This is a genomic window from Citrobacter sp. S55_ASV_140 (assembly GCF_018919505.1).
Taxonomy (GTDB): Bacteria; Pseudomonadota; Gammaproteobacteria; order Enterobacterales; family Enterobacteriaceae; genus Citrobacter; species Citrobacter werkmanii.
In genome coordinates this window covers 1-48910 of sequence record NZ_JAHLQZ010000013.1, presented here as the reverse complement: position 1 = coordinate 48910, position 48910 = coordinate 1, and the positions used below count along the sequence as shown (strand labels likewise).

The window sequence follows — 48910 nt, the reverse complement described above, 5'->3', positions numbered from 1 at the left end:
GGTAAGGAGGCAGATGGCTGGCGTTGATTCCAGCGGCTTCCCCGCGCATCACGAAAATATATTCGATAACGTTACGTAATTCACGAATGTTGCCAGGCCAGTGCCAGGCGTAGAGGCGGTTGATGACGTCATCGGGAAGTTTTTGTGATGGTCGCTGATAACTGACCGAAAACTCATCGGCAAAATATTGCGCGAGGACCGCAATATCTGCCCGCCGTTCGCGCAACGAGGGAAGAACCAAAGGGACCACGTTCAGGCGATAGAAAAGATCTTCGCGAAACTGATTACTCTCCACCATCGCGTTAATGTTTTTGTTAGTCGCGGCAATAATTCGTACATCAATATTGATGGTGTTGTTAGACCCGACGCGGGTGATCGCTTTTTCCTGCAGAACCCTGAGCAGCTTAGCCTGCAGATGAAGCGGCATATCGCCGATCTCATCCAGAAACAGACTGCCGCCGTTGGCCAGTTCAAATTTTCCCACGCGGCCTTTGGGGTCGGCCCCGCTGAATGCGCCGCGCACATAACCAAACAGTTCGCTTTCCAGCAACTGTTCGGGAATGGCAGCACAGTTGATTGTTACGAAGGGGGCGGCTTTACGGGGGCTGCTCTGGTGAATGGCAAATGCCACGACCTCTTTTCCTGAGCCACTTTCGCCGGTAATAAGCACACTGGCATAGCTGTTGGCGATTTTACCGATGGTGCTTCTGAGCTGTTCCATCAAGGGGGAGTGACCAATCAACCGCACCTGGGTGTCGGCCTCATAAGACGATGGAAGAAGGGTACTCAGGTAGTCGTGCGCGTCACGAAAGATAATCATGGTTAAGCGATCGTTATCCAAAGACGAGAGCGAAATTTGCTTGCACAGTACATGGTATTTCTGACCTTCGAGCGTCAGCCAGGCCTCCTCATCGCCATACAAACTGTCCCCGGTTGTTTCAATGGTCAACGGTAATCCCTGAACCTCGCGATTGAGAATGCGATCGGCTGAATGGTTGGCATGCCAGACAAGACCATCACCATCGATTGCCACGACGCCGCGGTCCATGGCATCGATCAGACGGCGAAATGCGCCCAGCCTTTCTTGCGCGCGTAAACGTTCCAGACATTCAAAAACCTTACTGGAGATCATCACGGCTATTTGCTCAATGAAAGTAACAAATTTCTCAATCTGGCTCAGGAGGGTGTCGCGCTGCGCCTGGGTTGAGCAAATAATCCCGATCACCCCAATGACGCGATTGTTGAGAAAAATTGGTGCGTTCAAATCCAGCATTTCAGAACAATAGTGGTGTTTTTCACATAACTGACACAGTGGATGTTCGCCAGGATTTTTGATCAGCACCGTTTCCCGCACCTGCAAAACGTGGCGGTAGATGTAGCCATTTTTTGCCACGTTTTCATTGAGCATATGCCGGTATTTACCGGTGCCAGCGATGCGCATTAAAGATTCATCAATGATCTCAACATCCGTTCCGGTGATGCCAGAAATAGCATCGGCATAATTGCATATATCATCCTGAATATTGCTGAGTACTGAAATCATGCTACTTCTCCGGCGCGTATCGCATTTCTCATGGAAAATGATAAATAGGCGAACTAATCCAAAAATGATTTGCGAAAAATCAATCTACCGCTCTGTTTTAGTATGTTTTTTTTATTTTATCTTCCGCGATCACACTATTTATCAATTGTGAGAATTTATCAAAATGAAACGATAAACTAACGCGATGATATTTTTGGCTGCAAATCTTGAATTCTGTCTATTTAATTGAAATTTAAGTGTTTATTAAATTATTCATAAGATTTTACTCAATTAATAAAAAGCTGGTAAGCATTTTGCTCTATTGGCATTACCGATAGCGGAAATATCTCTGTATGACATCAATTGCAGGGAATGGATTACCAGCACAATGAGGTTTTATGATGCAGGAAAACTTATCATTTTTTATCAACCAGACACCGTTTACCGAACATCCGAACGCGCCGTTGGCTCCGTTTAGCCGCCAGGAGTTGGTCAAAGCGTTGAATTTTCATCGGTCTATTCCGGGATATTCCCCAACGCCGTTGTATACGCTGCCGGCACTTTCACAAAAACTGGGCGTAAAAAATATCTACCTCAAAGATGAGTCGCAGCGTTTTGGCCTGAAAGCCTTTAAAGCGCTGGGCGGTTCCTATGCGATGGCGTGCCATATCGCTGAATTAGTCGGTAAAGATATCAGCGAATTACCGTTTGATGTGATGACCAGCGAAGAGGTGCGCCGCGATCTGCAAACCGTTACGTTTGCTACCACCACCGATGGCAATCACGGTCGTGGCGTTGCCTGGATGGCGCGACAGTTGAAGCAAAATGCCGTGGTTTACATGCCAAAAGGTTCTTCACAGCAACGTCTGACGTCGATCCGTAACGAAGGCGCTACCGCCGAAATCGTCGATATGAACTATGACGATGCGGTTCGCATGACCGCGGAACAGGCGGAAAAGCATGGCTGGATAGTGGTGCAGGATACCGCCTGGGAAGGGTATGAAAAGATCCCGCAGTGGATTATGCAGGGTTACGGCACGCTGATGCTGGAGGCGATCGACCAGCTGCATCAGGTTGCGCCGACGCATATTTTTGTTCAGGCAGGCGTTGGCTCGTTTGCCGGCATGGTTCAGGGAATGGTGACGGCGGCATGGGGAGAAAATCGCCCGAAAGTGATCGTCGCCGAGGCGTTAATTGCCGATTGTCTCTACCGCTCCGCCCGCTCGAAAGAGGGTGATGCCATAGCGGTGGGCGGAGATTTGCAAACCGTGATGGCTGGTCTCGCCTGCGGTGAGGCAAATAGCATTGGTTGGAAGCTGTTGCGTGATTATGCCACTGCATTTGCCTCCTGCCCGGATGAGGTTGCGGCGCTTGGCATGCGCATGTTGGGTAATCCGCTGGCAGGCGATCCACAGATCGTTTCTGGTGAGTCCGGGGCGGTGACGACCGGCCTGCTGTCACTGCTGATGTCCTCGCCTGAACTGGCGCAAACGCGTACGCAACTGGGACTGGATGAGCATTCCCGCGTGTTGTTGATAAGTACTGAGGGTGACACTGACCCACAACAGTATCTGGATATTGTCTGGGGCGGTCAGTACCCGGGCATCAACAAATAATTTCCTGATTGAGAATAAGAACGGAGAAACCCATGTTATCTGCAAACCGTATTGAAGAAGTGATTAAAAACTGTCAGGCGCTAATCCAACAAAAAAGTTATTCCGGTCAGGAAGGGGAAGTGGTTAATGCCATAAAAACAATGATGCAGCATTACCAGTTCGATGACATCCATGTTGATAAGTACGGCAACATTGTTGGCGGTATCGTGGGTAATCAGCCAGGGAAAACGCTGGTCCTTGATGGACATATTGATACTGTACCGGTGAACGAAGAGAAGTGGACCCGCAACCCGTACGGCGGTGATATCGAAGATGGCAAGATTTATGGTCGCGGTACGACCGATATGAAAGGCGCCGTGGCGGCAATGATCTCTGCCGTGGGTTTTTTCGGCCAGGACAACCAGCGTAATTTCGCCGGGAAAATCTACGTTGCCTGTATCGTGCATGAAGAGTGCTTTGAAGGCATTGCCGCTCGTCTGGTCAGCGAGCGCTATAAGCCAGACTACGTAATCATCGGTGAAGCTTCCGAGCTAAACCTGAAAATTGGCCAGCGTGGACGTGCTGAAATTGTGGTTGAAACGTTTGGTAAACCTGCGCACTCCGCCAACCCGCAGGCAGGGATTAATGCGGTGTATAAAATGGCGCAATTGATCGACAAAATTCGCACCATTACCCCGCCAACGCACCCAGTACTCGGGCCTGGCATTCTCGAACTGACCGACATTAAATCTTCGCCGTACCCGGGTGCCTCGGTCGTGCCGGATTACTGCCGCGCAACCTACGATCGCCGTTTGCTGGTGGGCGAAACCAAAGAAAGCGTCATTGCCCCGCTGGAAAATGTCCTGGCAGAATTCATCACGCAGGATCCGCAGTTTAAGGCCCGTGTCTCCTACGCTGTGGGCCAGGAGTCTTGCTATACCGGTGCCACCATTGAGGGGGAGCGCTTCTTCCCGGGCTGGGTGTATGACGAGTCGGACGAATTCGTGCAAGCCGCTCTGGCTGGCGTCCGCGAGGCCGGGTTTAATCCGACCATCACGCAATACTCATTTTGCACCAACGGTAGTCACTATGCGGGCGAAGCGGGAATTAAAACTATCGGCTTCGGACCTTCGCGTGAAAATCTGGCGCACACCATTGATGAGTATATCGAGATCGATCAGTTAACCGGTTCGGCCAGCGGCTATTACAGCATCATCCAGACACTCTATCGCCAATAAAAGAACGATAAAAATCCTCTTACCTTACAGGCGGTGCCGCGCAGCGCCGCCGCAATGGAGAATAACGATGAAAACCATTTTCAAAAACGGAAATGTGATCGATGGGACGGGCAGTGAAGGCAGAATTGCCGATGTGGTCGTTGATGACGGACGTATTGTCGCAATCGGTCAAATAGACGTTGGCGTCAATGAACAGGTTATTGATGCCACGGGAAAAATTATTTGTCCTGGCTTTATTGATACCCATACGCACTCTGACCTGTCGGCGATTATTAACCCCGCGCTGTCGGCAAAAATTCGCCAGGGAATTACCACTGAATTGCTGGGGCAGGATGGCGTCGCGTTAGCACCGTTGCCGGAAGAATATATTCCGGCGTGGCGTAAAAATATTGCCGGACTGGACGGTGATACCGACAAAATAGACTGGAAATATAAAAATACGGACGGTTATCTCAATCTGTTGGCATCACGACATCCGGCGACAAACCTTGCCTATTTAGTTCCGCATGGCAACGTGCGCATGGAGGCGATGGGGCTGGATGGGCGGCCTTCGACCCGTGAAGATGTGGCGAAGATGTGCGAAGTTCTTGAGCGGGAATTAAAAGCGGGCGCGTTTGGTCTTTCCACCGGGCTTATCTATATGCCTTGCGCCTTTGGCGATACTGCCGAAATGATTGAACTGTGCAAGGTCACGGCGAAATATAACGGGATCTTTGTGGTACATCAGCGCAGTGAAGCTGACGATATTATCAACTCAACGCAGGAGCTGATTGATATCGCCAAAGCCACAGGCGTCTGGCTACATATTTCACATATGAAGGTCTGCGGAAAGAAAAACTGGGGGCTGATCGACCAGATGCTGGGGATGCTGGAGCAGGCGCAGGAAGAGGGGATCCGCATCTCTTTCGACCAGTATCCCTATGTGGCGGGCAGCACGATGCTCGGCGTGATCCTGCCGCCATGGGTCCACTCCGGTGGAACAGACAAATTACTGGAACGCCTGGCCTCACCTGAACTGCGCGCCAAAATGATCGAGGATATTCAGCAGGGCATCCCTGGCTGGGATAACTTTATCGATTTTGCCGGTCTGGACCAGATTTTTGTTACCAGCGTGAAAACGGCCAAAAATCAGGATGCCGTTGGTCTGAACCTCGTCCAGTTGGGTGAATTGCGCGGGAAAGACCCCTACAACGCCACCTTCGACCTGCTTTATGAAGAAGAAAACGCCGTCGGAATGGTCGACTTCTACGGCACTGAAGAGCATGTGATTAAGTTTCTCTGTCGGCCAGAGCAAAACGTTTGTACCGACGGTTTAATGGGGGCCGGAAAACCGCACCCTCGCGTGTTCGGCGCATTCCCACGTGTGCTCGGTAAATACGTGCGTGAAGAGGGATGTCTGAGCTGGGAAGCGGCAATTCGCAAAATGACGGGTAAACCTGCTGAGGTGCTGGGCCTGCAGGATCGCGGGCTGCTGAAGGTGGGTTACGCGGCGGATATTGTGATGTTCGATCCGAACACTATCGCTGATAGGGGCACGTTTGTTGAACCTAATCAGTATCCGCAAGGGATTGAAATTGTCATGGTTAATGGGCGCATTGCCTTAATTAATGGCACGGAAAGTTATGCCTGTAGCGGTACGGTTATAAGAAAACAATATTAATAAATAACGCTAAACACGCATTGATCTATCGCGACTATTTATGGCCGCGGTAGATCACTACACCCTAAGGACATCACAATGAACCTACAAACATCTTTACCTTCAGGTAAACCAAAGACCTGGAAAGCAAGATATACCGTCCTGACATTGATCTGGCTGGCGTGGCTCCTCTCTTTTCTCGACAGAATGGTCATGAGCGTTTCGCTCCCTTATATCGGCAAAGATTTAAATCTGGATACCACCCAACAAGGTTTAATTATTAGCGCCTTTTTTATTGGTTATGCCGCGTTTCAAATTCCCGGTGGTTTACTGGCGGATAAGTTTGGCTCGCGTAAAATCATGGCTATTGGTATTGCCTGGTGGTCTGTTTTCACCAGCTTAACCGGCGCTGTGCTGACGCTACCGCTAATGCTGGCAGTGCGCTTCTTCTTTGGTATCGGCGAAGGGTGCTTCCCGTCGGCCTCCTGGAAGATGATTTCGACCTATTTCCCGTCGAAAGAGCGCGGGCGCGCGACGGCGATTCAATCAACGGTGAACACCTTAGGCCCGGCGCTGGCGGTTGTGGTCGCAGCCAGCATTATTGGGGCTTTTGGCTGGCATATGGTTTTTATCGTGCTGGGTATTCCTGGACTGTTTATTGCCGCAGGGATCTACTTATTTACGCGTGACAACCCGAAAGATCACCCCGCCATTACGCAGCAGGATCTGGCGGAACTGGCCGTTGACGATCAGGGTGGGCTGCAAAATACCAGCGCTATCGCGTTTAAAGACGTACTCAAAATGCCGGTGCTCTGGCAAATGGCAAGTATCTGGTTTTTGTTTGATATCACCTTCTGGGGATTTTCAACCTGGTTGCCCAGTTATCTGATCACCGTACGTGAATTTTCTCTGGCCAAGACCGGCGTAATGGCGGCAATTCCCTTTCTGTTTGGCGCAGGAGGCACATTGTTAGGCGGATACTGTTCAGATAAATTCAAACCGATGCGTAAAACGTTGTACGTCGTAACCTCAGTCATTGCCGCAGGCTTCCTGTACCTGACCTTCAGCGTGAGCAGCGCAGATATGGCGGTGGTTTATCAGTGTATTTCAGCCCTGTTCATGTTCTTCGCTATGGCGACGTTCTGGGGAATTTTGATGGATACCATCCCCAGCAACATTATGGGACGGGCGTCGGGGATCGTTAACTTTGGCGGTCAGATGGCGGGCGTTGTTTCTGCACCTATCATCGGCTGGCTGATCCAAAGCAGCGCAGGAAGCTATAACAGCGCCTTTATCTTTATGATTGCCGCACTGTTATGTTCTGCCGTCGTTACGCTGACCGTGAAAAACTCGCGCGCGGTTGGAGCATTACCCAGTCAGGCTTGATTAATGTCTGTCTCCTGTGGCTCTGCTGTTTCAGAGCCACAGGGATTGACGGGCATCAACGTTTAATAACACGCAATAACTGAATTTCCCGCCAGATGTACAGTTACCACTGCAATTCTATTCCTCTCCTTATTAAGAATTAAGCATAATAAATGAAAGACCAGTCCTACATGTGTAGGAATATTCCCTCTATAATGTGTTAATGATTTGATCTACAGAAAGGCTCAAGGTTTAATTCTTGTAAATCTAAATGTTATTTTTATGATTTATTCATCTTGATTATGAAAAAATCATAAAATATACACGTGACTATGTTAGAATTTGCGTCCTGGGTCTTGCACTTATAAATCAGTAATATTGAAGACTCACCTGCACTATAGCCATCGCCTCTCTTTATTTATCGGGATTCTTATACGCAATGAACGCGATAATCGTTGATGATCACCCTTTGGCCCGCATTGCCATTCGCAACTTACTCGATACTAATGGTATCACTGTGACCACTGAACTCGACAGTGGCGAGCAAGTCGTACAGGTGGTTGAAAAAAACAAACCTGAACTGCTAATTATTGATGTGGATATTCCTGGTATCAGTGGCATCGAGGTGCTGGAACAATTACGCAAGCGGCACTATGCTGGTGTGATCATTATCATTTCAGCAAAAAATGAATATTTTTATGGTAAACGTAGTGCTGAATACGGTGCTAACGGATTTGTGAGTAAAAAAGAAGGCATGAATAATATTCTTGCCGCCATCGAAGCCGCCAAAAATGGTTATAGTTATTTCCCTTTCTCCCTTGAACACTTTACTGGTTCATCGGCCAGCGAACAGGATAAACTTGATACGTTATCAACACAGGAAATGAGAGTGTTGCGTTATATCCTTAATGGTATGGATTACAGTACGATTGCCAGTAAAATGAATATCAGTAATAAAACGGTCAGTACTTATAAAAGTCGTTTAATGGAAAAATTAGATTGTTCTTCATTAATGGAGATTTATGATTACGCGCAAAGAAATAAAATAGGGTAGAGTAATGCTGGAACGCTTATTTATTTTTTTGATGGTCATATTTACCATCGGATTATCTACGGATGTGAGTTCAGCGCGCCAGGTTGAACTAAAAAGTAACTATAATACTGCGGTGCAAAATATCAGCTTAAACAGGGAAGAAACAAACTGGTTGGCGCATAAAAAAACATTAGTGGTTGGCACCTGGTTACCGGAAGTCTCACCTATTGTCTATCAAAACAGCGGGGAAAATTATCGGGGCGTTAACGCGGACTACCTTGCGCTAATGCAAAAAAGTCTCAATGTAAAAATTGTTATAAAGCAATACGATAACGAGCAGCAGGCGCTTGCCGCACTCGCCAGTAATGATGTTGATACGTTGATAACCCAGCTTTCCCGGCGGCAGGATGTCGGCGGGCATTTACTGCGCACATCGGCATTACTCACAACGTGGCCGACGCTTGTGACGTCATTAAAAAACACGATGCTACCGCTGATGACGAACCATAAGGTCAGCGTCGCCTGTGTGCGGGATTGCCCTTTTCTTAACGTTATCCAGGACGCTTTTCCTGATGCTAAAATCTCATTTTATGACGACGAGTATCAGGCAATGGCGTCGGTGGTGAACGATGATAACCAATATTATATTGGTAACAATATTACCACTAGTCATTGTATCTCGCGGTATTTCTCGCAATCCCTGGTTATTACGCATTATTTTGATAAGCAGGAACAATATAATTATTTTGTGGTTAATGAAAATCAACCGCTATTAAGAAATATTCTTGATGGTTTTATTACGTCAATAAGTAATGAAATCCATATGCAGGTGATGCAGAACTGGTTAAATCGCGGTAATCTTGCTTATCTGAATGCGCCCATTCCTTTCAGTCATCAGGAAAAAGAATGGCTGAAGAATAAACATACTATCCGCATTTTGATCAACCCGGATTACCCACCCTATACGCTGGTAGATAGCAGCGGCGAGTTACGTGGTATTCTTGGCGATTTGCTGAATATTATTCATCTGCAAACGGGTCTTAATTTTGAACCTGTTTTGGCCACGTCCAGAAGTGAACAGACCAAACTCATCAGTGGTGGGCAGTGGGATATGTATCCGACGATCGCCCCGACTAACCAAAACCAGGACGATTCGGCATTGAGCGATCCGCTGATGAATGTTGCATTCGTGGTTATCACATCGCGCCAGGAAACAGCCGACTCGCTGCTGGGAAAACCGATACGTATTGCTCTGCCTGCCGGACATATTCTGGAACGTGGCCTCAAACAACAGTATCCGCAGGTGACCTGGGTGAATGCGGATACCGGTAGCGCTGCAATGGCTATGGTCAAGGAGGGCGACGTTGATGCGGCAATCGCGACCGAATTGTCGGCAAAGTTCATTACCGATCATTACTACCAGAATAATATGCACTTCTTCCGGCTTCCTGATATGCCAGGCGCATCGGTGAGTTTTGCTATTTCTTCTCATGAGCCGATGCTGAAGTCTGTCATTGATAAGGCCCTGCAAGCCATACCTCCGCGTGAAATTTTACAAATGACGGAGAAGTGGTCGAAGATTTCCAATACCCAGGTTGATATCTGGAGCCGATATAGCAAACAGTTCTATCAACTGGTGGTATTTGCGCTGGTACTTATTGCTATTAGCCTGATCTGGGGGATATCACTCTCCCGTGAAGTCCGTAAAAGAAAGCAATCGCAGCGGTTACTGGAAGAACAGTTGCATCTCAAAGAGGTTTTATCTCAAGAGCTGGAGACTGAAAAGAATAAAGCGATTGCCGCCACAAAAGCCAAAAGCCGTTTTCTGGCGAGCATGAGTCATGAGTTACGTACCCCGGTAAGCTCGATTGTTGGTTTTGTGGAATTACTCTCAAGCTCTGAGCTCAGTCCGGCACAACGCAAAGAGGCCATTGCTTTGACCGGGGCGACGGCCCAATCATTGCTGGGACTGATTGGTAAGATTCTTGACGTTGATAAGATTGAATCCGGAAAATATGAGGTTGTTCCCCAGTGGACCGATCTCTCGCAGCTTATTGAATTGCAGTGCCACTCTTTCGATGCCCTGGCGAGGCAGAAAGGTATATCGCTTGCCTGCGTCAGCCAGTTGCCAGTAAATGAGCGGGTATTTGTCGATCAGCAGGCTTTGCGGCAAATTCTCACCAATCTGCTGGGAAATGCGCTGAAGTTTACGGCGCAGGGCAGTATTCATGTTACGGCCCGACTGACTCCGGACACAGATAATCACGGCACCCTGACAATCGCCATCAGTGATACCGGTTGTGGCATTAGCGAAGAAGAGCAGGCTGGACTGTTCCATCGTTATGCTCAGGGGCGTTGCGGACGTCAACAAACGGGGTCTGGTCTGGGGTTATTTATCTGCAAAGAATTGGTAACGCTGATGGGCGGTACGCTGGAACTGAGGAGTATTCCGGCTCAGGGAACCACGTTCACGATTACGCTGCCGGTTGAAACTGCCCGACAGTCGATAGTAGCGGATGGGGATACCCCTGGCGCTGTGCTACCGCTACCGTGTCTGTCGATTCTGATCGCAGACGATAACCCAACTAATCGCCTGCTGCTTAAACGCCAGTTGAATACCATTGGCTACAGCGTGGATGAGGCCTGTGATGGCGAGGAAGCCGAAGCCAAACTGGCCAAAAAATCATACGACCTGTTGATAACCGACGTGAATATGCCGAAGAAAGACGGTTTTGATCTCGCGGCTTCACTACGTCGTCAACAACCTCATTTGCAAATATGGGGGCTGACGGCCAGTGCGCTCCCGCAGTCACGCGATCGATGTCTGCAAAACGGTATGAATTTGTGTCTGTTTAAGCCGGTGTCAATCCAGACGCTGACGCATGAACTGAGCAAAATCGACACGGGCTATGCGTCACCTTGTGCAATCCGGCATTTAAAATTCAATGTACTGACTGAAAATACCGGTGGCGATCGCGTATTAATGAACGAGATACTCGAAACATTCCGCGAAGCAACGCTGAGTGATTTACAAGCGGCTGAGAAAGCCGTTGCGCAAGATGAGCCGCAGCTGTTTTTACGGGCGCTTCATCGGTTGCATGGTTCGGCGCAAATTCTGGGTATCACCGCGCTTCAGACGCTGTGCGAACCTTTTGAGTCTATGCGACATGACGATCTTCCGCTGGCTGTACGGCAGCAGGCATTACAGAAAATTGTTGCTGTCATGCGAGAAATTGAAATTGAGATCGACAGTCTGATGAGCCATTAATCCCCCCGGATCGGGTAGCCGTAGCAGCCCGATCCGGAGAGAAATGTCTTGATTCATCACTCGTTAGTACAGAGTATTACTGGCCTGCACCCACCATTTCGCTATCAATAACAATGCCTTCTTCAGCACCTTTTAACACAAGGTTAGCCTCATAAAATTTACCCGTGGACAGCAGTTTTTGGGCGCTGGCAACGGCTTTACGCGTCTGATTCAAAGGCATCAGGTATTGGGTCTGAAGCACGCTGATCCCAGCCAGTTGCAAGGTATCCACTGCACCTTTCCAGTCACCTTTGGCCATTTTGCCATTCGCGGTTTTGATAGCAGATTCTTTTTCCGGCGTAGCAATATAGTCTTCTGATAATGCGATCGTAGCGTTAATAATTACGTACTGATCGTCAATCATCTTCGCCTTAGGCGCTGCTTTGACAAATTTCGCCCAGTCGCTGCTGTCGCCTGCCAACAGGGAAGCGGCGTCATTGGTTAATTTTTTTGCGCTGTCAGGCTGTCCGTGAAACAGAGCCAGACGAGCCAGTTGAATATCGCGCATCGCATTGGCACCTTTTACGGCGACCTGCATAATATCGGCTGCTTCTTTTTGTACATTGGCTGTGGCTGTTTGTGCCGCAGTGGTAGTAGTGGCAGATGCCATTACCGGAGCTGAGCCCATCATAGTTGCAAGCAGACCTGCAAGAATAATCTTTTTCATTACGTTCTCCTGAATAAAGTTGGTATTGTTCACCAAACGCAATAATCATATTAAATAAGTTTAAAGAGAGGAATCAGAGCCAGGATAGAATAATGAGCGCTTAATCTTACAGGTGTCAGACGTCTGACATGTGTAGGATTAAACGGATAACAACATTCCTTTCTTCTTATATACGCATCCTTATCTGAAGTCTTATTATTTCATTGTAAGTGATATGTATTGTGTGAGTATTAACTCTTTTATTAGTAGGTTACATTACGTTTACATGTAACGGAGGATGTATGTTCATTTTTAATCAGCAAGCCCTGAGAACGTTTAATGAAAAAACACTTTCTCATTATAAAAGACACGCAACAATTATGGCGGTGCTGTTGTTGGTATGTGGTATTTGCTGCTTAATCTATCCTATCGCTGCTGGCGTTTATTTAAGCTATGCGACAGGTTTTATGTTCCTGGTGTGCGGTTTTTATTCTATTTATAGCCTGTTTAGCGCTGGGAAGAAGCAGTTGAAAGCCAAATTTACCTATGCGTTTTTTGCTATCGCATGGTTACTGCTGGGGTATTGTTTCCTTGTTAACCCGGTGATTGGCATGAATTCGTTGGCTATGGTTTTTTGCTGCTTGTTTATTCTTGGCGGTATTTTTCGTGTGGCTTCCGGAGTTCAAATGTTCCGCAGTCCGGGTTATGGCTGGAACATTTTTATCGGCATTTTAGATCTGCTTATTGCTGGCGTATGGCTGAATATGGATCCCGACAAGTCTTACGTGTTTACCTCGATTTTTATTGGGGTCGAGATGATCTTCAGTTCTTTGGCTTTTATCAGTCTGCGCAGGAATACGAAGTTGGTAGCAACAGACAAACTTGCCAATAACCATTAATACTGCCTCTGGAGTGTATCGTGAATATTAAAATGATGGTTTCAGCTGTTGTTATTATGACCTCTGTTTTGGCACCGATGAGCTGTGCGTTTGCTACTCAGGCAACCGAAGCTGCGCCACAAGATATGACCTGTAAAGAGTTTGCTGATATGAGTCGGCAATACATGACGGCAATTGCCTTTGTGATCGTTAATAAAAATTCTGACTTTAAAGGCGATGATTATGTTCCGCTGCATGAGGTGGAAACTGTCGCTGTTCCGAAAATGATTAACATGTGTCATCAACACCCGGATACGAAATTAGGCGAACTGACCGTAAATCTGAAGGGGGCCGGTCTGCACTACTGATTAACCGTTTCGATAGCCTGGCTTTAGTTAGAATTGACAACCTCTGTCCCCACACCCACATTTCCCCTCACAATAAAATAACTCGCTCAGCTATCCACGAGGAAACTCGCTGGATAGCTGTGTCTGCTAACTACTGTAGGTCTGATAAGCGAAGCGCCATCCTGGGATCTTATTACCCGATCCCAGGGATAAGCACTTACAAGGGCAGGGAATCAATGTCGGGTTTTAAATCGCGCCAGCATGTTTTCGACAAGAACAAAGAAGACCGGAACAAAGTAGATCGCCAGCACGGTCGCGGCCAGCATTCCACCGATAACGCCCGTACCGACGGCGTTTTGCGCGCCAGAGCCAGCGCCGTCACTTATTGCCAGTGGGATAACCCCCAGAATGAAGGCCAATGACGTCATCAAAATAGGACGTAAACGCATTTGCGCAGCTTCCACCGCGGCTTCAAGCGGCGTTTTTCCTTCTTTTTGCATAATCTCGACAGCAAACTCGACGATCAGAATAGCGTTTTTAGCTGAAAGTCCCATGGTGGTGAGCAGGCCAACCTGAAAGTAAACATCATTGCTCAGGCCACGCAGATCGGTCGCCAGCAAAGCACCGACCACCCCAATTGGTACAACCAGCATTACGGAAAATGGTATTGACCAGCTTTCATACAATGCCGCCAGCGCCAGAAATACGACGATCAGAGAAATGCCGTACAGCATTGGTGCCTGGTGGGTGGACAGCGCCTCCTGATACGACAGCCCCGTCCAGGCATAACCGACGCCCGCGGGCAGTTTATTAATCAGTGATGCCATAAATTTCATCGCATCGCCGCTGCTTTTCCCTGCGACCGGTTGGCCGAGAATTTCCATTGCAGGCTGTCCGTTGTAGCGTTCAAGACGGGGAGAGCCGTAGGTCCATTCGGTTGATGAGTAGGCTGAAAGCGGCGTCATCGCGCCGGAGGCGTTACGTACATACCAGTGGTTGATATTGTCCGGCAACATACGGAACGGCGTATCGGCCTGGACATACACTTTTTTAACACGCCCCTGGTTAAGGAAATCATTGACGTAGCGGCTACCAAACGCCGTAGAGATGGTCTGGTTGATATCCGACAATGCCACACCCATCGCCTCTGCTTTTGTCGCGTTGACGTGAATGCGAAACATCGGCGTATCTTCCAGCCCATTTGGGCGCACCCCGTTAACTTCATCGGGTGACTGGCTGGCCAAAGCCAGGAGCTGGTTGCGGGCCTGCATCATCTTTTCATGCCCAAGGTTACCGTTATCCAGCAATTCCATATCAAAACCTGAAGCGGTACCCAATTCGGCGACTGCGGGTAAATTGAACGGATAAACGACGGCATTATTAATGGTGCTTAAGGCCATCATTGCCCGTCGAATGATGGCGGTAACCGAGTTTTCTTCGCCAACGCGTTCTGACCACGGTTTCAGGCTGATAAATGCCAGACCGTTATTTTGCCCCTGTCCGCTGAAGCCAAATCCGCCAACGGTAAAAACAGACGCAACATTTTTCTGTTCTTTTGTCAGATAGTAATCCGTTATTTCCCCAAGCACTTTGCTGGTATTTACCATCGTTGAACCGGAAGGTAATTGTGCCGTGGTCATGAACACGCCCTGATCTTCTTCAGGCAAAAAGGAGGTGGGAGTACGGAGAAACAGCACCATCATGCCAGCGCCAATCACTAAATAGACTACCATATAGCGGCCGGTGCAACGTAATAGCCTACGGGTGCTGTCAGTGTAGTGATGGGTGCATTTCTCCATGAAGTGATTGAAACGGGTAAACAGAAAATGGGTGTTTTCTTTTTCTCCCTCGTGGGATTTCAACAGCATAGCGCAGAGTGCGGGCGTCAGGCTCATCGCCACAAATACCGACAGCAGCATGGAGGAAATTAAGGTGATGGAAAACTGACGGAAAATTTCACCCGTAGCCCCGCTCATAAATGCCATTGGCATAAACACGGCGGATAAAACGACGGCAATACCAACCAGCGCTCTCTGGAGCTGCCCCATCGCTTTATGCGTCGCCGCTTTGGGTGACAAATGCTCTTCGGCAATAATACGTTCTACGTTCTCAACCACCACGATGGCATCATCAACTAGCAGTCCTATTGCCAGCACCATGCCAAACATCGTGAGCGTATTGATCGAAAAATCGGCGACGTCGAGTATCGCAAAGGTTCCGAGAATAACAACCGGAACCGCGATAGTGGGGATAAGCGTCGCGCGAAAACTTTGCAAAAACAGGTACATGACGAGGAATACCAGGATGATTGCCTCGATCAATGTATGAAACACACCCTGAATTGAAATCTCGATAAAGGGGGTAGTGTCATAGGGATAAACGGTTTTCATGCTGGCCGGAAACCAGGCTGATAACCTGTTCAGCTCTTGTTTAACGGCCTGGGATGTTTCAAGGGCATTGGCGCCAGCGGCAAGTTTAATTGCAATCCCGGCGGCGGGTTTTCCGTTGTAACGTGCCACCGTGGCATAATTTTCCGCACCCAGCTCAATACGAGCGACATCCCGCAGCAGAACCTGGGAGCCATCCTGCTGAACCTTAAGGAAGATCTTGCCAAATTCATCGGTAGTTTGCAGGCGTGTCTGAACAATGATCGACGCATTTAACTGCTGGTCGGCTGATTGCGGCATTCCTCCCAGCTGTCCGCCCGATATCTGGTTATTCTGTACTTTGAGCTGGGTAATAACGTCCTGCGGCGTAAGGTTATATTTGTCGAGCTTTTGCGGATCCAGCCAGATACGCATGGCGTATTGCGAACCGAATAACTGTACGCTCCCGACCCCGGGGGTGCGGCTCAGTGGGTCTTTAATATTCGACGCCACATAGTCAGCAATATCATATTGGCTCAGACTGTTATTATCAGAGATAAAACCCGCAACCATTAAGATATTGCTGCTGGATTTATCAACGCTGATCCCTTGCTGCTGGACTTCTTGTGGCAAGGAAGGCATCGCCAGCTGTAGCTTATTCTGTACCTGAACCTGCGCTATATCAGGTGAGGTCCCCGTTTTAAAGGTCAGGATAATCGACGCATTACCGGCCGCATCGCTGGTGGATGACATATACATCAGGCCATCAAGCCCGTTCATATTCTGTTCAATCACCTGAGTCACCGAGTCTTCAACGGTCTTGGCGTCTGCACCGGGGTAGGCTGCGCTAATGGTAATGGTGGGGGGAGCAATTTGCGGATATTGCGCGATGGGCAAGTTCATTATCGCGATACCGCCGGTAAACATCATGATAATAGCGAGCACCCAGGCGAAAACCGGGCGCTCAATAAAAAAGTTAGCCATGAAGAAAGTGTCCTTAATACCTGAAATATTACTGTTCAGTTACCGTGTCAGGTGTGTTTGGTTTTGCAGCGAGGATTCTGGCTTTGATTCCCGGACGGATTCTTTGTAATCCGGACACAATGACCCGATCGCCGGGATGTAATCCTGTCGTCACCAACCATTGATTGCCTACAGCCTTCACCGCATTTATTTCGCGTAGTTGCACCACGTTTTCTTGATCGAGGATTAACGCAGTGGCCTTTCCCTGCGCGTTATGCGTAATCCCTTGCTGTGGGACCATTAAAACATTTTGTTGGTTGCCCTCATCCAGCAATGCAGTGACGTACATTCCGGGTAAAATTTCACCCTGCGGATTGGGGAATACGGCGCGCAAGGTCACGGAACCGGTAGTCTCATCGACGGCAGGATCGGAAAACTCAAGCGTGCCGGTATAGCGATAGGGCTTGCCATTTTCCAGCATCAGTTCAACCGGAATTTTGCCCTTTTGCTGGGCAATCTTCCCACTGGCTTTTTCTTCTTTTAGGCGTAAGAAGTCTTGTACTGACTGCGTTAAATCAACATAAATCGGATCCAGTCTTTGCACGGTAACCAGCGCGTTTCCCTGATTCGCGGTGACCAGCGCGCCCACGGTTACGGAGGATTTACCGCTGATACCCTCAATCGGCGAGGTGACATTGGCGTAACGAAGGTTGATGGTGGCCTGCTCAAGATCCGCTTTGGCGACGGCGACATTGGCCTCTGCTTCATTAAGCTGTGAGCGCGTCGTGTCGTAGTCCTGGCGGCTGACGTAATTGGATTTTATTAATGCTGACTGCCGATTTAATGTCAGTCGCACATTATTGGCCGTCGCCTGCGCCTTTGCCAGTGCGCCTCTGGCTGCATCCAGCCTGGCCTGCAACGGGGCGGGATCAATTTGATACAGTGACTCTCCTTTGCTGACTTTGTCACCTTCAATAAAATTACGTTTAATGATGATCCCACCAACCTGAGGGCGGATTTCGGCGATCTCAAATGAAACCGCGCGGCCAGGAAGTTCGCTTTTAATATTCACCGAGGAAGGCGCTAAGGTCACAACGCCGACCTCGGGCTCCATGGAGGGGGTTTTTACTGCAGGTTTATTATCGCAGGCGGTAATAATGACGCTGCTAAAAAATAGTGGTATCAACAGTAAGCATTTTCTGTTCATAGTAATCCCTGAAGAATTCGTAAGCACAAATGTTTTTTTATGGCATGCAGGGTGGGGGAGTTATCGGTAAATAACAGAAGATGGTCAGGCATGAGAAGAGTAACGCCCATTTCCGCGCTAAAAGTTAGCGGTTAAAATTATATGTAACAGAAACAATGAATATTTAGCGAAGGATCGCATGGAGCACGATGACGAAATAAGCAAAACGCGGAGTGATTAGAAAGCGTGTTGGCAAACACTCGGCTCCGGAGTCTATTCACGTCATCGTACTACAGAGATTATTTCACTAGCTCTGGAGTAACCTCGGTTACGGTATTTGCGGAGTAGGGCATTCCCCACATCGGTCCTGGCCAGAATGCGCCATAACCGTAATCCCACATATTATAGGTGGTGTTGACGGACTCAGTTAAATGCCAAACCTGAATACCTTGTAAATCAACTTTAACAAAATTGTACGGGATTTTGTTGATGAATCCTTGTTCACCCCCTTGAATTGTCCCTAAAATAGTCACGAAGTGGTTTCTGTAGTTTACCGGGTCGAGAAAACCTTTCTGTTGGGCAATAATACGGCCCTGATAGCTGGCGTCTATTTGTGGTTTAGCGTCGTTGTTCAGCGGCAGAACGGCGATTTCCAGTAACGTATCCGTTTTGGTGTTAATTACATTGATGACTTTACCCCCAAATCGGGCCTGCTGGCCTGTATATAACCCCGGTTGGTTATGCACGGAGATAAAGTTTTTTTGTATATCTGGTTGATTATTACCTTTGATATTTTCAGGAATTGAAGCACATGATGCCAGAGTGAAAGCAAGGGCAATAATCAGCAACCCTTTTGTTTTTTCATTTTACTTTCCTGCTAAAAAAAGACAGGTCTATAGTAAACCTTTACTCATTATTGTCAGCAGGCGCGAGGCTGATTATCTAAAATTAATATAATTGTAGCTTATGGTAATAACAGACAGTATTTTAACGGGGCGCTGGATGAGTGTATGACAGTCTACAACCGTGATGGTGATGGCGCCACAAGGTTATCATCCGGTGACGATCATGGCATCATGTTGGGTCCGTTTGAACGCTGTCATCATCACGTTCTGCGGATTTAAGTCAGGAACGTGTCAACGCTGTGCAGGACGGATCATGCTAATAGTAAAAAGCCGCTTTCGCGGCTTTTTACTATTGAATGGCTGGAGGATTATTCGCTGATTTTTTTCTCAACGGAGGCTGCACCTTCTTTGGTCTTATTCCAGCCTTTCTCTGCACCTTCTTTTGTTGCATTCCAGCCTTTTTCTGTACCTTCTTTGGTATCATTCCAGGCTTTTTGTGAACCTTCACTCACCTTGCTGCTCAGGTGATCTTGCTTACCTTCAGCAGCATGTTTTGCTTTTAATTTTTGCTCTTCGCCCTGATTCTGCGCCTGATGCAGTTTTTCTTTTGCAGTATTCGCGTTTTCGTGCGCGGCGGCTACATCATTATCGGTTGCGTGTGTTGTTGCGGCAATAACAGGAGAAGCCAGCAGAATGGCAGATAATGCGATAATTGTCTTTTTCATAATATCCTCGCTTAGCGTTATAAGTTATTAGCGTAATGAAGCATGGCATACAAACGAAGCGCTGACTTTAGGAAAAAACTGTAAGTGCTGATAACGTTATTTATCCATTTAGTGGAGCTGTGAGCAATTAATACGGTTATTTTTGTTGCGGGTTTTGTTTTTTTGCGCGAAAGGAAAGGTGCAAAAAGCGTAGTGATAATGTTGATATGAAAAGTGTTATCTGTTTGATTTTTATGTGATTGATTGGGGCTTTATAGGCTTGTCGTTCGTTTCCGGAGGTGAGCGTTTCTATCAAATAATTCACTCTCTTGATTTTTCCGGCCTGTAGACCATGCTTATTTAATACGGGCATAAACAATAACGTCGTTTATCGCAAAAGTGATACCGATAGAGGGCTTTTGGTATGTCCAATGATGTGCCTTTAACAATAAGAGAGCACCATGCTTGAACTCCGTCCTAATTGCGAATGCTGTGATAAAGATCTGCCACCTGAATCAAAAGGGGCCTACATCTGTTCATTCGAATGCACATTTTGCGTAGATTGCGTGACCCAACGACTTAATGGCCAGTGCCCGAACTGCGGTGGGGAGCTGGTGCGACGTCCAATACGCCCCGAAGCATCCCTCCTGCGACACCCTGTATCCACTCAGCGTTACTATAAACAGTAGAGATGTAAACTATGTTCGCTCATTGCTTGTCACGGCCCATGATTCTGTTGGTCGTCAGCTTAGCGCCAGAAGCGGACTTTGGTTGAAATCAGACTGCAAAGATTCTTTCCCTTTTTTAATTTACTAAACGTGCTGCCCTGCTTGCAAAGGATCAACGACTGATCAAAAATGAATGAACGTTCATTCATTTTGTGGGTAATTACTTCACGCAAATCATTTCGTTTATAAATAGGCACAGGCAAATTATGACCAGTAAAACGCTCAGACTTTTATTCCCTCAATGGCAAGGTGGCAATAATCCAGCCTATCATCTTGGCTCGCTTCTTCTCTCGTATCTTTCCCCCGAATCAGATGGCCCTTTTGAGTCTGTTCCGGTTGATGAGCCCACAACGGAGCCACAGGCCGAAGTGGACGGCATCACAGCCAAACCTCAAATTATCAGTCAGCTTACCGATGCAGGCGCTCTGATTAAGAAATATGATCCTGATTCAATTGTCGTTTTTGGTGGCGATTGCCTGGTATCACTGGCTCCTTTTGCCCATCTGCTCAATAAATACGGTGATAAACTGGGGGTGCTCTGGATTGACTCTCATCCTGATGTGCAGACTTCCAAACAATATCCAAACGCCCATGCCCATGTTCTTGGAGCGCTAATTGGGACAGGTGATAAAGATTTAGTTGCTCATGTATCCACCAGACTCAACCCTTCAAAAATAATGATTGCAGGTATCCACGATCCACTGCCTTATGAAGCTGAGTATCTGGCTAGTCATCGCATTGAGACAATAGGTCCTGAAAAGGTTAAAAACGACGCGAAAGATGTCGCGGAATGGGTAGAGAGAGAAAATATTGAACATCTGGCAATACACATTGATCTGGACGTTCTCGATCCGTCACTTTTCCGTTCGGTTCTTTTCGCCAGGCCTGGCAGAGGAGAACATGACTTTGGTGATGTCGCCGAAGGTAAACTATCTATTGCAGATGTTCTAAATCTGGTAGATCAGGCAACCTCAAAAGCGGAACCTGTCGGCCTTACACTTGCTGAACATTTACCCTGGGATATGCTGAATCTGAAGAACATGCTCAATGCATTGCCGCTTATGAAGTAATGTCTGATTCTGGGGTCAGAGTTCAATACTGGCTCCAGGATAAAAAGCGCGCTAAAGTCTGGGCCCTGGATTAAACATAATAGTCAACATGTTAAAGAAAACCGAAACCTACCATAAGCTGATTACCGCTGCCGCTACCTGTTTTGCAGAAAAAGGCTTTAGTGCGACAAGCGTGCGTGAAATTTCTAACCGGGCAGGGATCAGCCAGGGAGCGATGTACACGTATTTCAAAAGCAAGGATGACCTCATCAAGGCAATCGTTCTTGAAGAGCAGAATTCAGCGTTGACCGCTCACAATGCTCCGTCTAACGGTACTTATTTCGAGCGCCTTTGCGCGCAGGTTACATCGTGCATAAGCGATGTAGGTTACCCAGTTACGCATCAACTGTGGGTTGAAATCATGGCGGAGTCTGCGCGGAACCCTGAATTGCAGAAAACGTATATATCCAGTGATACCATCATGCGGCAAAGTATTGCGGGAATTATCGTAGACGGAATTGCAGCGGGAGAGTTTCGTCGGGACATTAGCCTTGAGGAAGTCACGATTATTCTTTTTGCCTTTATTGACGGTTTAATCGCGCGTAAGGCTATAAACGCATCCTTCTCTTTCAGCCGCGACCTGCCTATGTTTTTTGAGTTGATGGCAAAATTATTGAAATAATACTAACAGCGTTAGTTAACGCGCTTGCCAGGGAATCGCAAATGTCCGCTTCTCGCTCATAGCGGACCTTCAGCTCAGGTAACTTGTCCACTTTGTGTCAGAAGTGGACATCTAAGCCGTTTCAGAGAGTTAAGTGCAGGGGGAACCTTCGAGTATGTTAATTATCAAATCGAGTGGGAAGATGATTTCATCAGTTTGTCTGAGCTCTTCTAAGCTCCACCAGTAGTGCTCGCGAATGACTTCTTTTTCGTTGTTACTCCAACCTGAGCGGTCAATATCTGATTTATCTGCAGTAATAATAAAGAAACGTTCTTCAGCAAGAACGTTCTCACCACCTGGCAACATCATAGGAAAGGTTCTGGAGGCTATTTGTGATCCCGCCGTTTTTCTTGCCAGGCCCGTTTCTTCAAATAATTCACGTAACGCCGCCTGCTCAAAAGATTCGTTGTGCTCAACTCCTCCCCCTGGCGTTGCCCAGTAAGTTTTTCCATCCAGAGCATCATCTTTATGGCAGAACCTAAAGAGCAGAACGTGATTTTCAGGTGAAAGGACTATCAATCGAGAGGATGGACGAGTACGCATTTATTCCCTCTTAAATAAAATTTAAACCCTCATTGCGGATTTTCATACAAACATAAATTGCAGTCTGCAAGCGCGCGCATAGAGAATGTATTTTCATGCCACGATGGCCGATTCAGGCAGGGGGATTCACCATTACGCGTAGTTGCTGTTTTATCAGCACACTATCCTGGAAAGGATAAAATCCACACGCTCCTCAACAGAAACGCATGGCAAGTCAATCAACTGATAGTCATACATACGGTATGTTTGCACCATTGCGTGATAGGTCGCGACGGCGACATCGAAAGATTGCTTGCGCTCGGTATCCTGTACATATATGTCACGCCAGGGGGGGGCTATAAATACTGTTCGGTTATAGCGAAATCTCTCGATGGCGTTTTCCAAATGCTTCGGTATGGTAAGCTCTGAAAGACGTAAATAACCTACAACATCAGGAACACCGCGGTCGAAGAAGCAGGGTCTTGTTTGCCCTTCTGCTTCGTGCCATGAACGCATTTCCCAGGATAGCATGAGCTCTGCGAACGCAGTTTGATTGGCCCATGGCAATGCATCACCGCCGATGTTAACCTGGTCTTGTATAACACCTCGTCCAGCTTCTTTAGAACACCAAAAACCTCTTTTTTTTATGGTATCAATTATCGTGCTTTTGCCTGACCCAGGGCCACCTGTAAGAATGATACGATGTTGAAAAGATGAAGACATTGAACCCTCCTGAACATTTATAGACGCGATGAAGTAGCAATTCTTATGGCGTATTTTCCCGTGTCGGCAGATTACTTGTTGATGGTTTGACTAACTACATTTTATCCTGGCTTGCATATCCGCTACTCGTTCTGACAGGACGTTCTAAAACTGTGCTAGCAATACGACTGAAAGGTGGGCTGGATTTCACCATTCGATGGAATCTGAGGACGTTGCCAATGCAGACGATCAAACGTTCCCCCAGCTAAACGCTGCACTTCGCTCTCTGGTCTTCCCCACCAATCGTGGGCATGCGGCTAAGTGAGCGTCTTCAAAGGACATGACTGTTCCTGCAAAAAATATCTGGCCTGAATATAAACTACTCGATATTCTGAAATGCTTTGTATTTTTTGTGAACAGGAAAAAGTATGCTGAGTACATTACCCGATTTACACAGAAGTTTTGCAGAGCAACTCAAGCTTAAATTTCAGTCGGATTCGCGAATCCATTCCCTTCTTGCTGGTGGCTCGATTGTTCACGGCGGATTTGATAAATACTCCGATCTCGATTTTGTCGTTGTCGTTGATTCTCTCCACTATGACGAAATCATGGCGCAGCGTAGGGAACTTGCCGGAACATTAGGCCATCTGCTGCATGCTTTCACCGGGGAACATGTCGGAGAGCCTCGTCTGCTTATATGCCTGTATGGCCCTGAACTCCTTCATGTCGATCTGAAATTCGTCACCCTGGATATGCTCACTCAACGCGTTGAGGAGCCAGCGGTGTTATTTACCCGTGATAACACTGCTCTGGAGCGACAACTGGCAAAGTTTAGCGCTCACTGGCCAAACATGACGCCGGAGTGGTTTGAGTCCCGCGCCTGGATCTGGCTTCATTATGCGGTGGTTAAACTGGGAAGGGGCGAACTTTTTGAAGCGATGGGTATGTTGGCATTCTTCCGCGAGCAGGTGCTGGGACCTATGCTGTACCGTCGTGCAAATTTACCGCAACGTGGGGTTCGCCGCATTGAATTCCTCAGCATTGATCCTGATGGCCTGCTGACTTCTACGCTGTCCACGCACGATTGTGACTCCGTCAGCATGGCCATCAAAATGGCCGCTGATGCTTATATCAATCTGCGAGCTGATGCTTTGCCTGACAATATTGCAGACGATGCGGCACGACAGGCGGTTCTTGCCATGCTGAAAGAGTACTCTGACTAAGTCCCTTCTTATCGCTAACATCTGGGATGCCGCCAGCAATGCAGCCGAAAAACTTCTGCTCTGTATTAGTGCCTTGAGTTTGTAATCTAAGACGTTTTTCGCAAGTAAAGGTCAGTATATCGTTCAAAACTGACCATGGTTTCTTTTTCTCGGGGCTTAGCTTTAAGGATCTCGTTGTTAGTGAGGGGCATGTGATACGCGCCATGTCTGGATTCTTTCCATAGTTGGTATACGTTTAATGGATCACAATATAACGTGTACCAATTTTCTCTGGATTTAGCCGGATGTCCTCGGACAATAACAGACACAAAAAAGCCCGCAGGGCTTGCGCCGTGCGGGCTCTTAGGACTTCATTGGACGTATCCGGATCATGATTTGGTGCTGGCGTCCTTGTAATTGGTGGTGGAGGTGGTTGAGTTTGTTGGGGATTTTGATTTTTTGCGCGAAGGGGAAGGCGCAAAAAGAGTGGCGATGATGTTGATATGGAAGGGATTTTTATAACTTAATGATTTATAAGATTATTGTTGGTTTCTGAAATATGGCATGTTTATTTCTGTGGTCAACATAAGCAAAAGTTAAAATTTCAATCCCACTGTCGATAAGTTCGAATGAACCTGAAAAGGTTCCCTGGCGTACCTTTCACACTCTCGCTATTGATAACTGCCGTCATAGCTGAGTCGGAAAAGATTACCAGATTGTTCACATAAACATCTGCATCTGTTCGTTTTTTAGCTGGTTTACTTTTTCGCGTAACTTGATTTTTTCATCAGCTTTTTCCAAAGCGGCTGATGTCATGCAATCAAGGAGAGCATCCAAATCTTCGGGCGTTTTGATAATAAAAAATTTTTTGGCTTTATTCACAAAGACAACCGAATATTTTTTACGCTTCAGTAATTCGATAACATTGCTCAAAGTGCCTGTACTTTTCGCATCCCAAACCATTAAGCCATAATCTGCCTCTTCAGCCATTTTGAGGTCTTTGGCAGTGAAAAACGCACGGGATCCTGAGGCATGATTTGTATCTACAACATGTACAGGCCATGAACCAAGATTGTTGCGTGGTTTTTCGGAACTGCTGAATACGGTGGCTTGTCTGCACCCCAGGTCTACCAACACTCGTTGCACAGATGAGTCGACACCATTGGCATCACCAACAACTATCTGAAATTGTGAGTTAACAATTTTTTTCAAGCGATCCACGATAAGCGTGTCGAGGTTTTTGATGGTTATCGAGCCTGCAACAAATACCGTAGTCATCGTTATCTCCAGGTCAAAGCTGCTACATATATGTTTCTTACTTTAGCATACCCGTTTAGAACAGCACATGCAGCCTCCATGGAGGCCCCTGTATGATACAGATCGTCTATAACAAGTACGTTCCAGCATCCTTGATTGCTAATGATATCTTGTACCGAGAACGAATCGCCTATTGCTTCGATCTTTTCGGCCTTTGAACTTAAGTTTTTTAACGAGGCCCCTCCAGGAGCTTTCCGTAGTAAGCCATCAAAACAGGGTTTATCAACTAATCTTGCCAATTCCTGAGCAATCTCTGTCACAGGTTGTCGATCTCTTGGATTTGATGCTGGCATGGGCACGATAAAGCCGATGTTGTCGAAGTTGGGGTAGGCGTTATCAGCCAGGCATTGGGCCAGAGGAGTGACTTGCGACCAATCATTCCGATATTTCAACTGGAAAAGTGCTTCACCGACTTCCGTTCGTTCTGTTTCGAATCGCATATGTCCCCATTCGTCTTCTCCGATTGGAATGCTGCGAATGCTGTGCTTATCCATTGCAAAACCTAGCTGCCAATTACCATCAATTTGTTTCAGGTTGACATCCATTAGTTAATCCTTGCTGTGTAAAAAATATAAAGATTACACCTGGTTGAACTTCTTGAAAGTTAAAGGGGAGTTTTTTGCGATTGAACTCTAAGTATCACATCATCGATGGCTATTGAAATAGTAGAAGGTCAAGTTCTGGCGAGGGGAAATATACTGTATAGCGCGAAGATTACTGGCATCAGTGGCGGGTATTCGATGAAGCATTATTCGAGCCAACGTTTGTTAAGGTCAGGTCGTTCGGATGTATTTATGCACTATGTCCGTACACCTGCTCGATATACCTCCCGCGACCATCCCCATGCCCCAGATCCGTTGATGTCACCGCCAGCGCCTCTTTGTGGCTCAGTCCCTGCTCCTCGTAATAGCGGATCGCGTCCTGCGCCCAGGCGTAGCGAAGGGAGTGGGGAGAGTATTCGCCCGTCAGCCCGGCATCGCGAAGATGGTTGTGCCAGTAATCCATTGCGGATTTCAGATCCGGTTTGTCAATCAGATGCCCGTCACGCTCCCCGGCAATATTCAACGCCTCTTTCACCGCCTGGCGAACCGCTTCCCTGTCTATCACCTGTGTCATGCGCGGTCGTCCGCCTTTGGTGCCAAAGATCACCGACAGACGTTCAGCCCCTTTTTCCAGCTGTTTATCCCAGGTTTTCAGCGACTGGCAGCACTGTACCGCTTCCTGACCACGCAGGCCCATCACCCGCGCCAGTTGCAGGCTGGCCGCGAGACCTGCGTCGGTTTGCTGTATCCGCTCCAGCACCTGATGGTAAAGTGCATCCTGAATGGCCCGGTGCGTCCCGTCACGGCTGGCACCACTGATACCGAGCGACTGGTTGCTGATTAATTCTGACTGGCAGAGGTGTGTGCGTCCGGCTTCAGCCAGAATGGAACGCACCATCGCCATCTCATTCTGTAGCGTTCGCAGAGAAATACCCTGCGCCAGCCGTTCATTAATATATCCTGCAATGTGTCTGGCTTTGAGTTGGCTGGTGCTGGTTACCTGAATATTTTGCGCCAGCAGATGACGGGCAAAACGCTGCGCCATCTGTTCGCGGTCGTGGACGGTTTTGTGGCTGCCACCTGCGCGGTGCGCCAGTTTTTTCATATCCTGTGCCAGTCGCGACATACTGACTCCTCCGCCTGATGCGGTAGCAATATTTTCCGGCGCGTGGTGGATACTGTCGCAGTAAAAACTGCGCCATGCTGAACAATACCGGTGCGCCGGAAGGCGAGAGTTGAGGTATGGTGGGGTACGGTACTGCACGGTGTGCAGGCCGCCTGCGTTAGCAGGGATGCCCCCGGATCGTCGTGATCCGCCTCCGGTACTGTTCATTCCTCCTTTTTATCTTTTTGACACAGAAATGATGGCGTCAGAGGGTAAATACAACGATAAGCCTGATAAGACAGCGGCTGGCGCAGCGGTGTGCGTCGGCGTCACTTTGTTTTGCTTCGCCTCCAAAGTGACGCGCCGCCGTTTCAGGCAACCTGTTGACTGGCGCAGAGATACGCTCCGTCTAAAGACGTGGTACCAACCTGCCTCTTGCTGGCACAGGCTATAGCAGCAACAACGACCGGACTGCGTCAAAGACGCCCCCGCCGTATTGTCCGGCTTGCGGGGTTAAGGGCTTGACCAACCTGACATAGCAGTCAGGCACAGTCCTCTAAGGTCATGGCTGTCTCGGGTGCAGTCCCAGGACTGCGGCAGTTACCGTAAAAATAGCACTGTGGATGCCGTGGTCAAGCAGTGTTTTATTCATAATGCATTGATAAAAAACAACAATGGTCGTTATGTGGCAATGTGGACCTTTATGAATCGTTAACAGTATTTTTTAGTATATGACCATGTTTAAAAATACGTGTAAGCTGAACGTACAGGAAAGCAAAGAGAGGTCCTGACATGAAACAACGTACTACTCAGAGTGTCACCGTTACGCTGGAACGCGATTTGATCGCCGCCGCACGTGCTGCTGGGGTGAATATGAGCCAGACTCTGGCCGCAGCCCTTGATTCCGAACTGAAAAAGCACGCAGCTACTCGCTGGAAAGAAGACAATCGGGAAGGGCTGGAAGCGCTTAACCGTTTCCATGATGAGCATGGGCACTTCAGTGATGACTACAGGACGTTCTAAATCATGCAATTCACCATTTATCGCAACCCCGGAAGAAGCACGCTATACCCGCTACTCATAGATGTGACAAGCGATATTATTGGCGCATTGAATACGCGCATTGTGATCCCACTGTTACCTGTAGAGCGTTATCCAAATCCTGAGGTACGCCCGGCACGATTAAATCCCGTACTGGAACTCATTGATGGTAAGCAGTACGCCTTAATGACGCATGAACTGGCGAGCATCCCGTTAAAGGCCCTGGGCGCTGAGTTTTGTGATGGCAGTGTGTATCGCCAGACTGTAAAGGCAGCTCTGGATTTCATTCTGGATGGTATCTGAGAGAATTATCAGTACAGATGACAAAATTTTCTGTTAACCGCCATGGCGCAGTTTCCTCCCTTACCCTTAAAGGCCTTTAAAGGCCCTTTAGCGAGCTTTTGCGGGCGTAGCATTACTCGAGCCAAAGTTGGCTGAAATCTGAGTCTATTTCCTGGAGTGCTAAAAATCCCCCCTGCGATTGCAGGAGGGATTGAATCAGCATTCTATGAGCGCAGGCGCTTACCGGTCTGGGCATCAAACAAGAATATTTTTGCTGCATCTACATTGAGAAAGACCTTCTGACCCACGTTGATATCCAGCTTTTCATGGGACACCACGATCAGCTCCTGGTCGTCGATACGCACCCGGATCTCCTGTCCTTCCCCGGTCATCTCTATTAACACGATTTCCGCAGGCATTCCTGAATCGCTGATCCGGATATAGTGCGGCCGGGTAGCGCAGATGATTTCCATCCCTTCGATATGAGAACTGAGGGGGCAGGGGAAACGATAGCCATTGTGCAGCACAATCTCGCCGCGCTGAATCACGCCTTTGAGGGTGTTAATTTCCGGCGTGCCGATAAAGCCTGCAACAAACAGATTATCCGGGTCACGGTATAGTTCTTCCGGGGTGCCGACCTGCTCAATATGACCGGCATTCAGCACCACAATCCTGTCCGCCATGGTCATTGCTTCCGTCTGATCGTGCGTCACGTAGATGGTGGTGCGCCCCATCCGCTGGTGGATCTTACGGATTTCGCCGCGCATTTTATGGCGCAGTTTGGCGTCCAGGTTAGAGAGGGGTTCATCAAATAAAAAGGCTTTCGGGTCACGCACCAGCGCGCGTCCCATCGCCACGCGCTGACGCTGGCCGCCGGAGAGATCCCGCGGGAGGCGATCGAGCAAATGTGTCAGGCCGAGGATTTCCGCGGCCTCTTCCACGCGCGCCATCCGCTCCGTTTTTGAGACGCTGGCAAGCTTCAGGGCAAAGCTCATGTTGTCCCGCACCTTCATGTGCGGGTAGAGCGCATAGCTCTGGAACACCATGGCGATATCGCGTTTTTTGGCAGGCAGCGTGTTGACCACCTCGCCGTGCATCAGCAGTTCGCCGGAGGTGATGTCTTCCAGCCCTGCAATCATGCGCAGCAGCGTGGATTTCCCGCAGCCGGATGGGCCGACCAGCACAATAAATTCGCCTTCATGAATACTCAGCGAGATCCCTTTAATGATGCTGACGTTACCGTAGGATTTGCCGAGATTGTTTAAAACGATTTGGCTCATGTTACTCTCCTCGCCCGGCGGCGTGGCCTGGCTGCAATAATGGCATGACGTTCTGGCGGTACAGTGCCGCCGCAGCGAGATCCTGCTGGATGATGTGTTGTGCTGATTCGCTGAAGCGCAGCGCGGCCGTGCGCAGATCCAGGCGGTTGGCGCTATCGATACCCGTTAACACCTCAGGTTCGATAATGGCTTCGCCGTGCAGCGCACCTAAAATCGCGCCGCTCATTACCCCGATAGAATCGGTATCACGGCCTGAATTGATGGAGTCCTCCACCGCGCCGCGAAACTCGCCTTCGCGCAGCAGGCAGAAGGCCAGCGCCATCGGCAGCTCTTCAATCGACATCAGACGTGAGGGCTGATAGGCCATGGTCGGAACGCCCGCTTTTTCCGGGCCGTGCATCAGGTCATCCCCCATCGGCGAGAAGGGCAAAAGCGCCTCGTGCAGGGCGTCAACGACCTGCTGATAATCCCATGTGCTGCCACGGTAGCGACGCGCGACGTCAAGCGTTGCCGCGATCGCCAGGCGGGTGCCGTCTTTCGCCAGTTTCAATGCGATGCTGGTGATGGCCTCAATGGTGATGCCTGGAATAAATGCCGCAGCCACGCAGGCGGCGAAGACGCCCGCAGCCTCCAGACCGTAGCTCTGCTGATGCCCCTGGGTGAAGTTAATGGCTTCCTGGTACGCCGCCTCAGGATTGCAGGCATTGATGGCTCCGATGGGGGCGGCATACATCGCTGCGCCACAGTTCACCATATTGCCGACGCCGCCCTGACGCGGGTCGCAGGCGGCCAGTTGCAGACGATGGAAGATCCATTTTTCTGGATAAAACAGGCGCTCAATAACCAGTGCTTCCCGGTCCAGTTCCGGCACCCAGCGCGGTTCCCAGGCAATCTTACGCACAAATGACTCCCCCATATCCCACGCATCGACATGGCGGCCCAGCTCGTTGTAAATCTCCATCAGGCATAGCGTCATCAGCGTATCGTCGGTGATGATACCGTTGCCGCGCACGCGGTTGTTGCGCCGTGCAGACGGTTCGTCCATCCGGTGCCAGCGCTGGTGGATGGAGGTGACGCGGCCATATTTCTCCACGATTTGCCGGGCAGAGAGTTTTTCAACCGGTCCGCCTAAGGCATCGCCGAACGCAACGCCATACAACATGCCCAGAATGCGGGAAGCGAACGATAAATCAGCGGTTTGAGTCACAGTCATTTTAGTTTTTCCTCTGCATATTCGGTCATGGCGTTTCCACCTGCGGCTTTCCAGGCGCTGACGTACTCATCCCACTGGTCAAACGACGCTTTGCCAGAGACAAACTGGTACGCCCATTGGTTATAAATACTGCTGGTTGAGTCGATGGCGGCAGCAAACGACGCCGGGAAGATAAAGGCATTATCCGCCGTAAAATAACGTTGCGAATTGTCGATATAGCGCAGCATCGCGGGCGTACGCCATTCCACAGGCGGCTTCCAGTTGGCGGCCTGGATAAACCGGGGATACCAGGCGTTAATTTTCGGCGTCACTTTAATCGTGTTGCCCTCACGAACGTAGTGCGTGTTTTCGAAGCCCATCTGCTCCATCATTTGCCCTTCAGGGCTTGCCAGAAAGTCGAGCAGAATCATCACTTCCTTTTTATGTTTCGAGAGCGAGGACATCGCAAAACCGCGCGTTTCCATGGAGACGTCTACCGCCGCCAGCCCTTTTCCTGCCGGGCCTTCGGGTGGGTCGAGCAGCGTGAGGGTGGCGTCAGGATGTATTTGGCGCATCTTTTCCTGGTACACGCCGACGTTGCCCGGTGAAGAGACGGACACGACGCCAACCTTGCCGGTATAAAACTCATCCTCTTTTAGCTCCCAGTTGGTGGTGATGTACTGGGAGGAGAGCAATCCTTTCTGATACAGCGAATGGTAGAATTCGAGCTTGTTCCGCTCCTGCGGGCTTATCTGTGCGTTAATCAGCTTGCCCTGGTCGTCCTTCAGCCAAGTGGCGTGAATGCCAAACGCCGGGTTCATAAAACCATCGAGATCGCGCAGATCTTTCTCGGAGGTGATCCCCCAGCTATTCGCTTTACCGTCACCGTTGTAGTCGCCGGAGTGGATCGCATTGAACAGCGTGACGTACTCTTCCAGCGTTTTGGGTGATGCGCTGAATCCGCTCTTCTGTAACCAGTCCTCGCGGATCACCGGCTGGCGAGCGCGTAGCGGAAAGACATACAGCAGGGTCGGATGATTTTGCAGGCGAAGCCGGTTGTGCGGCCATAGCGCCTCTTTCAGATAGCGGGTTTGCGCAATCCACGGACGCCAGTCTTCAAGAATGCCCTGTTCGACCATCTTCTGATCGCTGCCGTTGAAATAGATCAGGTCAGGGATGGTGCCGGACAGCAGCATCACGTTCAGCACGTCGTTGTAGCCGGAAGACGACAGGTTGACGATCTCAATTTTGATATCGTGCCCCTGACGCGCCAGCGCCTGTTCTATTCGCTGGATATGCGCGACATCTTCGCGGTTGGTGGTCAGCAGATCTTTTTCCACGATCCGGATAGTGACCGGTTCGGCCCAGGCAGCCTGGCATAAGAGCAGGCCGCAGGCGATTGCTGTGAATAATTTCATCGTCATCGCTCCTGTTAACCCTTCACCGCGCCGGACATGGTGCCTTTGGTGAAGAAGCGCAAGATAATCGGGTAGATGGCGATGAGCGGGGCGATGGTTAAGGTAATCATCCCGGCTTTCAGCGCCTTAATGCTGATCTGGCTGGCATCGGTGTAGTTCGACATGCTTTCAACGCCTACCATCGCCAGCTTATCGCCCTCGACGACAAACTGACGCAGCACCACCTGCAGCGGCCATTTGTCCGGGTCGTTGAGGTACACCATGGCGCGGAAAAACTCATTCCAGTGCAGCACCATGTAAAACAGCGTGATCATGGCAATGGACGATTTGGCGACCGGCATAATGACGTACCACAGCGTCTGGAACGGGTTTGCGCCATCGAGTTCGGCGGCTTCCAGCAGCTCCTCCGGGATCTCTTCGAACAGGCGAACCAGAATAATCAGATACCAGGCGAAGACGGCGCGATACAGGATGACGGACCAGTAGCTGTTCAGTAGCCCGAGCTTTTTCATCACCAGGAAATCGGGGATGATGCCCGGCTCAAAGACGATGGTGAACAGGACAAACATAAACAGCCAGCGGCGTCCCGGCAGACGTTTTTGCGCCAGCGCCCAGGCCAGCAGCACCGTGAAAACCACGTTGATGATGGTGCCCACCACGGTAATCAGCATCGCATTGCCAAAGCCGCGCAGCACGGCTTCGTTGGTCAGCAGCAACTTCCAGACGTCCAGCGAAAAGCCCTGCGGGATAATTTCCAGGCCGCTCATACCGGGCACGTTTGCCGGGCTGGAGAAGGATATTGCCACCAGATTGAGGATCGGTTGTAGCGTCACCACAACCAGCAGCATCAGTACCGAGAGAATGAGCACATATTCGATGCGCTCAAATGGGGTGCTTCGTGATGAGGTGCGCATTACCAGACTCCTTTACCCGTCAGGCGTTTTGAAACGTTATGAGCCAGCACGATAAGAATCATGCCGATCACGCCTTTGAATAATCCTGCGGCGGTCGCCAGCGAGAACTCTCCGGTGCGCAGGCCCATGCGGTAGACGTAGGTGTCGATGATGTCTATCTGCCCGTTCACCACGTCGTTGGTCATGTTGAAGACCTGATCAAAGCCCTGGCTCAGAAACAGCCCGACGTTGAGAATAAACAGCGTGGCGATGGTGGGGGTAATCGCGGGCAGGGTGATGTGCCAGATTTTGCGCCAGCGTCCGGCGCCGTCCATTTCCGCCGCTTCATACAGCTGTGGATCGATGGCGAGGATGGCGGCGATGTAAAGTAATGAGTCCCAGCCCGCGCTGCGCCACATTTCAGTGAACACCAGCACCCAGCGGATGGAACCGCTGTCGGTCATAAACGGGATCGGATCGTAGCCCATCGATTTAATGATCTCGTTAACCGCGCCATCAACCGGGGAGAGTGTGGCAATCGCGATACTGGCGATTACCACCCAGGAGAGATAGTGCGGCAGGTAAATCACCGACTGGACAAATTTACGGTAAGCGGATGAGCGCACTTCATTAAGCAATAGCGCCACCATAATGGGGACCGGAAAAATAAAAATCAGTTTCATTGCGCCGATGATCACCGTGTTCTGTATCACCTGCCAGAAAACAGGGGATGACATCAGCGTGGCAAAATACTGCATCCCGACCCAGATATTTGGCGGGATAATACGGTACTGCTCAAACGCGATTTTGGTTTCCCAAATCGGTAAATAGTGCCAGATAAAAAAATAGATAATCCCAGGCAGGGCCATGACATAGAAGGGCCACCACCGGCGTAACTTTTGGCGGCAACTTGCCATGCGGGATATTGTCTGCTGCTGAGGTATGTTATTTGCCTGCGGTATCACGCCGCCGGGTTTTGACTCTGTAAGGGCTTTCATCGGACATACTCCCATTACTGAAATGGTTGTCGTGAATATAATCTGTGTTTGCAGAAATATAAGTGCGTTAATTTTTCTCAGTGAGAATGTTTTTATCGTTATATTGTGCCAGGCGGGTCAGGACATCTTTATATTCGGGCATATTTGACGCGCCTTCTTTTTCAACGGCCAGAGAGGCGAAAGCACAGGCAAATTTTGCTGCCTGAATAATGGATTCCCCTTTCGCCATCGCGGCGGCGAATGCGCCGTTGAAGGCATCGCCTGCACCGGTGGTATCCACACAAACGGCTTTCAGCGCCGGGATATGAATGAATTGCTCACCGTCATAAATGAGCGCGCCTTTCGCTCCCATGGTGATGATGACGTGGCCTACCCCCTTGGCCTTAATGGCTCTGGCGGCTTCCTTTGCGCTGGCAAGGTCTGTAATCTGAATACCAGACAGCAATGAGGCCTCAGTTTCATTGGGTGTCAGGAAGTCCACATTCTTCAGGCAGTTAACCACATCAGATGACCAGGGGGCCGGGTTTAATACCACCTTGATCCCGTTACGGCGGGCAATTTCAATGGCCCGAAAGGTCGCGGGCAGATTATTTTCCAACTGGGTTAAAAAAATATCTGCGTTTTTAACTTCAGGGGTAATCGCTTCAACTTCATCGGCAGTAATGGACCGATTAGCCCCGGGGCTGATGGCAATCATATTTTCGCCATCGCTTTGACAGACATAAATAAGCGCGGTGCCGGTTTTCTTCTCTTTATCCTGATAAAGCGTGAAGCTGTCGATAGCGGAAGATGAAAGATGTTCAAAGGCCATCTGGCTAAACTGATCGTTACCCACTTTACCGACAAAATGAGTTTTAACATGGCATTTGCTGACGGCCAGCGCCTGATTGGCTCCTTTACCTCCGGGGCCAATAATAGTGTTTTCGGAAAAAATAGATTCTCCGCTTTGGGGAAAACGATCGACGTTAGCAATAATATCAACGTTGAATGAACCCAGAATACAGACTTTACCTTTCATCTTTCGCCCTTTATGTCGGGATTTGATCGCTTTTTTTGACTGTGCAGAGTCAAAAAAATGAATGATATTGCTATCTAAATTATTGACGGATTGGGTATGAAAAATACGGCGTTTGATAATTGCGCCACCGTGACATCGCTCAATACCGCCTTCCTGTGCTAATAAATTCAGGTCGCTGCGAATCGTTTCCCTGGTGACGCCGAATACTTTCGCAAGCTGATTCACCGTCGCCCGTTCATACCTGTTAAGCCAGGTCAAAATTGCATAGTGCCGTTCTTTATTGAGCATGTTGTCACCTCTGAAGTTATATTATTGTTTCTTTGGTGTTAATGTTTTGGTGTTGTTCACATATCGTTCAATAAAACAAAAAGAAACGGAAATTTATGAGGTGATAGTTATTTGATATCAGTTGGTTATGTTGTCTGTAGGGGCGTATTATTCGAGCCAAAGTTGGCTAAAATCCGGCCATCCCAGCGTATTTAAATCCCGCCAGGTAAATGACTTCTCGGTCGCAAATTCCATCCAGTGATGCAGCAAAGGAATGACATATCGCTGGTGGGTCATCTCATGGAAAAAGGCGGCAATGGTGGCGAATGCATGCTCATCGTCGCTGTTCAGAATCGTCGGCAACAGGGCGTTCAGGTTTTGTCGCTGGGTTTCAGGCAGTCGCGTAAACAGCGTGGTGGACGCCAGCCATTCCAGAAACGCCGGAACCGAAAAGGTATCGAGCATAAAGTTGCTGAGCCAGATATCCGCGGGAGGACGCGGCTGGTTGTTAAAGTGGTCAAATGCGTCGATTCGTATTTCCGCGCGAATATGCCAGCGCTCAAGCAGGATGCGAATCGCTCCGGCAAGCTCCACCAGTTCCGGTTGCTGAAAGGTGCTGATGATAACCGGCTGACGCAGGTTAAACGGCGCGGTGATCCCGCCGAAATCCACCGGGCGGTGGTTCCACTGCGGCAGCATACCCTGAGCCACGGAGAGGATGCGTGCGTATTCGTCGGGAAGCTGCGTCTGGCTGAGGAGTTCGACAGGTTGCAGCAGGTAATTGATAAACCGTCTTCCGGCTTCATCCGCAAAGGCCCCGTCACTGTCGAGCAGCACAAAGCAGCAGCCCTGCTCCAGACTGCGCTCGTTGAGCGGGCGGTCATCCTGCGCCTCTTCGCCCCGCAGCAGGGGAATAAAGCTCATGCTGATATGCTCCGGAGCCCTGGTGAAAATGGTGATCTCATCCAGTCCGGGCCGCGCCTGGTGCCAGTGTTGATTGCGCCGCAGAACCATAAAGTTGTCGCTGTGTTCCTGCAGGTGGAAAGCGCCGGTACAGCGGATGTGTCCGTGCTGGTAATCGAACAGCATCGTCGGCTGAGTGGCGAGCAGGCAGTCGAGACGCCTGACCGGATGATGCGTTTCAATCGCCAGATGCCAGGGGGCATCAGCGGTGATGGTTTTGATTGGGCTGAAAAGCGGGGCGAACTGCGGGCTCTGGCTGGCGGCGAGCAGGCAGCGCTGAACGGCGCTGGCATTCAGTTCGCTGCCATCGGCAAAGCGGGCGGTGGATTTCAGCCAGAACTCCCAGCGGGTAAAGTCCTCATTGTGGGTCCAGTAGTGGGCGATATCGGGGACGATCTTGCCCTGAACGGCGTCATAGCGCGTCAGCCCGCTCAGGCACTGGCGCAGGAGATGGCGTTCGGTCCGCCGCAGGGGAACGAGCGGATTAAGCGGATCCAGATCGCGGTAGTAGGGGATGCGCACCCGCGTTTCGCTGCTTTTATCCTGTACCCCAAAGCGCCACAGGCTCAGGCGATCCAGCAGATACTTGTCGTTGCCGATAAACCGCAGCACGTTGCCGTAATCCTGCTTCTCCAGCAGCTTATTGACGTTCTGGCTGAACAGCTTTTCCGGTGAGGTTAACAGGTGGAGCCGTGAGCGCTTGCCGCGCCCGCGCTGCGGCTGCCAGTCGAGCCATTTTTCCTGATGCATCTTTTTCAGCGCAATTCGGCAGTTACGCACCGAACAGCCGAAGATGGCGGCGATCTCCTGCATCTGTAATTCGTGCGTCTGACCTGCGCCGTAGCGGGCGTGCAGCCTGCGAAAATGCGCCTCGAAGATACTCATATGATGGCCTCCCGCCGAACGCGATTTCCTCTTTTATCCCTTTCTGACGGCTTCTGGCGTGATTGCCCTCATAAATTTTCCGGTTTTAAGCGAAAACCGGAAATAACTTTCGTCGTCGGTTGCTGTTTTTTTAATCATCTCCGGTTCGGATACTGAATGTGTTCGGAGCAGAACCTGCTGTTGTGCGAATCCCTGTCATAAAGACGCGCTCAGGAGATCGAGATGAAAAGATTCAACCTTCTGCAAATGTTACAAAGCATCGGGCGATCGTTAATGATCCCCATTGCCATGCTGCCTGCCGCCGGTATTTTGCTGGCCTTCGGCGTCAGCTTTCAGGATCCCAATATTGTCGCCAGCCTGCCGTTTCTCGGCGCTGACTGGCTGGTTCACGTGCTGAAGCTGATGGCGGAAGCGGGCAGTGCGATTTTCGCTAACCTGCCGCTGCTGTTTGCGGTCGGCGTGGCGGTGGGACTTAGTGACGATCAGGGCATTGCCGGGCTGTCGGCGATCGCCGGGTTTCTGATTATGAACGTCATCATCGGCCAGTTTCTGGGGATCACGCCCGAGTCGGTGGCGCAGGTGCGTGACTACACGATGGTGCTGGGCATTCCTTCGCTACAGACCGGCGTGTTTGGCGGCATTATCATCGGGATTATTGCCGCCTGGCTGTACAAACGGTATTACCGCATCCAGCTTCCCTCGTGGCTGGAGTTTTTTTCCGGCAAGCGCTTCGTGCCGATAGTGACTTCCTTCGCCGCGTTGTTTGTCGGGCTGGTGATGGCGGTGGTCTGGCCGCCGGTTCAGCATCTGATTAATGGCCTGTCGAATACCATGACGGTGCAGGGGCCGGGCATGTCCGCCTTCCTGTTCGGTTTTGTCGAGCGGCTGCTGATCCCGTTTGGTCTTAACCATGTCTGGTGGCCGACGTTCTGGCTGCAGTTTGGCGAGTACGTGAACAAAGCCGGGCAGGTGGTGCATGGCGACCAGCTGATCTTCTTTGCCCAGTTGAAAGACCAGGTGCCGATTACCGCTGGAACCTTTATGGCCGGGCTGACGCCGATCAAGATGTTCTGCATTCCGGCGATTGCGCTGGCGATCTACCGCTGTGCCAGCCCGGAAAACAGAGCGCGGGTGAAGGGCATTATGCTCTCTGGCGCGATCACCTCCATTGTCTGCGGCATCACCGAGCCGATTGAGTTCTCCTTCCTGTTTGTCGCGCCCGTGCTGTATGGCATTCACGCCGTCCTGGCGGGGCTGGTGTTCCTGTTGATGGAGTGGTTCAGCGTGCACATCGGGCTCTCTTTCTCCGGCGGACTTATCGACTATCTGTTCTTTGGCGTCCTGCCGCGCGCGCCTCACTGGTACATGGTGTTCCCGGTTGGGCTGGTGATGGGCGTGGTGTACTACGCCCTGTTTACCTTTGCCATCCGCCGCTGGAATTTGCTGACGCCGGGGCGGGAAGTTGAAGAAAAAGCCGTAGCAACGGAAAACGAACAGAACGACCTGGTGAGCGGCATCATTCTGGCCTATGGCGGGCTGGGGAATATGACCAGCATCGAGGCCTGCATGTCGCGTCTGCGCATTGACGTGACGGATAAGACGCTGGTGGACAAAGCGCTGCTGAAACAGCTTGGCGCGGCGGGCGTCGTCGAGGTCGGGAACAACATCCAGAGCGTATTTGGCATGAAGTCCGATCGGCTGAAAGAGGCGATCCGCGCAGCTAACGCGTATACACAGGAGGCAAAATGAAACAGCTACACCACAGCGGCCTGCCGCTGTATCTCGATGACGACGGCGTAATGGCGCTGAAACCGCCGCTGAACTATCTCGGTTTTGGTCGCAAAAGCGCCGGGCAGATGGCGGTGGTTTTACCGGAATTCACCGAAGCGCAGCGTGATGAACCGGCTTACGATGTTTATCGCGGGCTCAGCTTTGCGGAGGATCAGGAACGGCTTGCCGCTGACCAGTATCAGTACGACATCACCATCATTATGCCAGGGACGATTGGCCATGAGCGCAAGAAAACCAGCGGCCATTATCACGGTTATAACGACACGCGGCGCAACACCCATCCGGAAGTGTATGAAGTGATTAAGGGCACGGCGGCGTATATCCTGCAAAAGTCGCCGGATTTTGCCGTTGAACCAAAAGATCTGCTGGTGGACGATCTTATCGTGGCGGTGGTGAAGGAGGGGCAGAGCATTATCGTGCCGCCGAATTACGGCCACTGCTCCATCAATATCGGCGACGGGCCGCTGGTGTTCAGCAACCTGGCGTATAAACCCTGCGCGGTTCACTACGACACGGTGCAGTTTTATCACGGTATGGCCTGCTACATCGTGGAGGAGAACGGGCAGCTCTGCGTGCGCAAGAATCACTACTACCCGCATATTCCGCACATCAAATTCGCCACCGTCAAAGAGAACCCGCATCTTGGCATCACCTTCGATACGCCGCTTTACCAGCGCTACCGCGCCGCGCCGGAACGTTTTCACTTTCTGGGGCATGTCGATAACTATGTCCGGGAAATCATGGGGATGCTCGAGTATCAGGATGATTTATTCCCGCTCTGTCAGGAGGACGCATGATGGAAACGCAATCTGTTGCAGGCGTCGCCTGTAGCGACCTGCATCAGGCGATGGCGCGGATTGATGGCGCTGCGCTGGCGCGTCTGGAGCAGGCCATCGCTGAAGCGAACGCGATATTTGTTTTTGGCGCAGGGCGTTCGCTGTTAATGCTGAAAGCTCTGGCGATGCGCCTGATGCATATCGGCCTGAAGGTGCATGTTGTCGGCGATGTGGTCACGCCTGCGCTGCAAAAAGGCGACCTGCTGCTGCTGGCCAGCGCATCGGGCGAAACGGCTTCGCTGGTGAATGTGGCAGCGAAAGCGAAGAAGCTGGGCGGCACCGTGGCCCTGCTGACCATTTTCCCCGATTCCACGCTGGGCAGTCTGGCGGAGGTGGTGGTCAGGATTCCGGCCTATTCCGACAAACTGCCGGATGGGCCAGAGAATGTGAAAGGCATTCTGCCCGGCGGCAGCTTGTTTGAAGAGGCGGTCATGGTGCTGGGTGACGCCATGATAGTGATTCTGGCGCAGTCGACGGGATATCGCTTAACCAAAGGTTTTGCGCTGCACGCCAACCTCGAATAAATCATTCGATACAAGGAAACCAACATGAAATTACAGCTTGCCCTGGACGAGTTAACCCTGCCTGAAGCGCTGGTATTTATTGATAAGGTGGTTGATGACGTTGATATTATTGAAGTGGGTACACCTTTTCTTATTCGGGAAGGCGTGAATGCGATTAAAGCCATTAAAGAGAAATACCCACATAAGGAAGTGCTGGCGGATGCGAAAATTATGGATGGCGGCCATTTTGAGTCGCAGCTGCTTTACGATGCCGGGGCAGACTATGTCACGGTGTTAGGCGTGACCGACGTGCTGACGATCCAGTCCTGCATTCGAGCAGCGAAAGAGGCTGGAAAGCAGGTGGTGGTGGATATGATCTGCGTCGACGATCTCCCCACGCGGGTTCGTCTGCTGGAAGAGGCGGGCGCGGATATGCTGGCGGTACACACGGGCACCGACCAGCAGGCGGCGGGGCGCAAGCCGATAGATGATTTGATAACGATGCTGAAGGCGCGCCGGAAAGCACGGATTGCCGTAGCAGGCGGCATCAGTAGCCAGACGGTGAAAGACTATGCGCTGTTAGGCCCGGATGTTGTGATTGTGGGATCTGCGATCACGCATTCGGCGGATCCGGCGGATGAAGCGAGGAAGATTTCACAGGTGTTGTTGCAGCATCACTGAGGTTAGACGAGCAGAGTGGCATCTGGCGCGATTGTGTGTCAGATGTCGACCAATAGTGGACATGCGGCTAAGTGAGTAAACTCTTCACCAGAGGTAGCTCACGTGGAAAGATTAATAACTCAGGAGTCTCTCGAAAATGTTGTGCTCCTTTTGGTTATACAATTATACTTCGCGCCATATTTTATTGTTTCTATTGAAGGTTGCCGTGATTATAATTAATTCCATTAAAGATAAACTGGAAAAATACACAAATCACTCCAATCCTTTTATTGGTGTTGATGAGCTAGGCAATGATTGGTTTGTAAAAACATATTTCAGCAAGTCCGGTCATGAAACAAATGCGTTGTTTAATGAATTAGTAGCTTTTAAATTAGCCGAAAAAATAGGTTTACCTTGGCCAAAAGGCCATGTAGTTCAGTTTTCTGAAAGTGTAAAGAGTGAACTAAATGTATTAACTTCTCATTTTATTGCATATGAGTTCATAAATAATCTAGAAGAGTTGCTTGAGGGTTATCAATTCAGTAATAACCAAATGAAAAATCTCTATGGCAAATCCATATTTGATAATTGGCTATCAATAGGTGATGTAAAAAATGATACTTGCAAATTGTTAAATGGCGAATTACTATTCATGGATGCTGGAATCGCCTTTGAAGATGATAATTGTGAGGCGTGGGGAGAAGATGGTTTTATATGGACGGATAATAAATTGTTTATTGAGTCATCGCCATATCATCGCGGAATTTTGCATTCTGCAGAAGAGTATAAGTCATGGATGGATAAAATTTGTGAAATACCTGTTGAGTTTTATCAATCCATCGCTGATAGCATCCCTCAAGATTGGCATGTTCCGGAAAGTTATAAATTTAAATTTGTTGAGGTATTTTCATCATCCTGTGAGAGGTTTATTCCTATGATGAAATCATGTATTGAGTGGGAATTAAATCACCAATAGTATAAATAACTAAGCAGAAACTTCTGTTTCTCGCTCAAAACTACCGGTCGACTACAGTGATTTCTCGAAGGTGTATCGGTAGCCATTCTGCATACATGGAAAGGAACACCTGAATGTCTAGCAGCGAGGAGACTTAAACAAGGTGCATAAAAAAGGCCGCCGAAACGACCTGATCCTCATTTTTAAGGTGCTGGAGGTGTCCAGCCGGCATTCCTCGCAGCCACCATCCATTCGGGATCCCCGCTAGCGGAGTGCTTTTTGCAGTATGCTAATAGTTGCTGAAATATTTTAATCGATGAGTTATCCAGTCGAAGTTTTTGGCTGGATATTTTCCGTCTTGCAGCGTCGGCTTGCCCATGCATTAATTCTGTTATCACTTCTGTGATAGCAGCTCTCAGAGTCGGATCTACTGGGTTTCTATCTAGGATTTTCTGTAAAGCAGTAATATGCTCTTTAAATGTTCTGGCCCCAGAAAGTGCGCTTACAACCTCTCCATACATATCATCTTTCCTTGTCTTTTAGGTTTGAACGTCTCGCTTATAGTAGCGGTAATCATAAATACTATACCTCATGTTGCTGCTCAGTTCTGATTTTATTCCGAATGTCCAGCTTCTACCTGCAGAACTGGAAAGAAAGATACTTCTCTCCATGTTCAGGGATTAATACGTAGCGAAAGGCATACCGTACTCTTCTATCTGCCACGAAGCCACGACAAGAAAAGAGTGATCGTCATCGTTCAAAAAAATGAATCCATGATTTCCACCTGCATCATCCGTGAAGACATGGGGATCATTTTTAAACGAGATCCCATAATGCCCATTATTCAAGAGTGCCGTTCTGGCGGCCTCCCACTGACTCATAATGTGCTTATTTGACTCAACCTCATGCAACAAATGGTGCTTCAAACGAGAAACAGAAAGGAGCTGATTTGGAGGTCTTCTGTAGACGTATATCATGTTCCCGTATCTCTTGGTTATCCGGCGAAAGTGCCAGTTTTGATATTGGGAAGGGGCGGGAGATTTTCAATATCCGCTAGACAGAAAAACCGCTTCGTCCAGCTAAGGCTGTAAACAGTAAGAGTCATCAATTTCAGCTATGTGCCATGAGCGGACATGGACCACCTCAGCAGTTCTGCAGACACTCTCGTGTAGTAAGAAACTGGAAAGCAGGGTTTGATATCTGGTCATGAGTCTAAGATAGTCAGGGCTGCAGCAGAATCGGACGTTACTAAGCTTGGATTAATAGTATCTTCGATGTAAGAAAATCACCTTGAAACTATTTGGACCCAAGGTTACGTTGATAAAAACTTGTCAATTAAAACGCAATTATTATATTAATGGTTGCTTTTTAATATTATCTTGCAGATGTAATAATATTGGATGTTTATATCAACCCTGCTCTACATCCTCTTGACATAATTTCCTTCTGATAAGAAATCGTTCCATCTTCAATAAGCTTTGAGAGTTCTCTTTATCCACCATTCATTCCCTGAGAAACGTTAAAGAAAATATTTCTATTTGCTAGCACCGACTTGGGTTAGCAGCAACTTAACTGAATTTTTAATGAGTCTGTGACCAGCCTCCGTTGATTATCACACGGAAATGCTCTAAATGCCCTTCGCGATTCAATTGCGAACTCCCGCTCCGCGCTCAAAGCGGCCTTATCAAATGGATTCGTGACAGGATTTGTTTGAAGCAAGAAGAAGACGTTTGGGCATCTGACACACATGAACGGCGCGTTCCTGTCCGGAGCGTTTGCTGAAGTAACTGACGCCTTTGAAATATAGCGTGAACTACAGCATGGCCTGCCATTGAATAGCTTCTGATTTAAAAAAAACTTTATGAGGCTCGATCTGGCGGAAGAGTGCGGGAGGATGTTAAGAAAAGTGACTATTCCACTTCCCGAGATAGAGGCAACCATTAATGCTGAATGTGTAATCGAAGGGTCTCCCTCGTTTCTGGCGATATGAACCGTGTAACAATCACTTTTGCTGAACGGTAATTACCGCCTGTTTGCGCTGAGGTCTATGCGGATCTGAGTAATCCACTCAGTAAGACAGTGGTTATCCCTCCAATTCGTCATAAACAAGGAAATCACCATGTTCGGATTCTTTAAAAAGAAAAAACCTGACGCTGGGCCTAGGCAAGGCCCCGTCTTACGGCAAAACAGTTTATCGCGTTGACGCTGAGTGATGAAAAGCTGTCTATGCCCGTGTACCTGCCTGGGATCCGCAGTGAGGCCGAATGCGACGAGCTGGGTTTATGGCCACTCATCTACATCTGGAATGTGGATCGTGCCGCTGGCACGTTCAGCCTTTCTGTTAACGGTAAAGCCATCGCCCACCTCCTTGAGCCTTTCGTGCCCCGTGAAGACCCAGCGTATGTTCAAATTCGTGATGAGGCGATGAAGGTCATTTCCGAGGCTTCAACGCGGTCTGTGCTGGCTACCATAGAGAAAACCGGTCTCATGCCCGATGTTTTGTTCGCGTATTACGCTGAGGATGTACAGCAGGAGCAGGGCTAACCGTCGGGGAGTGCTTGAGATTGCGCCAGGGATTGTGATGTCACTCCAGTAATTGCAACGCTAAACTATCGTCAACAGATGCTTCAGATTGCAGAAAGACGTTATTATCGTCACCATAAAATTACATGAATCACGACGCACCATAGCAACGGGTATGATGCGTCGGTAATATTTCACATAATAATTGGCTTCATTCTTTGCCAGATTTAATCATATTCATAAATTGATGCATCTGTTCTTCAGTGAAACAGAAATCACGCTGAAGGATGCCTTCCAGTATCTGAACTTTGTCTGTTTTTAAAGTACCACTTTTATCGTCAAAGTAGAAGGTATGGCCTAACGCAACCGAAATAATGTTGTTGGCTACAGGATTACTGTCAGGATACTTGCTTTCGATAGAGCTGTTAACTTTACTGACAAATTTCTTCTCATCACTACAACGTACATTATTCTCCGCCATCGCGCGAATAAAATCACTGGCAGTAAGCGCTCTTACGCTAATTTTCTCCATGAATTCAATCGCTTCTTCTGAGCTAAAATCATTTTTTTCCTGTAGGGAATACTTCAACGCTTTTCGACGCTCTACATCTTCGGGAGAGGGATTATGAAGGCTGTTCAGGTTGTCAAAGACATGGAACGTCCCTAAAAGTTCGAGAGCAATACATGAATTCGGGATGCCCGTAGGTCGTCGTTTTATGAATTCATCTTCAAATTCACTCCACGACTCGCAGAGTATGTGATATTTACCAAGGGTTTGTACCAGCTGTTGCATGAACCGTGTTTTTAGCTTGGCCACGTGGGGGTACATAGGGGCGTCAGACACTCCGGACGGACTGGTTGATACTTGTTTGAGTTTATTAAGGTCATGATTAAAGTTCATTATCCAGCCTTGAGGCTGATTCCCTTGCTGCATGCACTGAAGCCATTCATTTTTTTCTGAACGCATCATATCGAGAATGTAGTGGCTGGGATGGTGATGAGCAAAAGCGGGATACGCGTCAGTTTCATCATGATAAATCCATGATTTGTAATTGACATCAGACAAAGTGAGCTTAACGAACTTCAAAAAGTTGAACAGATTATTACGACCCTGGCCTCCCATATTGTCACTAAGACAGAATCGATTATATTCATATCGACATTCCCAAACCTGGCCTGCACGATGGATAATTAACAGTGTTCCGTCAAACTGATTTTTTGAAGAGTAGCGTACAAAGTGAAGCTCATTGTCCTGATCGAGACTGCCGGTTTCATTAAGAAGAGATGTGAAATAACTTTCATATTGCCCACCTAAACTTGTTGTTCGGAAAGGTTCACCGTTGCCGCTCATAATCCAGTTAGCGTTACAGCTAAACTCTTTCTCCATGCGAAATGCCATATCGAAAGTTGGACCTGAATTACCGTCAAGGCAGTCAAGCAATGCCGCAGGACTTGGTTCGCCGATAAGATGTGCCAGTGATACTGGATCGGACATTTGCCCGTAACGAAACCAGCCGTCCTCACGCAGTTTTTCAAACACCCATTTTATTCGTTGACCGGCTTCTTTTTGCCAAACTTCTCGCAAGGATAAGGGAGATTCTGGATAGGTTGTTGTCAGCGTAAATCGAGCTTCGCCTTCAATCGATCGATACTGACGGGAAGCTTCCTTCGCCATACGGTCATAAACATCATCATCGAGATTTCTAATTTGAATCGTAGCCATGATTGACCTCATTGTGTATTCATATTGCACTCAAGGTAGCGTGACGTCAAATTGATGTCAATATGATGTCATCAAGTTGAGGGCGCATTTTTTTCATACGACACACGGCTACGTGAACAGTTGCGAACTGGATCGTCATTGCGTTAACCGATACCTCGGTGTCGTTAAGAAGGCTTGTGGAGACGTCCATGTAAAATAGCTTTTCCAGTGTTGGTTTAAACAGCCTTAGCACAGTTGTATTGAAAGCTCTGGAAGGTGAGCCTCACGTCAGCCTTATCATCTTGGATCAAGTCGCTAAACTCCGGCAGGCTGTCTGAAGCTGTTGGCCAGACGAATCTTTACGGCGGCGAGTTGGTTGGGATTCTGCAAATTTGAACCAGCTGAAGGATTGCGGGGTAGGGTTGCATTTTGAATGGAAGCTATCGCCTTAGTGCGCGCAACTTTAGCATGGGCCAAGGTCATAAAAAAACCGCCCCGAAAAGGGCGGTTCTGGATAGCACGACCCTAACCAGTCCGGGAACATGCCACAGGCGATCAGGAGAGGGTCTTTTTTTTCAGTGATTACACGCAGTTATGTTCAACTGCGCGGCAAAAATCTATATTATTATCGGATTATACCATTTCACAGCAGGGAAGCAACCCTTATGAGAATCGACAAAAGACTCAATGCGACAGGCTGCACTTCCAGACAGGTTTTTTTTATTGAATGTTGGGGTAACCTTTCTCATAAAGACAGTATAGACACTGATCGTGTCAGCTTCAATAATCCTTTAAATGCGTTGAAAGAATTGCTTTTTTTGTATCGTTTTGGAGATAAATTCAAAGGGGTTGAAAAACGTGCGCGAGCTGCTGAGGAACTTTTTGAGCTTCTTTCAGCAGACAAGGTCGTCTGCGATGCCGTGTTCGAAGGGATCCCCGAGCAGCTGCTTGCCTTGATGGCATCAGTTGAAGTCATCAGAGATTCGGGGCGTAGTCCGATTGAGAAAAAACGTAAGCTGGTCGAAAGCATTGCCGCACAGCTGATTGCGAGTCTTGAAGAGCATTATATTGTTAAGACAATAGGTCTTTTAGATGTTGAATTACAGAAAACAACAGATCTAAATGATGAGGATTTGAACTGTATTGTCAGTTTAACCAATGGCTTAATGAGTATGGTTCTAACGCTTGGTATGCCGCTATCTGAATGTTATCTCTTATTCCAGCGTATCCTTTTAGGAAAAAAAGGTAACGCATTCAGTGAGCGTTTTAACTCATGGAAGGATAAGCTTTGCGTCCCTCAAACCACATACGTAGTATCTCTCGTCATGGAGAATGACCGCTTATATGATATGCTGATGTCGGCCAAAACCCCACTTTGCTTCAATGGCTGTGAGTACACGCCTTTTTTAACGGATAAGCAAAAAAAAGCAACAAGCATAAAAATAAAAACTCAGGCAATATCTATTCTTTCGGCGAAAACAAACGCAGAAGCTATTTTAGTTGAATCCCTGGATGTCGTCGCCTATATGATAGGGAAGAGTGTAATAAATACACATAACGCATTTACGGTAACGGATGAGCAAGGAAAAGATACTCATATAGGGAAATTTGAAAATGAAATAAATGTTAACTCAGACAGGTTGACATTAAATGAATTTTCCTTTTTTATAGATGCGATTTCTACGTTATATGTAAAAACCTCGCGCGATTCAGTTAAAAAGATAAGTTCGGCTTTTCATTTTCTTAGAAATGGCGTGAGTAATGCCTCTAAAGAAAGTAAATATACATCCTTTTGGTCTGCCTTAGAATCCCTCACTCTGGGCGTATCCGCTGAAGATTTAACCCATGATGAACATGTGATCTATTCAGTAGTTCCCTGCATGGGGGTGGATTACGTTGTCAAACAAATGGTATTGACGAGGGATGTCATTAGAAGCGAAAATATGGTCATTACAGATTCCAATGGGGCTGTAATTAATTTTGAAAGTATGGATTTAGCAACGTTATATGGATTATTGAAAGAGCGCCATATCTCCTCGCAAATCGAAAATGTGCTTTCGCATTACCCATATGCAGCTTTTATGTTCAGAAAGTTTCTTGCATTATGTAATGATCATCGTGAAATGGCGAAAAAAATAATTAAGCACGCTGACAAAGTCACGCTTCAACTCCACAGGTTAT

The 48910-nt window shown here is 48.8% G+C and carries 39 protein-coding genes and 1 pseudogene; 21 read left to right on the top strand and 19 right to left on the bottom strand.

Annotated features, from left to right (window positions below; translation table 11 throughout):
- On the bottom strand, positions 1 to 1543 hold a 1543-nt coding region (locus KQJ18_RS04195), incomplete at its 3' end, for a sigma 54-interacting transcriptional regulator (protein WP_216421496.1).
- Positions 1544 to 1923: 380 nt separating this feature from the next.
- Between KQJ18_RS04195 and dpaL the strand changes: the two genes are divergently transcribed.
- The 6 genes from dpaL to KQJ18_RS04165 all read left to right on the top strand — a co-directional run bounded on the left by dpaL (position 1924) and on the right by KQJ18_RS04165 (position 11660).
- Positions 1924 to 3138, top strand: coding sequence for a diaminopropionate ammonia-lyase (gene dpaL, locus KQJ18_RS04190; RefSeq protein ID WP_038642834.1), 1215 nt, complete (start codon positions 1924 to 1926; stop codon positions 3136 to 3138).
- 32 nt (positions 3139 to 3170) lie between these two features.
- Positions 3171 to 4355: a YgeY family selenium metabolism-linked hydrolase gene (locus KQJ18_RS04185; protein ID WP_038632852.1), complete on the top strand. Its 1185-nt coding sequence runs from the start codon at positions 3171 to 3173 to the stop codon at positions 4353 to 4355.
- Positions 4356 to 4422: 67 nt separating this feature from the next.
- Positions 4423 to 6015: a D-aminoacylase gene (locus KQJ18_RS04180; protein ID WP_199952237.1), complete on the top strand. Its 1593-nt coding sequence runs from the start codon at positions 4423 to 4425 to the stop codon at positions 6013 to 6015.
- A 78-nt stretch (positions 6016 to 6093) separates the two neighbouring features.
- On the top strand, positions 6094 to 7380 hold the full coding sequence (locus KQJ18_RS04175; protein WP_042313230.1) for an MFS transporter: 1287 nt from the start codon (positions 6094 to 6096) through the stop codon (positions 7378 to 7380).
- Between the two features lie 418 nt (positions 7381 to 7798).
- A complete protein-coding gene (gene evgA, locus KQJ18_RS04170; RefSeq protein WP_038632843.1) occupies positions 7799 to 8413 on the top strand; it encodes an acid-sensing system DNA-binding response regulator EvgA in 615 nt (204 codons plus the stop codon).
- A 4-nt stretch (positions 8414 to 8417) separates the two neighbouring features.
- The gene (locus tag KQJ18_RS04165; protein WP_216421495.1) at positions 8418 to 11660 is read left to right on the top strand and encodes a transporter substrate-binding domain-containing protein; all 3243 of its coding nucleotides are present in this window, start codon (positions 8418 to 8420) and stop codon (positions 11658 to 11660) included.
- 76 nt (positions 11661 to 11736) lie between these two features.
- Here KQJ18_RS04165 and KQJ18_RS04160 read toward each other — a convergent pair whose 3' ends face one another.
- Positions 11737 to 12366, bottom strand: coding sequence for a YfdX family protein (locus KQJ18_RS04160; protein ID WP_042313237.1), 630 nt, complete (start codon positions 12364 to 12366; stop codon positions 11737 to 11739).
- A 281-nt stretch (positions 12367 to 12647) separates the two neighbouring features.
- Between KQJ18_RS04160 and KQJ18_RS04155 the strand changes: the two genes are divergently transcribed.
- Together KQJ18_RS04155 and KQJ18_RS04150 are read left to right on the top strand one after the other, a co-directional pair.
- Positions 12648 to 13244 (top strand): DUF308 domain-containing protein, encoded by a 597-nt coding sequence (locus KQJ18_RS04155; protein ID WP_085048904.1) that lies wholly within the window; start codon positions 12648 to 12650, stop codon positions 13242 to 13244.
- Positions 13245 to 13276: 32 nt separating this feature from the next.
- Positions 13277 to 13591: an HdeA/HdeB family chaperone gene (locus KQJ18_RS04150; protein WP_051594538.1), complete on the top strand. Its 315-nt coding sequence runs from the start codon at positions 13277 to 13279 to the stop codon at positions 13589 to 13591.
- Between the two features lie 212 nt (positions 13592 to 13803).
- Here the strand turns inward: KQJ18_RS04150 and KQJ18_RS04145 are convergent, their stop codons facing one another.
- From KQJ18_RS04145 to KQJ18_RS04130, 4 genes are all read right to left on the bottom strand, one after another.
- A complete protein-coding gene (locus tag KQJ18_RS04145) occupies positions 13804 to 16920 on the bottom strand; it encodes an efflux RND transporter permease subunit (RefSeq protein WP_216421494.1) in 3117 nt (1038 codons plus the stop codon).
- A gap of 28 nt (positions 16921 to 16948) precedes the next feature.
- Positions 16949 to 18106: an efflux RND transporter periplasmic adaptor subunit gene (locus KQJ18_RS04140; RefSeq protein ID WP_110497097.1), complete on the bottom strand. Its 1158-nt coding sequence runs from the start codon at positions 18104 to 18106 to the stop codon at positions 16949 to 16951.
- Positions 18107 to 18384: 278 nt separating this feature from the next.
- Positions 18385 to 18933, bottom strand: a complete 549-nt coding sequence (locus tag KQJ18_RS04135; RefSeq protein WP_216421493.1) for a Slp family lipoprotein — start codon at positions 18931 to 18933, stop codon at positions 18385 to 18387.
- Between the two features lie 365 nt (positions 18934 to 19298).
- A complete protein-coding gene (locus tag KQJ18_RS04130) occupies positions 19299 to 19655 on the bottom strand; it encodes a hypothetical protein (protein WP_216421492.1) in 357 nt (118 codons plus the stop codon).
- A gap of 440 nt (positions 19656 to 20095) precedes the next feature.
- Here KQJ18_RS04130 and KQJ18_RS04125 point away from each other — a divergent pair, with 440 nt between their 5' ends.
- The 3 genes and pseudogenes from KQJ18_RS04125 (at position 20096) to KQJ18_RS04115 (ending at position 22112) form a co-directional block, all read left to right on the top strand.
- Positions 20096 to 20323: a DUF1272 domain-containing protein gene (locus tag KQJ18_RS04125; protein WP_216421491.1), complete on the top strand. Its 228-nt coding sequence runs from the start codon at positions 20096 to 20098 to the stop codon at positions 20321 to 20323.
- Positions 20324 to 20568: 245 nt separating this feature from the next.
- Positions 20569 to 21432 (top strand): arginase family protein, encoded by an 864-nt coding sequence (locus tag KQJ18_RS04120; RefSeq protein WP_069324614.1) that lies wholly within the window; start codon positions 20569 to 20571, stop codon positions 21430 to 21432.
- An 88-nt stretch (positions 21433 to 21520) separates the two neighbouring features.
- Positions 21521 to 22112 (top strand): annotated as a pseudogene (locus tag KQJ18_RS04115) (TetR/AcrR family transcriptional regulator).
- 110 nt (positions 22113 to 22222) lie between these two features.
- Here the strand turns inward: KQJ18_RS04115 and KQJ18_RS04110 are convergent.
- Together KQJ18_RS04110 and KQJ18_RS04105 are read right to left on the bottom strand one after the other, a co-directional pair.
- On the bottom strand, positions 22223 to 22675 hold the full coding sequence (locus KQJ18_RS04110; protein WP_216421488.1) for an NUDIX domain-containing protein: 453 nt from the start codon (positions 22673 to 22675) through the stop codon (positions 22223 to 22225).
- Between the two features lie 153 nt (positions 22676 to 22828).
- The gene (locus KQJ18_RS04105; RefSeq protein ID WP_216421487.1) at positions 22829 to 23377 is read right to left on the bottom strand and encodes an AAA family ATPase; all 549 of its coding nucleotides are present in this window, start codon (positions 23375 to 23377) and stop codon (positions 22829 to 22831) included.
- A gap of 407 nt (positions 23378 to 23784) precedes the next feature.
- Here KQJ18_RS04105 and KQJ18_RS04100 point away from each other — a divergent pair, with 407 nt between their 5' ends.
- A complete protein-coding gene (locus KQJ18_RS04100) occupies positions 23785 to 24579 on the top strand; it encodes a nucleotidyltransferase domain-containing protein (RefSeq protein ID WP_204525351.1) in 795 nt (264 codons plus the stop codon).
- A gap of 699 nt (positions 24580 to 25278) precedes the next feature.
- Here KQJ18_RS04100 and KQJ18_RS04095 read toward each other — a convergent pair.
- From KQJ18_RS04095 to KQJ18_RS04085, 3 genes are all read right to left on the bottom strand, one after another.
- Entirely contained in the window at positions 25279 to 25836 is a 558-nt protein-coding gene (locus KQJ18_RS04095; RefSeq protein ID WP_032418439.1) for a hypothetical protein, read from the bottom strand.
- Between the two features lie 2 nt (positions 25837 to 25838).
- The gene (locus KQJ18_RS04090) at positions 25839 to 26420 is read right to left on the bottom strand and encodes a ComF family protein (protein WP_032418441.1); all 582 of its coding nucleotides are present in this window, start codon (positions 26418 to 26420) and stop codon (positions 25839 to 25841) included.
- 247 nt (positions 26421 to 26667) lie between these two features.
- The gene (locus KQJ18_RS04085) at positions 26668 to 27543 is read right to left on the bottom strand and encodes an integrase domain-containing protein (RefSeq protein WP_216421485.1); all 876 of its coding nucleotides are present in this window, start codon (positions 27541 to 27543) and stop codon (positions 26668 to 26670) included.
- A 771-nt stretch (positions 27544 to 28314) separates the two neighbouring features.
- On the opposite strand from KQJ18_RS04085, the gene KQJ18_RS04080 reads away from it, so the two are divergent.
- Positions 28315 to 28545 carry a type II toxin-antitoxin system CcdA family antitoxin gene (locus KQJ18_RS04080; protein WP_216421484.1) on the top strand — a complete coding sequence of 77 codons (231 nt, stop codon included), beginning with the start codon at positions 28315 to 28317 and terminating at the stop codon, positions 28543 to 28545.
- 3 nt (positions 28546 to 28548) lie between these two features.
- Positions 28549 to 28866 (top strand): CcdB family protein, encoded by a 318-nt coding sequence (locus KQJ18_RS04075; RefSeq protein ID WP_216421482.1) that lies wholly within the window; start codon positions 28549 to 28551, stop codon positions 28864 to 28866.
- A 203-nt stretch (positions 28867 to 29069) separates the two neighbouring features.
- Here KQJ18_RS04075 and ugpC read toward each other — a convergent pair whose 3' ends face one another.
- The 7 genes from ugpC to KQJ18_RS04040 all read right to left on the bottom strand — a co-directional run bounded on the left by ugpC (position 29070) and on the right by KQJ18_RS04040 (position 37759).
- Positions 29070 to 30125 (bottom strand): sn-glycerol-3-phosphate ABC transporter ATP-binding protein UgpC, encoded by a 1056-nt coding sequence (gene ugpC / locus KQJ18_RS04070; protein ID WP_216421480.1) that lies wholly within the window; start codon positions 30123 to 30125, stop codon positions 29070 to 29072.
- A 1-nt stretch (position 30126) separates the two neighbouring features.
- The gene (locus tag KQJ18_RS04065) at positions 30127 to 31338 is read right to left on the bottom strand and encodes an ADP-ribosylglycohydrolase family protein (RefSeq protein ID WP_216421477.1); all 1212 of its coding nucleotides are present in this window, start codon (positions 31336 to 31338) and stop codon (positions 30127 to 30129) included.
- Positions 31335 to 32735 (bottom strand): extracellular solute-binding protein, encoded by a 1401-nt coding sequence (locus tag KQJ18_RS04060; protein ID WP_216421476.1) that lies wholly within the window; start codon positions 32733 to 32735, stop codon positions 31335 to 31337. Before KQJ18_RS04060 ends, KQJ18_RS04065 begins: the two co-directional genes overlap by 4 nt.
- Positions 32736 to 32749: 14 nt before the next feature.
- On the bottom strand, positions 32750 to 33649 hold the full coding sequence (locus tag KQJ18_RS04055; RefSeq protein WP_216421475.1) for a carbohydrate ABC transporter permease: 900 nt from the start codon (positions 33647 to 33649) through the stop codon (positions 32750 to 32752).
- Complete coding sequence (locus KQJ18_RS04050; protein ID WP_216421474.1) at positions 33649 to 34626, bottom strand: ABC transporter permease subunit; 978 nt, start codon at positions 34624 to 34626, stop codon at positions 33649 to 33651. Before KQJ18_RS04050 ends, KQJ18_RS04055 begins: the two co-directional genes overlap by 1 nt.
- Positions 34627 to 34693: 67 nt before the next feature.
- Positions 34694 to 35932 (bottom strand): ribokinase, encoded by a 1239-nt coding sequence (rbsK, locus tag KQJ18_RS04045; RefSeq protein ID WP_216421473.1) that lies wholly within the window; start codon positions 35930 to 35932, stop codon positions 34694 to 34696.
- A 147-nt stretch (positions 35933 to 36079) separates the two neighbouring features.
- A complete protein-coding gene (locus KQJ18_RS04040) occupies positions 36080 to 37759 on the bottom strand; it encodes an SgrR family transcriptional regulator (RefSeq protein ID WP_216421471.1) in 1680 nt (559 codons plus the stop codon).
- Positions 37760 to 37981: 222 nt separating this feature from the next.
- On the opposite strand from KQJ18_RS04040, the gene ptsG reads away from it, so the two are divergent.
- The 6 genes from ptsG to KQJ18_RS04010 all read left to right on the top strand — a co-directional run bounded on the left by ptsG (position 37982) and on the right by KQJ18_RS04010 (position 45048).
- Positions 37982 to 39508 (top strand): glucose-specific PTS transporter subunit IIBC, encoded by a 1527-nt coding sequence (ptsG, locus tag KQJ18_RS04035; RefSeq protein WP_216421469.1) that lies wholly within the window; start codon positions 37982 to 37984, stop codon positions 39506 to 39508.
- A complete protein-coding gene (locus KQJ18_RS04030) occupies positions 39505 to 40347 on the top strand; it encodes a glucose-6-phosphate isomerase family protein (protein ID WP_128350481.1) in 843 nt (280 codons plus the stop codon). Before ptsG ends, KQJ18_RS04030 begins: the two co-directional genes overlap by 4 nt.
- Positions 40347 to 40910: a 6-phospho-3-hexuloisomerase gene (gene hxlB, locus KQJ18_RS04025; protein WP_216421501.1), complete on the top strand. Its 564-nt coding sequence runs from the start codon at positions 40347 to 40349 to the stop codon at positions 40908 to 40910. Before KQJ18_RS04030 ends, hxlB begins: the two co-directional genes overlap by 1 nt.
- Positions 40911 to 40934: 24 nt before the next feature.
- A complete protein-coding gene (gene hxlA, locus KQJ18_RS04020) occupies positions 40935 to 41570 on the top strand; it encodes a 3-hexulose-6-phosphate synthase (protein ID WP_123828911.1) in 636 nt (211 codons plus the stop codon).
- Positions 41571 to 41775: 205 nt separating this feature from the next.
- Positions 41776 to 42525 (top strand): HipA family kinase, encoded by a 750-nt coding sequence (locus tag KQJ18_RS04015; protein WP_216421467.1) that lies wholly within the window; start codon positions 41776 to 41778, stop codon positions 42523 to 42525.
- Between the two features lie 2178 nt (positions 42526 to 44703).
- Positions 44704 to 45048: a hypothetical protein gene (locus tag KQJ18_RS04010; protein WP_253297445.1), complete on the top strand. Its 345-nt coding sequence runs from the start codon at positions 44704 to 44706 to the stop codon at positions 45046 to 45048.
- A gap of 190 nt (positions 45049 to 45238) precedes the next feature.
- Here KQJ18_RS04010 and KQJ18_RS04005 read toward each other — a convergent pair whose 3' ends face one another.
- Positions 45239 to 46750: a hypothetical protein gene (locus KQJ18_RS04005; RefSeq protein ID WP_216421465.1), complete on the bottom strand. Its 1512-nt coding sequence runs from the start codon at positions 46748 to 46750 to the stop codon at positions 45239 to 45241.
- Positions 46751 to 47394: 644 nt separating this feature from the next.
- Here KQJ18_RS04005 and KQJ18_RS04000 point away from each other — a divergent pair.
- Positions 47395 to 48910, top strand: a 1516-nt coding sequence (locus KQJ18_RS04000) for a hypothetical protein (RefSeq protein WP_216421462.1), incomplete at its 3' end; no start/stop codon positions are given.

What these genes read in the sequence shown, in the direction of transcription:
- dpaL (WP_038642834.1), top strand. Translation starts at nt 1,924, where the DNA reads ATGCAGGAAAACTTATCATTTTTTATCAACCAGACACCGTTTACCGAA.
- KQJ18_RS04185 (WP_038632852.1), top strand. Translation starts at nt 3,171, where the DNA reads ATGTTATCTGCAAACCGTATTGAAGAAGTGATTAAAAACTGTCAGGCG.
- KQJ18_RS04180 (WP_199952237.1), top strand. Translation starts at nt 4,423, where the DNA reads ATGAAAACCATTTTCAAAAACGGAAATGTGATCGATGGGACGGGCAGT.
- KQJ18_RS04175 (WP_042313230.1), top strand. Translation starts at nt 6,094, where the DNA reads ATGAACCTACAAACATCTTTACCTTCAGGTAAACCAAAGACCTGGAAA.
- evgA (WP_038632843.1), top strand. Translation starts at nt 7,799, where the DNA reads ATGAACGCGATAATCGTTGATGATCACCCTTTGGCCCGCATTGCCATT.
- KQJ18_RS04165 (WP_216421495.1), top strand. Translation starts at nt 8,418, where the DNA reads ATGCTGGAACGCTTATTTATTTTTTTGATGGTCATATTTACCATCGGA.
- KQJ18_RS04160 (WP_042313237.1), bottom strand. Translation starts at nt 12,366, where the DNA reads ATGAAAAAGATTATTCTTGCAGGTCTGCTTGCAACTATGATGGGCTCA.
- KQJ18_RS04155 (WP_085048904.1), top strand. Translation starts at nt 12,648, where the DNA reads ATGTTCATTTTTAATCAGCAAGCCCTGAGAACGTTTAATGAAAAAACA.
- KQJ18_RS04150 (WP_051594538.1), top strand. Translation starts at nt 13,277, where the DNA reads ATGATGGTTTCAGCTGTTGTTATTATGACCTCTGTTTTGGCACCGATG.
- KQJ18_RS04145 (WP_216421494.1), bottom strand. Translation starts at nt 16,920, where the DNA reads ATGGCTAACTTTTTTATTGAGCGCCCGGTTTTCGCCTGGGTGCTCGCT.
- KQJ18_RS04140 (WP_110497097.1), bottom strand. Translation starts at nt 18,106, where the DNA reads ATGAACAGAAAATGCTTACTGTTGATACCACTATTTTTTAGCAGCGTC.
- KQJ18_RS04130 (WP_216421492.1), bottom strand. Translation starts at nt 19,655, where the DNA reads ATGAAAAAGACAATTATCGCATTATCTGCCATTCTGCTGGCTTCTCCT.
- KQJ18_RS04125 (WP_216421491.1), top strand. Translation starts at nt 20,096, where the DNA reads ATGCTTGAACTCCGTCCTAATTGCGAATGCTGTGATAAAGATCTGCCA.
- KQJ18_RS04120 (WP_069324614.1), top strand. Translation starts at nt 20,569, where the DNA reads ATGACCAGTAAAACGCTCAGACTTTTATTCCCTCAATGGCAAGGTGGC.
- KQJ18_RS04110 (WP_216421488.1), bottom strand. Translation starts at nt 22,675, where the DNA reads ATGCGTACTCGTCCATCCTCTCGATTGATAGTCCTTTCACCTGAAAAT.
- KQJ18_RS04105 (WP_216421487.1), bottom strand. Translation starts at nt 23,377, where the DNA reads ATGTCTTCATCTTTTCAACATCGTATCATTCTTACAGGTGGCCCTGGG.
- KQJ18_RS04100 (WP_204525351.1), top strand. Translation starts at nt 23,785, where the DNA reads ATGCTGAGTACATTACCCGATTTACACAGAAGTTTTGCAGAGCAACTC.
- KQJ18_RS04095 (WP_032418439.1), bottom strand. Translation starts at nt 25,836, where the DNA reads ATGACTACGGTATTTGTTGCAGGCTCGATAACCATCAAAAACCTCGAC.
- KQJ18_RS04090 (WP_032418441.1), bottom strand. Translation starts at nt 26,420, where the DNA reads ATGGATGTCAACCTGAAACAAATTGATGGTAATTGGCAGCTAGGTTTT.
- KQJ18_RS04085 (WP_216421485.1), bottom strand. Translation starts at nt 27,543, where the DNA reads ATGTCGCGACTGGCACAGGATATGAAAAAACTGGCGCACCGCGCAGGT.
- KQJ18_RS04080 (WP_216421484.1), top strand. Translation starts at nt 28,315, where the DNA reads ATGAAACAACGTACTACTCAGAGTGTCACCGTTACGCTGGAACGCGAT.
- KQJ18_RS04075 (WP_216421482.1), top strand. Translation starts at nt 28,549, where the DNA reads ATGCAATTCACCATTTATCGCAACCCCGGAAGAAGCACGCTATACCCG.
- ugpC (WP_216421480.1), bottom strand. Translation starts at nt 30,125, where the DNA reads ATGAGCCAAATCGTTTTAAACAATCTCGGCAAATCCTACGGTAACGTC.
- KQJ18_RS04065 (WP_216421477.1), bottom strand. Translation starts at nt 31,338, where the DNA reads ATGACTGTGACTCAAACCGCTGATTTATCGTTCGCTTCCCGCATTCTG.
- KQJ18_RS04060 (WP_216421476.1), bottom strand. Translation starts at nt 32,735, where the DNA reads ATGAAATTATTCACAGCAATCGCCTGCGGCCTGCTCTTATGCCAGGCT.
- KQJ18_RS04055 (WP_216421475.1), bottom strand. Translation starts at nt 33,649, where the DNA reads ATGCGCACCTCATCACGAAGCACCCCATTTGAGCGCATCGAATATGTG.
- KQJ18_RS04050 (WP_216421474.1), bottom strand. Translation starts at nt 34,626, where the DNA reads ATGAAAGCCCTTACAGAGTCAAAACCCGGCGGCGTGATACCGCAGGCA.
- rbsK (WP_216421473.1), bottom strand. Translation starts at nt 35,932, where the DNA reads ATGCTCAATAAAGAACGGCACTATGCAATTTTGACCTGGCTTAACAGG.
- KQJ18_RS04040 (WP_216421471.1), bottom strand. Translation starts at nt 37,759, where the DNA reads ATGAGTATCTTCGAGGCGCATTTTCGCAGGCTGCACGCCCGCTACGGC.
- ptsG (WP_216421469.1), top strand. Translation starts at nt 37,982, where the DNA reads ATGAAAAGATTCAACCTTCTGCAAATGTTACAAAGCATCGGGCGATCG.
- KQJ18_RS04030 (WP_128350481.1), top strand. Translation starts at nt 39,505, where the DNA reads ATGAAACAGCTACACCACAGCGGCCTGCCGCTGTATCTCGATGACGAC.
- hxlB (WP_216421501.1), top strand. Translation starts at nt 40,347, where the DNA reads ATGGAAACGCAATCTGTTGCAGGCGTCGCCTGTAGCGACCTGCATCAG.
- hxlA (WP_123828911.1), top strand. Translation starts at nt 40,935, where the DNA reads ATGAAATTACAGCTTGCCCTGGACGAGTTAACCCTGCCTGAAGCGCTG.
- KQJ18_RS04005 (WP_216421465.1), bottom strand. Translation starts at nt 46,750, where the DNA reads ATGGCTACGATTCAAATTAGAAATCTCGATGATGATGTTTATGACCGT.